At 68.6% G+C, this 53,930-nt stretch carries 67 protein-coding genes (2 of these 67 only partly in view); 20 read left to right on the forward strand and 47 right to left on the reverse strand.

Annotated features, from left to right (window positions below):
• Nucleotides 1-848, reverse strand: the start of a protein-coding gene (gene glmS, locus AB0I49_RS05760) for a glutamine--fructose-6-phosphate transaminase (isomerizing) (protein WP_363225574.1). 1,006 nt of this gene lie to the left of the window's left edge; only the first 848 of its 1,854 coding nucleotides appear in the window; its start codon is at nt 846-848; the stop codon falls past the left edge of the window.
• Between the two features lie 44 nt (nt 849-892).
• The gene (locus AB0I49_RS05765; protein ID WP_363225575.1) at nt 893-1,126 is read right to left on the reverse strand and encodes a hypothetical protein; all 234 of its coding nucleotides are present in this window, start codon (nt 1,124-1,126) and stop codon (nt 893-895) included.
• Nucleotides 1,127-1,412: 286 nt separating this feature from the next.
• Here AB0I49_RS05765 and coaA point away from each other — a divergent pair, with 286 nt between their 5' ends.
• A complete protein-coding gene (coaA, locus tag AB0I49_RS05770; protein WP_363225576.1) occupies nt 1,413-2,402 on the forward strand; it encodes a type I pantothenate kinase in 990 nt (329 codons plus the stop codon).
• A 79-nt stretch (nt 2,403-2,481) separates the two neighbouring features.
• A complete protein-coding gene (locus tag AB0I49_RS05775) occupies nt 2,482-3,423 on the forward strand; it encodes a DUF389 domain-containing protein (RefSeq protein WP_363225577.1) in 942 nt (313 codons plus the stop codon).
• Nucleotides 3,424-3,497: 74 nt separating this feature from the next.
• Here AB0I49_RS05775 and glmM read toward each other — a convergent pair whose 3' ends face one another.
• From glmM to AB0I49_RS05795, 4 genes are all read right to left on the reverse strand, one after another.
• On the reverse strand, nt 3,498-4,856 hold the full coding sequence (gene glmM, locus AB0I49_RS05780) for a phosphoglucosamine mutase (protein ID WP_363225578.1): 1,359 nt from the start codon (nt 4,854-4,856) through the stop codon (nt 3,498-3,500).
• Between the two features lie 199 nt (nt 4,857-5,055).
• Nucleotides 5,056-5,568 (reverse strand): 30S ribosomal protein S9, encoded by a 513-nt coding sequence (rpsI, locus tag AB0I49_RS05785; RefSeq protein WP_363225579.1) that lies wholly within the window; start codon nt 5,566-5,568, stop codon nt 5,056-5,058.
• Between the two features lie 42 nt (nt 5,569-5,610).
• The gene (gene rplM, locus AB0I49_RS05790) at nt 5,611-6,057 is read right to left on the reverse strand and encodes a 50S ribosomal protein L13 (RefSeq protein WP_363131890.1); all 447 of its coding nucleotides are present in this window, start codon (nt 6,055-6,057) and stop codon (nt 5,611-5,613) included.
• Between the two features lie 369 nt (nt 6,058-6,426).
• Complete coding sequence (locus tag AB0I49_RS05795) at nt 6,427-8,046, reverse strand: ATP-binding cassette domain-containing protein (protein ID WP_363225580.1); 1,620 nt, start codon at nt 8,044-8,046, stop codon at nt 6,427-6,429.
• Between the two features lie 148 nt (nt 8,047-8,194).
• Between AB0I49_RS05795 and AB0I49_RS05800 the strand changes: the two genes are divergently transcribed.
• Nucleotides 8,195-9,157: a hypothetical protein gene (locus AB0I49_RS05800; protein ID WP_363225581.1), complete on the forward strand. Its 963-nt coding sequence runs from the start codon at nt 8,195-8,197 to the stop codon at nt 9,155-9,157.
• An 82-nt stretch (nt 9,158-9,239) separates the two neighbouring features.
• On the opposite strand, the gene AB0I49_RS05805 is transcribed toward AB0I49_RS05800, so the two are convergent.
• Nucleotides 9,240-10,007 (reverse strand): hypothetical protein, encoded by a 768-nt coding sequence (locus AB0I49_RS05805; RefSeq protein ID WP_363225582.1) that lies wholly within the window; start codon nt 10,005-10,007, stop codon nt 9,240-9,242.
• 368 nt (nt 10,008-10,375) lie between these two features.
• On the opposite strand from AB0I49_RS05805, the gene AB0I49_RS05810 reads away from it, so the two are divergent.
• Together AB0I49_RS05810 and AB0I49_RS05815 are read left to right on the forward strand one after the other, a co-directional pair.
• Complete coding sequence (locus tag AB0I49_RS05810; protein WP_363225583.1) at nt 10,376-12,562, forward strand: glycosyltransferase family 4 protein; 2,187 nt, start codon at nt 10,376-10,378, stop codon at nt 12,560-12,562.
• 155 nt (nt 12,563-12,717) lie between these two features.
• Nucleotides 12,718-14,805 carry a glycosyltransferase family 4 protein gene (locus AB0I49_RS05815; protein ID WP_363225584.1) on the forward strand — a complete coding sequence of 696 codons (2,088 nt, stop codon included), beginning with the start codon at nt 12,718-12,720 and terminating at the stop codon, nt 14,803-14,805.
• A 285-nt stretch (nt 14,806-15,090) separates the two neighbouring features.
• Here the strand turns inward: AB0I49_RS05815 and truA are convergent, their stop codons facing one another.
• From truA to rpsJ, 32 genes are all read right to left on the reverse strand, one after another.
• The gene (gene truA / locus AB0I49_RS05820) at nt 15,091-15,942 is read right to left on the reverse strand and encodes a tRNA pseudouridine(38-40) synthase TruA (RefSeq protein ID WP_363225585.1); all 852 of its coding nucleotides are present in this window, start codon (nt 15,940-15,942) and stop codon (nt 15,091-15,093) included.
• Nucleotides 15,943-16,051: 109 nt separating this feature from the next.
• A complete protein-coding gene (gene rplQ, locus AB0I49_RS05825; RefSeq protein ID WP_363225586.1) occupies nt 16,052-16,555 on the reverse strand; it encodes a 50S ribosomal protein L17 in 504 nt (167 codons plus the stop codon).
• 110 nt (nt 16,556-16,665) lie between these two features.
• The gene (locus AB0I49_RS05830; RefSeq protein ID WP_003956430.1) at nt 16,666-17,688 is read right to left on the reverse strand and encodes a DNA-directed RNA polymerase subunit alpha; all 1,023 of its coding nucleotides are present in this window, start codon (nt 17,686-17,688) and stop codon (nt 16,666-16,668) included.
• A 121-nt stretch (nt 17,689-17,809) separates the two neighbouring features.
• Nucleotides 17,810-18,436, reverse strand: a complete 627-nt coding sequence (gene rpsD, locus AB0I49_RS05835; RefSeq protein ID WP_363225587.1) for a 30S ribosomal protein S4 — start codon at nt 18,434-18,436, stop codon at nt 17,810-17,812.
• A gap of 26 nt (nt 18,437-18,462) precedes the next feature.
• Complete coding sequence (rpsK, locus tag AB0I49_RS05840) at nt 18,463-18,867, reverse strand: 30S ribosomal protein S11 (RefSeq protein ID WP_003948617.1); 405 nt, start codon at nt 18,865-18,867, stop codon at nt 18,463-18,465.
• Nucleotides 18,868-18,930: 63 nt separating this feature from the next.
• On the reverse strand, nt 18,931-19,311 hold the full coding sequence (gene rpsM, locus AB0I49_RS05845; protein ID WP_363225588.1) for a 30S ribosomal protein S13: 381 nt from the start codon (nt 19,309-19,311) through the stop codon (nt 18,931-18,933).
• A 185-nt stretch (nt 19,312-19,496) separates the two neighbouring features.
• Complete coding sequence (rpmJ, locus tag AB0I49_RS05850) at nt 19,497-19,610, reverse strand: 50S ribosomal protein L36 (RefSeq protein WP_003956441.1); 114 nt, start codon at nt 19,608-19,610, stop codon at nt 19,497-19,499.
• Between the two features lie 62 nt (nt 19,611-19,672).
• Nucleotides 19,673-19,894 (reverse strand): translation initiation factor IF-1, encoded by a 222-nt coding sequence (infA, locus tag AB0I49_RS05855; protein WP_003956442.1) that lies wholly within the window; start codon nt 19,892-19,894, stop codon nt 19,673-19,675.
• 131 nt (nt 19,895-20,025) lie between these two features.
• Nucleotides 20,026-20,862, reverse strand: coding sequence for a type I methionyl aminopeptidase (gene map / locus AB0I49_RS05860; RefSeq protein ID WP_363225589.1), 837 nt, complete (start codon nt 20,860-20,862; stop codon nt 20,026-20,028).
• A 198-nt stretch (nt 20,863-21,060) separates the two neighbouring features.
• Entirely contained in the window at nt 21,061-21,717 is a 657-nt protein-coding gene (locus AB0I49_RS05865) for an adenylate kinase (RefSeq protein ID WP_363225590.1), read from the reverse strand.
• Entirely contained in the window at nt 21,717-23,030 is a 1,314-nt protein-coding gene (secY, locus tag AB0I49_RS05870; protein ID WP_363225591.1) for a preprotein translocase subunit SecY, read from the reverse strand. Before secY ends, AB0I49_RS05865 begins: the two co-directional genes overlap by 1 nt.
• A gap of 203 nt (nt 23,031-23,233) precedes the next feature.
• On the reverse strand, nt 23,234-23,689 hold the full coding sequence (rplO, locus tag AB0I49_RS05875) for a 50S ribosomal protein L15 (RefSeq protein ID WP_363134921.1): 456 nt from the start codon (nt 23,687-23,689) through the stop codon (nt 23,234-23,236).
• Between the two features lies 1 nt (nt 23,690).
• Nucleotides 23,691-23,873 (reverse strand): 50S ribosomal protein L30, encoded by a 183-nt coding sequence (rpmD, locus tag AB0I49_RS05880; RefSeq protein WP_030890715.1) that lies wholly within the window; start codon nt 23,871-23,873, stop codon nt 23,691-23,693.
• Nucleotides 23,873-24,475 (reverse strand): 30S ribosomal protein S5, encoded by a 603-nt coding sequence (gene rpsE / locus AB0I49_RS05885; RefSeq protein ID WP_363134920.1) that lies wholly within the window; start codon nt 24,473-24,475, stop codon nt 23,873-23,875. Before rpsE ends, rpmD begins: the two co-directional genes overlap by 1 nt.
• A 46-nt stretch (nt 24,476-24,521) precedes the next feature.
• On the reverse strand, nt 24,522-24,905 hold the full coding sequence (rplR, locus tag AB0I49_RS05890; RefSeq protein ID WP_030890718.1) for a 50S ribosomal protein L18: 384 nt from the start codon (nt 24,903-24,905) through the stop codon (nt 24,522-24,524).
• 3 nt (nt 24,906-24,908) lie between these two features.
• Nucleotides 24,909-25,448, reverse strand: coding sequence for a 50S ribosomal protein L6 (rplF, locus tag AB0I49_RS05895; RefSeq protein WP_363225592.1), 540 nt, complete (start codon nt 25,446-25,448; stop codon nt 24,909-24,911).
• Between the two features lie 21 nt (nt 25,449-25,469).
• Entirely contained in the window at nt 25,470-25,868 is a 399-nt protein-coding gene (gene rpsH / locus AB0I49_RS05900) for a 30S ribosomal protein S8 (RefSeq protein ID WP_363225593.1), read from the reverse strand.
• Between the two features lie 235 nt (nt 25,869-26,103).
• Nucleotides 26,104-26,289 (reverse strand): type Z 30S ribosomal protein S14, encoded by a 186-nt coding sequence (locus tag AB0I49_RS05905; RefSeq protein WP_030890724.1) that lies wholly within the window; start codon nt 26,287-26,289, stop codon nt 26,104-26,106.
• 2 nt (nt 26,290-26,291) lie between these two features.
• A complete protein-coding gene (gene rplE / locus AB0I49_RS05910) occupies nt 26,292-26,852 on the reverse strand; it encodes a 50S ribosomal protein L5 (protein ID WP_030890727.1) in 561 nt (186 codons plus the stop codon).
• Nucleotides 26,852-27,175 (reverse strand): 50S ribosomal protein L24, encoded by a 324-nt coding sequence (gene rplX / locus AB0I49_RS05915; RefSeq protein ID WP_030890730.1) that lies wholly within the window; start codon nt 27,173-27,175, stop codon nt 26,852-26,854. Before rplX ends, rplE begins: the two co-directional genes overlap by 1 nt.
• Nucleotides 27,176-27,177: 2 nt before the next feature.
• The gene (rplN, locus tag AB0I49_RS05920; protein ID WP_003992364.1) at nt 27,178-27,546 is read right to left on the reverse strand and encodes a 50S ribosomal protein L14; all 369 of its coding nucleotides are present in this window, start codon (nt 27,544-27,546) and stop codon (nt 27,178-27,180) included.
• A gap of 101 nt (nt 27,547-27,647) precedes the next feature.
• Nucleotides 27,648-27,929 (reverse strand): 30S ribosomal protein S17, encoded by a 282-nt coding sequence (gene rpsQ, locus AB0I49_RS05925; protein ID WP_363225594.1) that lies wholly within the window; start codon nt 27,927-27,929, stop codon nt 27,648-27,650.
• On the reverse strand, nt 27,929-28,153 hold the full coding sequence (gene rpmC / locus AB0I49_RS05930) for a 50S ribosomal protein L29 (RefSeq protein WP_030890741.1): 225 nt from the start codon (nt 28,151-28,153) through the stop codon (nt 27,929-27,931). The genes rpsQ and rpmC overlap by 1 nt, the downstream gene beginning before the upstream one ends.
• A complete protein-coding gene (gene rplP, locus AB0I49_RS05935) occupies nt 28,153-28,572 on the reverse strand; it encodes a 50S ribosomal protein L16 (RefSeq protein WP_030890744.1) in 420 nt (139 codons plus the stop codon). The genes rpmC and rplP overlap by 1 nt, the downstream gene beginning before the upstream one ends.
• A gap of 5 nt (nt 28,573-28,577) precedes the next feature.
• A complete protein-coding gene (gene rpsC / locus AB0I49_RS05940; protein WP_030890746.1) occupies nt 28,578-29,420 on the reverse strand; it encodes a 30S ribosomal protein S3 in 843 nt (280 codons plus the stop codon).
• Nucleotides 29,420-29,767, reverse strand: a complete 348-nt coding sequence (gene rplV / locus AB0I49_RS05945) for a 50S ribosomal protein L22 (RefSeq protein ID WP_030619142.1) — start codon at nt 29,765-29,767, stop codon at nt 29,420-29,422. The genes rpsC and rplV overlap by 1 nt, the downstream gene beginning before the upstream one ends.
• Nucleotides 29,768-29,808: 41 nt before the next feature.
• A complete protein-coding gene (rpsS, locus tag AB0I49_RS05950; RefSeq protein ID WP_363134915.1) occupies nt 29,809-30,090 on the reverse strand; it encodes a 30S ribosomal protein S19 in 282 nt (93 codons plus the stop codon).
• 12 nt (nt 30,091-30,102) lie between these two features.
• Entirely contained in the window at nt 30,103-30,939 is an 837-nt protein-coding gene (gene rplB, locus AB0I49_RS05955) for a 50S ribosomal protein L2 (RefSeq protein ID WP_363225595.1), read from the reverse strand.
• Nucleotides 30,940-30,978: 39 nt separating this feature from the next.
• A complete protein-coding gene (gene rplW, locus AB0I49_RS05960) occupies nt 30,979-31,308 on the reverse strand; it encodes a 50S ribosomal protein L23 (RefSeq protein WP_030890757.1) in 330 nt (109 codons plus the stop codon).
• Complete coding sequence (rplD, locus tag AB0I49_RS05965) at nt 31,308-31,982, reverse strand: 50S ribosomal protein L4 (RefSeq protein ID WP_362159568.1); 675 nt, start codon at nt 31,980-31,982, stop codon at nt 31,308-31,310. Before rplD ends, rplW begins: the two co-directional genes overlap by 1 nt.
• An 8-nt stretch (nt 31,983-31,990) precedes the next feature.
• On the reverse strand, nt 31,991-32,635 hold the full coding sequence (gene rplC / locus AB0I49_RS05970) for a 50S ribosomal protein L3 (RefSeq protein WP_363225596.1): 645 nt from the start codon (nt 32,633-32,635) through the stop codon (nt 31,991-31,993).
• Nucleotides 32,636-32,648: 13 nt separating this feature from the next.
• A complete protein-coding gene (gene rpsJ, locus AB0I49_RS05975; protein ID WP_014054162.1) occupies nt 32,649-32,957 on the reverse strand; it encodes a 30S ribosomal protein S10 in 309 nt (102 codons plus the stop codon).
• Nucleotides 32,958-33,474: 517 nt separating this feature from the next.
• On the opposite strand from rpsJ, the gene AB0I49_RS05980 reads away from it, so the two are divergent.
• The 3 genes from AB0I49_RS05980 (at nt 33,475) to AB0I49_RS05990 (ending at nt 37,501) form a co-directional block, all read left to right on the forward strand.
• A complete protein-coding gene (locus AB0I49_RS05980; protein ID WP_363225597.1) occupies nt 33,475-34,377 on the forward strand; it encodes a hypothetical protein in 903 nt (300 codons plus the stop codon).
• 253 nt (nt 34,378-34,630) lie between these two features.
• Complete coding sequence (locus tag AB0I49_RS05985) at nt 34,631-35,116, forward strand: ATP-binding protein (RefSeq protein WP_363225598.1); 486 nt, start codon at nt 34,631-34,633, stop codon at nt 35,114-35,116.
• 222 nt (nt 35,117-35,338) lie between these two features.
• Nucleotides 35,339-37,501 (forward strand): PIG-L family deacetylase, encoded by a 2,163-nt coding sequence (locus AB0I49_RS05990; RefSeq protein ID WP_363225599.1) that lies wholly within the window; start codon nt 35,339-35,341, stop codon nt 37,499-37,501.
• A 174-nt stretch (nt 37,502-37,675) separates the two neighbouring features.
• Here the strand turns inward: AB0I49_RS05990 and tuf are convergent, their stop codons facing one another.
• The 5 genes from tuf to AB0I49_RS06015 form a co-directional block, all read right to left on the reverse strand.
• Nucleotides 37,676-38,869 (reverse strand): elongation factor Tu, encoded by a 1,194-nt coding sequence (gene tuf, locus AB0I49_RS05995; protein WP_030890781.1) that lies wholly within the window; start codon nt 38,867-38,869, stop codon nt 37,676-37,678.
• A gap of 170 nt (nt 38,870-39,039) precedes the next feature.
• A complete protein-coding gene (fusA, locus tag AB0I49_RS06000) occupies nt 39,040-41,163 on the reverse strand; it encodes an elongation factor G (RefSeq protein WP_363225600.1) in 2,124 nt (707 codons plus the stop codon).
• A gap of 38 nt (nt 41,164-41,201) precedes the next feature.
• Nucleotides 41,202-41,672 (reverse strand): 30S ribosomal protein S7, encoded by a 471-nt coding sequence (gene rpsG / locus AB0I49_RS06005; protein ID WP_030890786.1) that lies wholly within the window; start codon nt 41,670-41,672, stop codon nt 41,202-41,204.
• A gap of 2 nt (nt 41,673-41,674) precedes the next feature.
• A complete protein-coding gene (gene rpsL, locus AB0I49_RS06010) occupies nt 41,675-42,046 on the reverse strand; it encodes a 30S ribosomal protein S12 (RefSeq protein WP_030890788.1) in 372 nt (123 codons plus the stop codon).
• 667 nt (nt 42,047-42,713) lie between these two features.
• A complete protein-coding gene (locus tag AB0I49_RS06015) occupies nt 42,714-43,190 on the reverse strand; it encodes a helix-turn-helix transcriptional regulator (protein ID WP_363225601.1) in 477 nt (158 codons plus the stop codon).
• A gap of 273 nt (nt 43,191-43,463) precedes the next feature.
• Here AB0I49_RS06015 and AB0I49_RS06020 point away from each other — a divergent pair, with 273 nt between their 5' ends.
• From AB0I49_RS06020 to AB0I49_RS06030, 3 genes are read left to right on the forward strand one after another with little or no spacing between them, the layout of a single operon-like run.
• On the forward strand, nt 43,464-43,793 hold the full coding sequence (locus AB0I49_RS06020; protein ID WP_363225602.1) for a WhiB family transcriptional regulator: 330 nt from the start codon (nt 43,464-43,466) through the stop codon (nt 43,791-43,793).
• A 10-nt stretch (nt 43,794-43,803) separates the two neighbouring features.
• Complete coding sequence (locus AB0I49_RS06025; protein WP_363225603.1) at nt 43,804-44,550, forward strand: hypothetical protein; 747 nt, start codon at nt 43,804-43,806, stop codon at nt 44,548-44,550.
• Nucleotides 44,547-44,768 (forward strand): hypothetical protein, encoded by a 222-nt coding sequence (locus tag AB0I49_RS06030; RefSeq protein WP_363225604.1) that lies wholly within the window; start codon nt 44,547-44,549, stop codon nt 44,766-44,768. The genes AB0I49_RS06025 and AB0I49_RS06030 overlap by 4 nt, the downstream gene beginning before the upstream one ends.
• A gap of 103 nt (nt 44,769-44,871) precedes the next feature.
• Here AB0I49_RS06030 and AB0I49_RS06035 read toward each other — a convergent pair whose 3' ends face one another.
• On the reverse strand, nt 44,872-45,189 hold the full coding sequence (locus AB0I49_RS06035) for a hypothetical protein (protein ID WP_363225605.1): 318 nt from the start codon (nt 45,187-45,189) through the stop codon (nt 44,872-44,874).
• A 424-nt stretch (nt 45,190-45,613) separates the two neighbouring features.
• Here AB0I49_RS06035 and AB0I49_RS06040 point away from each other — a divergent pair, with 424 nt between their 5' ends.
• Entirely contained in the window at nt 45,614-46,300 is a 687-nt protein-coding gene (locus tag AB0I49_RS06040; protein ID WP_363225606.1) for a hypothetical protein, read from the forward strand.
• A gap of 194 nt (nt 46,301-46,494) precedes the next feature.
• Complete coding sequence (locus tag AB0I49_RS06045) at nt 46,495-47,199, forward strand: hypothetical protein (protein ID WP_363225607.1); 705 nt, start codon at nt 46,495-46,497, stop codon at nt 47,197-47,199.
• Nucleotides 47,200-47,289: 90 nt separating this feature from the next.
• Here the strand turns inward: AB0I49_RS06045 and AB0I49_RS06050 are convergent, their stop codons facing one another.
• Nucleotides 47,290-48,285 (reverse strand): hypothetical protein, encoded by a 996-nt coding sequence (locus tag AB0I49_RS06050; RefSeq protein WP_363225608.1) that lies wholly within the window; start codon nt 48,283-48,285, stop codon nt 47,290-47,292.
• Between the two features lie 408 nt (nt 48,286-48,693).
• Between AB0I49_RS06050 and AB0I49_RS06055 the strand changes: the two genes are divergently transcribed.
• From AB0I49_RS06055 to AB0I49_RS06070, 4 genes are all read left to right on the forward strand, one after another.
• Nucleotides 48,694-49,101 carry a hypothetical protein gene (locus AB0I49_RS06055; RefSeq protein ID WP_363225609.1) on the forward strand — a complete coding sequence of 136 codons (408 nt, stop codon included), beginning with the start codon at nt 48,694-48,696 and terminating at the stop codon, nt 49,099-49,101.
• Between the two features lie 104 nt (nt 49,102-49,205).
• Nucleotides 49,206-49,781 carry a phage tail protein gene (locus AB0I49_RS06060; protein ID WP_363225610.1) on the forward strand — a complete coding sequence of 192 codons (576 nt, stop codon included), beginning with the start codon at nt 49,206-49,208 and terminating at the stop codon, nt 49,779-49,781.
• 115 nt (nt 49,782-49,896) lie between these two features.
• Complete coding sequence (locus AB0I49_RS06065; protein ID WP_363225611.1) at nt 49,897-50,187, forward strand: hypothetical protein; 291 nt, start codon at nt 49,897-49,899, stop codon at nt 50,185-50,187.
• A gap of 65 nt (nt 50,188-50,252) precedes the next feature.
• Nucleotides 50,253-50,603 (forward strand): hypothetical protein, encoded by a 351-nt coding sequence (locus AB0I49_RS06070; protein WP_363225612.1) that lies wholly within the window; start codon nt 50,253-50,255, stop codon nt 50,601-50,603.
• Nucleotides 50,604-50,607: 4 nt separating this feature from the next.
• Here the strand turns inward: AB0I49_RS06070 and AB0I49_RS06075 are convergent, their stop codons facing one another.
• The gene (locus AB0I49_RS06075; RefSeq protein ID WP_363225613.1) at nt 50,608-50,982 is read right to left on the reverse strand and encodes a DUF3592 domain-containing protein; all 375 of its coding nucleotides are present in this window, start codon (nt 50,980-50,982) and stop codon (nt 50,608-50,610) included.
• A 143-nt stretch (nt 50,983-51,125) separates the two neighbouring features.
• Here AB0I49_RS06075 and AB0I49_RS06080 point away from each other — a divergent pair, with 143 nt between their 5' ends.
• The 3 genes in view from AB0I49_RS06080 to AB0I49_RS06090 are tightly spaced (at most 42 nt apart) and all read left to right on the forward strand, a layout consistent with a single transcriptional unit that may run on beyond the window.
• Nucleotides 51,126-51,848, forward strand: coding sequence for a hypothetical protein (locus AB0I49_RS06080; protein WP_363225614.1), 723 nt, complete (start codon nt 51,126-51,128; stop codon nt 51,846-51,848).
• A 16-nt stretch (nt 51,849-51,864) separates the two neighbouring features.
• Nucleotides 51,865-52,938 (forward strand): phage tail protein, encoded by a 1,074-nt coding sequence (locus tag AB0I49_RS06085; protein ID WP_363225615.1) that lies wholly within the window; start codon nt 51,865-51,867, stop codon nt 52,936-52,938.
• Nucleotides 52,939-52,980: 42 nt separating this feature from the next.
• Nucleotides 52,981-53,930: the 5' portion of a hypothetical protein gene (locus AB0I49_RS06090; protein ID WP_363225616.1), read on the forward strand. 229 nt of this gene lie beyond the right edge of the window; the window shows 950 of its 1,179 coding nt (coding positions 1-950); it begins with the start codon at nt 52,981-52,983; the stop codon falls past the right edge of the window.

Genomic DNA, 53,930 nt, shown 5'->3' on the forward strand with positions numbered 1-53,930 from the left:
TCCAGGGTGAGCGAGCCGTTGGCGTCGATCCGCCCCAGCAGGGTGTCGGCGACCGCCTTCGGCTGCTCGGCGATCTCCTTGAGCATGAAGTAGTCGTAGCCGCCCTTCTCGGCGGCCGACGCGTCCCAGTCCACGTGGTACGCCCGTACGTCCGCGGGCACGCCGTCGAAGTCGGTGACCGTGACCTGCTCGCGGCGCAGCTCGACCACCTGGTCCTGGCCCAGTTCGACGGCCTCGCGGGTGTGCGCGATGAAGGCGGCGACGTCGGAGGCGAGGAAGGACTCGCCGGCCCCGATCCCCACCACCAGAGGCGAGTTGCGGCGCGCGCCGACCACCACGTCCGGCTCGTCGGCGTGCACCGCGACCAGCGTGAACGCGCCCTCCAGCCGCCGGCACACGCACCGCATGGCGTCGGCGAGGTCGCCGCCGGCGGAGAACTCCTCGGCCAGCAGATAGGCCACCACCTCGGTGTCCGTGTCCGAGGCGAGCGCGTGGCCGCGCCCGGCCAATTCCTCGCGCAGGGCGGCGAAGTTCTCGATGATGCCGTTGTGGACGACGGCGACGCGCCCCGAATTGTCGAGGTGCGGATGGGCGTTGGCGTCCGTCGGCGCGCCGTGCGTGGCCCAGCGGGTGTGCCCGATGGCGGTGGAGCCGGACGGCAGCGGCCGGGCCGCCAGCTCCTTCTCCAGGTTGGCGAGCTTGCCGGACTTCTTCGCCGCCGCGAGCTGGCCGTCCGCGAGGACGGTGACCCCGGCGGAGTCGTAGCCCCGGTATTCGAGCCTCTTCAGCCCGGAGATGACGACGTCGAGGGCGGGCTGCCCTCCCACATATCCCACGATTCCGCACATGCAGGCAGCGTACGGCCAGCCCGCCCCCGTGCGGCTCCGCCGGTTCAGTGACCGCGCGCCACCCGGTCTATCGCGTCCTGCACGAGGTCGAGGTATTCGACTTCTTCGCAGCGCGGCTTGGAGCCCAGTTCGTAGCGTTCGAGCGCGTCGGAGAGGTCCTCGCCGAGGTCCTCGTCCGGCAGCTCCGCGCTCAGCTCGCCGCAGACGCGGTGCGCGAAGTCGTCACGCCCTGCCGACGACCGGGCCCCGCGACGTAGAACAAGATCCAGAACAGACACGCAATCCCCAGGTCGTACGGGTCGGGAGACTGGAACGTAACGGTGACCCAGCGGTACGTACAGAGCACGTACACGACATGTACACAAGCGGACCGAATGTCTGCCGAATCATTTTCGGCGACGCCCGAAAAGGCACCCGCCCGAAGCCAGCACGCGCCCACCCGAAGGCGAAAGCAGCCCCCACCCCCAGCCAGCCCGCACCCACCCGAAGGCAAAGGCAGCCCCCACCCCCAGCCGGCCCGCACCCACCCGAAAGCCGCCCGCGCCCCCCGCGCACAATGGGCCCGTGCCGCCCTCTCAGAGTCACTCGCACCTCCGCGCCCACCACGCCACCCCGTACGTGGACCTCACCCGCGCCCAGTGGAGCGCCCTGCGCGAGAACACCCCGCTGCCGCTCACGGCCGAAGAGGTCGAGCGGCTGCGCGGGCTCGGCGACGTCATCGACCTCGACGACGTACGGGACGTCTACCTGCCGCTCTCCCGGCTCCTCAACCTCTACGTCGGGGCGACCAGCCAGCTGCGCGGCACGCTGAACACCTTCCTCGGCGAGGCCGGGAACGGCCACGGCGCGCAGTCCGGCACCCCCTTCGTCATAGGGGTGGCGGGCAGCGTCGCGGTCGGCAAGTCCACCACCGCCCGCCTGCTGCGGGAGCTGCTGGCGCGCTGGCCCGAGCACCCTCGCGTGGAGCTGGTCACCACCGACGGCTTCCTGCTGCCCAACGCCGAACTGCACCGGCGGGGCCTGATGTCGCGGAAGGGGTTCCCGGAGTCGTACGACCGGCGCGCCCTGACCCGCTTCGTGGCGGATGTGAAGGCGGGAATGGACGAGGTGACCGCGCCGGTCTACTCCCACCTCATCTACGACATCGTGCCGGGCGAGCGGCTGACCGTGCGCCGCCCGGACATCCTCATCATCGAGGGCCTCAACGTGCTGCAGCCGGCGCTGCCCGGCAAGGACGGCCGCACCCGCGTCGGCCTCGCCGACTTCTTCGACTTCAGCGTGTACGTGGACGCGCGGCCCGAGGACATCGAGGAGTGGTACTACGCCCGCTTCCGCAAGCTGCGGGCCACCGCCTTCCAGGACCCCTCCTCGTACTTCCGCAAGTACACGCAGGTCGGCGAGGAGGAGGCGCTGGACTACGCGCGCCGGAACTGGCGGACCATCAACAAGCCCAATCTGCTGGAGAATGTGGCCCCCACCCGCGGCCGGGCCAGCCTGATCCTGCGCAAGGGCCCCGACCACAAGGTGCGGCGGCTGTCCCTGCGCAAGCTCTGACCCCGCCTCTCACCCCCGACACACCCCCGACACCCCATTCGTCGACCCCCGCCTTCTCGACCCGTCCGGGAGCCCGGCAGTGCTGCACTTGAGGATGATGATTCCGGCCCACCGCACCGCGGAGGTGGTGCGGATCGTCGAGCGTACGGTCGGCACCGCGCACCTGGCCGTGCTGGCCGGCGCGGCCCGCAGCCCCGAGGGCGACGTCGTGCTGTGCGACATCGCGCGGGAGGCGGCGGACGGGCTGCTCCAGGAGCTGCGCTCCATCGGCATCCCGGAGTGCGGCTCGATCGCGGTCGAGGAGATCGAGCTGACGCTCTCGCGGCGGGCGGACCGCGCCGAGCGGGAGGCGCCGGGCGAGGGCGCGGACGCCGTGGTGTGGGAGCACCTGGAGGAGGCCACGCACGAGGAGTCCACCCTGTCGGTCACCTATCTGGTGTTCCTGACGGTGGCGACGATGATCGCGGCCTGCGGTGTGGTCCTCGACAACGCGATCCTGATCGTCGGGGCGATGGCGGTCGGCCCGGAGTTCGGGCCGCTGGCCGGGGTCTGCACGGCGCTGGTGCAGCGGGCCCCGCGCCTGGCGTGGCGCTCGCTGATCGCGCTGGTCGCGGGGTTCGCGGCGGCGCTGGTGCTGACGACCGGGTTCAGCCTCTTCATGGACGCGGCGGGGCTGTTCCACCAGAGCCAGGTCGAGGGGGCGCGCCCGAACACGGCCTTCATCTGGCAGCCGGACCTGTTCTCGTTCGTCGTCGCGTTCCTGGCCGGGGTCGCCGGGGTGCTCTCGCTGACGTCCGCGAAGTCCGGGGCGCTGGTGGGCGTCGCGATCTCGGTGACAACCGTGCCGGCCGCCGCCAATGCCGCTGTCGCGCTCGGCTACGGCGACTTCTCGCAGATGCGCGGCTCGGTCCAGCAGCTGCTGCTGAACCTCGCGGGCATCGTCCTCGCCGGCACGCTCACGCTCCTCGCCCAGAAGTTCTTCTGGGCGAAAGAGCGCGAGCGCCGCGCCGCCCGAGGCTGAGCCCGACCGCGACCGCGGCACCGCTCGCGGCCCCCGAGCCTGAGCCCGACCGACCGCGACCCCGACCGCCGCGCCTAGCCCAGCGCCGACTTCACCACGTCCGCGAGCCGGCTCGCGACGGTCCGCGCCTGCTCGATGTCCGCGGCCTCCACCATCACCCGCACCAGCGGCTCCGTGCCGGAGGGGCGCAGCAGCACCCGGCCCGTGGCGCCGAGTTCGCGCTCCGCGTCGCCGACCGCGGTGGCCAGCTCGGGCGAGGTCGTCACCCGCGTCTTGTCGACGTCGCGCACGTTGACGAGGACCTGCGGCAGCCGCTCCATGACGCCAGCGAGGTCGGCGAGCGTACGGCCGGTGGCGGACACCCGCGCGGCCAGCATCAGCCCGGTCAGCGTGCCGTCGCCCGTCGTGGCGTGGTCGAGGACGATGACGTGCCCGGACTGCTCGCCGCCCAGCGCGTAGCCGTGCCGCTTCATCTCCTCCAGCACGTACCGGTCGCCGACCGCCGTCTCGACGAGCTGGACGCCCTCGCGCTCCATGGCCAGCTTGAAGCCGAGGTTGGACATCACGGTGCCGACCACGGTGTTCTCGCGCAGCGTGCCCGCCTCGCGCATGGCGAGGGCGAGGACGGCGAGGATCTGGTCGCCGTCCACCTCCTCGCCCGCGCCGTCCACGGCCAGGCAGCGGTCCGCGTCGCCGTCGTGCGCCACGCCGAGGTCCGCGCCGTGCTCGACGACGGCCTCGCGCAGCTTGGCGAGGTGCGTGGAGCCGCACTCGTGGTTGATGTTGAGGCCGTCGGGGTCGGTGCCGATGGTGACGACCTCGGCGCCCGCCCGCGCGAACGCCTCCGGGGAGACCCGCGCGGCCGCGCCGTGCGCGCCGTCGATGACGACCTTGAGGCCGTCGAGGCGGTTGGGGAGCACGCCGATGAGGTGGGCGACGTAGTTGTCGAAGCCCTCGTCGTACACGCGCACCCGGCCGACGCCCGCGCCGGTGGGCCGCTGCCAGGGCTCGCCGGAGGCGTGCGAGTGGTACGTGTTCTCGATGCGGTCCTCCAGCTCGTCGGCGAGCTTGTGGCCGCCGCGGGCGAAGAACTTGATGCCGTTGTCGGGCATCGCGTTGTGGCTGGCGGAGAGCATCACGCCGAGGTCCGCGCCGAGCGAGCCGGTCAGATAGGCGACGGCGGGCGTCGGCAGCACGCCGACCCGCAGCACGTCCACGCCCGCGCTGGCCAGACCCGCCACCACGGCGGCCTCCAGGAACTCCCCGGACGCTCGCGGATCGCGCCCGACCACCGCCACCGGGCGGTGTCCCTCGAACGTGCCCGCTTCGGCGAGTACGTGCGCCGCGGCGACCGACAGGCCGAGCGCCAGCTCCGCCGTCAGGTCGGCGTTGGCGACACCGCGCACACCGTCCGTACCGAAGAGTCGTCCCACTGGTGTCCTCCGAGATTGCGTGGGGGCGCCGGGGCCGGCCCCCTGGGAAAAAGGCGTGCTGCGCATGGCGCGCGAAAGTGTCGGGCCCATGACCGGGGCCCGAAGACCAGGTATACGCCGCCGGCCGCCGATAGCCGAACGCCCCGGCGGCACGGAAAGTGCCGCCGGGGCGCAGGCGGGAGCAGCGTGAGCCGCGTGATTAGCGCTTGCTGTACTGCGGGGCCTTACGGGCCTTCTTCAGACCGGCCTTCTTGCGCTCGACCGCGCGGTCGTCGCGGCTCAGGAAGCCGGCCTTCTTCAGCGTGGCGCGGTTGTTGTCCACGTCCGCCTCGTTCAGCGCGCGGGCCACGCCCAGGCGCAGGGCGCCGGCCTGGCCGGACACGCCGCCGCCGGAGATGCGGGCGACGACGTCGTAGCGGTCGTCGAGCTCAAGCACCTTGAAGGGCTCGTTGACTTCCTGCTGGTGCACCTTGTTGGGGAAGTAGCCCTCAAGGGTGCGGCCGTTGATCTTCCACTGGCCGGTGCCCGGCACGATGCGGACGCGGGCGATGGCGTTCTTGCGACGGCCCAGGCCGGCGGCCGGCTGCGGGTCGCCGAAGCGGGACGCGAGAGACTCGCTCGTGTACTCGGTCTCCTCGGACTCGAAGGTCGCGTTGCCCTCGAAGTCCTCGGTGATCTCCTCGACGGGCGTCTCGGCGGTGGTCTCAGCCACGATTCTCCTCAGATACTTTCTGCTGGTCGGCGGTGGCCGGGACTAGCCCTGCTGAACCTGGGTGATCTCGAACGGAACCGGCTGCTGGGCCGCGTGCGGGTGCTCGGCGCCCGCGTAGACCTTCAGCTTCGACAGCATCTGACGGCCGAGGGTGTTCTTGGGGATCATGCCCTTGATGGCCTTCTCGACGGCCTTCTCGGGGTTCTTCTCCAGCAGCTCGTCGTAGCGGACGGACCGCAGACCACCCGGGAAACCGGAGTGGCGGTAGGCCATCTTCTGGGTCCGCTTGTTGCCGGACAGGTGCACCTTGTCGGCGTTGATGATGATGACGAAGTCACCAGTGTCAACGTGCGGCGCGTACACCGGCTTGTGCTTGCCCCTGAGGAGGGACGCGGCCTGGGTGGCCAGACGGCCCAGGACAACGTCCTGCGCGTCAATGATGTGCCACTGGCGCTGGACATCGCCGGGCTTGGGGCTGAACGTACGCACGGTCGTAGCCTTCGCTTCTTCAGTGATGGGATCTCCCCGAGTCCGCGAGGACCGAGGAGACGGGTCCTGTACTGGACCACCCGGACGATCACGACAGCCTATGCGGCGCTGCGGGGACGCAACCCGAGAGCCGGCCGCTGGTCATCGGCCCGGTGGACCGGCGTAAGGGCCCCTCGCGTGAGAACGACCAAGCCAATACGCATAACGAAATAGCAGAATACCGGGCCGCCCCCGCACGGGTCAAAACCGCACCGGTGAGCGCCCAGCACCCCACCGTACGACCCGGGCGCCGCCGAGGGCCAGCCTCCGCCGCCGCCCGGGGCCGGAGCGGCGAGGGACCTGACGCCGGCCGGGCCCCCGCCGGAGCGTTCAGCGCTTGCGCGCGACCCTGCTCTCGTCCCAGACCGGCTCCGGCGCCTCCCGCACCAGCCCGTCCGACCCGAAGACCAGATAGCGGTCGAAGGAGCGGGCGAACCAGCGGTCGTGGGTGACCGCCAGCACCGTGCCGTCGTACGCCTCCAGCCCCTCCTGCAACGCCTCCGCGCTCTCCAGGTCCAGGTTGTCCGTGGGCTCGTCCAGCAGCAGGGCGGTCGTGCCGGACAGCTCCAGGAGCAGGATCTGGAAGCGGGCCTGCTGCCCGCCGGAGAGCCGCTCGAACCGCTGCTCGCCCTGTTTCTCCAGCTCGTAGCGGCGCAGCGCGGACATCGCCTGGCCCCTGTCCCTGGCGTGCTCGGTCCACAGGATGTCCAGCAGCGTGCGCCCCTCCAGCTCGGGGTGGGCGTGCGTCTGCGCGAAGTGCCCGGCGACGACGCGCGCGCCGAGCTTCCACTCCCCGGTGTGGGCGACGTCGTCGCCGGCGAGCAGCCGCAGGAAGTGCGACTTCCCGGAGCCGTTCGACCCCAGCACCGCGACCCGCTCCCCGTAGAAGACCTCCAGGTCGAACGGTTTCATCAGGCCGGTCAGCTCAAGGTTCTTGCAGGTCACGGCGCGTACGCCGGTACGCCCGCCCTTGAGGCGCATCGTGATGTCCTGCTCGCGCGGCGGCTCCGGCGGCGGGCCGGCCTCCTCGAACTTCCGCAGCCGGGTCTGCGCGGCGGCGTAGCGGGAGGCCAGCTCATGGCTGATCGAGGCCGCCTGCCGCAGGCTGAGCACCAGCTTCTTGAGCTGGGCGTGCTTCTCGTCCCAGCGCCGGCGCAGCTCCTCGAAGCGCGCGAACCGCTCCTTGCGGGCCTCGTGGTACGAGCCGAAGCCGCCGCCGTGCACCCATACGTCGCTGCCCGCCGGGCCCGGCTCGACGCTGATGATCTTCTCGGCGGAGCGGGCGAGCAGCTCGCGGTCGTGGGAGACGAAGAGCACGGTCTTCTTCGTCTCGCGCAGCCGCTCCTCCAGCCACCGCTTGCCGGGCACGTCGAGGTAGTTGTCGGGCTCGTCGAGCAGCAGCACCTCGTCCGTGCCGCGCAGCAGCGACTCCAGGACGAGCCGCTTCTGCTCGCCGCCGGAGAGGGTGCGCACCTCGCGCCACTGGGCCCGCTCGTAGGGGACGCCGAGGGCGGCCATGGTGCACATGTCCCAGACGGTCTCGGCCTCGTACCCGCGCGCCTCGGCCCAGTCGGAGAGCGCCTGCGCGTACGCCATCTGGGCGGCTTCGTCGTCGCTGGTCATGATCGCGTGCTCGGCGCGGTCGACGGCCTCCGCGGCCTCGCGGATGCGCGGCTGGGCGACGGAGACCAGCAGGTCGCGCACGGTCCGCTCGTCCCGTACGGCGCCGACGAACTGGGGCATCACGCCGAGCCCGCCGCTGACGGTGACGGTGCCGCCGTGCGGCTGGAGCTCCCCGGCGATCAGCCGCAGCAGCGTCGTCTTGCCCGCGCCGTTGGCCCCGACCAGCGCGACCGCGGCGCCTTCGCCGACCCGGAACGAGACATCGCCGAGCAACACCCGCCCGTCCGGAAGGTAGTACTCCAGATGTCCCGCTTCCACGTGTCCCATGGTCCCGAATTCTCTCTGCTGACCGGGGCCGCGACCAACCGCTTTTCCGTGCCGGGGGCGCGGCCGGCGCGGTGCGCGCCGGGCCCGTCCGCGCGGGGTCCGCTCCGGCGACGCCCCATAGGAGCGGCCCTCCCATAAGATGCGCGCCATGAGCTTTGGGCAGGGAGGGCCGTACGAGGCCCCGGGGGGATCTCAGCCACCGCGGCAGCAGGGCGGGCCGCCCGGTCAGCCGCACCACCAGGGGCAGCCGCCCTACCAGGGGCAGTACCAGGGGCAGCCCCCGTATCCGGGGCAGCCGAACCAGCCCGCGGACCTGCCGGGGCAGGGGCCGACGCCGGACTGGGCGGCGCTCGCCGACGACACCGCGGCGCGCGGCCGCCGCCGCAAGTGGTTCCTCCTCGGCGGCGGCGCGCTCGCGACGGCCGCCATCGCGGCGATCGTGGCGACCGCGGTCGCCAGCTCGCACCACGGCACGTCCGCGAACGGCCTGCCCTCGCCGCAGGACCTGCCGAGCACGTCCGGCTCGCCCGAGCCGACCTTCTCCGACGTCGCGCCGCCGCCCCCGCCGGACCCGCGCGACTTCATCGCCAGCGCCAAGAAGGACACCGCGCCGCTCTCCGCGGACACCCTCTTCCCCGGCAAGAAGATCGCCAAGGGCAGCAGCACGTACGCCAAGGCCGCCACCGACTCCACCGCGAACTGCGCCGCGGCCACCCAGGGCGCGCTCGGGTCCGTACTCACCGGCAACGGCTGCCGCGAGGTCATCCGCGTCACCTACGTCAAGGGCGGCGTCGCGGTCACCGCGGGCGTCGCGGTCTTCGACACGAAGGCCGCGGCGGACAAGGCCAAGGAGCAGGCCAAGGGCAACATCGCCTCGCTCGCGGGCGGCGAGGCGCCGAAGTTCTGCCGGGGCAAGGCGTGTCGGCTGACCACCAACTCCGAGGGCCGCTACGCATACTTCACGGTCTCCGGCTATACGAACGGGACGTCCGTGCCGTCCTCGGACACCGAGGCGCTGAACGCGGGGCGCGATGTGGCGACGTACGTCTTCCAGCGCATCCTCGCCCGCGGGGCCGCCCAGGCGTCGGCCGCGGCGGCCGCCGGCCGCTGACCCCGGCCGGGGGCGCGCCGGGAAAACCCCGCGCCCCCGCCGAGCGGTTCCCACCGAGCAGCCCCCGCCGACGGGCCCCGGCTCAGCTGTCCTGCGAGTCCCCGGCCTCTCCCGCGTCGCCGTGCTCGACGTCACTGCTGCTGGGGGCCGTGGCGTGCCCCTTCTCCGCCTTCCGCACCTTCTCGACCTGCGCCTTCAGCAGGTCCTGCGGCATTTCGACGCGCTGCGGTTCGGTCAGGCTCGTGACGAAGAACATCGACAGGGTGGAGCCCGTGCGCACCACGGCGACCAGGCTCGGCGCCTTCTCGGAGGTGTTCACCAGCCGGTACGCGGCGGACTCGTCGCCCAGCTTCGGCGACGCGAGCTGCTGCACGGCGCTGAACTTCTGCTCCTCGCCCTCACCCGTCTTCATCCCGAAGCCGCTCGCGCAGCTCTCCGCGGCCTTGCGCAGATCGGCCAGCGTGCCCTTCGCGCCGCCGCCCTTGTACGCGGCCACCCGGACCATGCCCTGCAAGCCCTCGTAGTCCTTGCCGTCGCCGGTGCGGGCGAAGGTGTTGACCACCGACCGGACCGGCTTGGGGTCCGGGGAGGAGCCGAGCAGCGCCGCGAGCGGCTGGCACTCGGACCGGTCCGCCTCGGCGCCGCCCGCGCCCGCGGCGCTCTTCGCCGAGGCCCGCTCGATCTGGTAGCCGCTGACCTCTTTCGCCCCGAGGGACGCCTGGTCCAGGCGCTTCGCGCTCATCGGCTTGGGTTCGTCCCCGCCGGAGCTCCCGCTGCATCCGGCCGCCATCAGGGCGGCCGCGGCGGAAGCCGCCACGGCGGCCATCGGCCTGTATGCCTTCAACGCCATTGCCCCCTCGTCATCCGGTACGCGGACATCCTGTCGCGAACCCCCTGGGAAAGGGAACGGTAAATGGGAACGAACCTTCGGTTTTTCCCCTCTACCTTCTAATGGTCGCGCTCCCCCCACCCTCCCGCCGCCGCCACGGGCGCGTCAAAGACCCGCCCCGACGGGTTGCGATACCCCATGACTTTCGATACAAGGGCAATTCGCACCACGTCCTACTACTCCACTTGACAAGTCCTTTACTCATACATCTAGAGTTTGCTCACTCGAAGGAGCGAGCGCCCCACCGCACGCCGCCACGAGCGGTAGTTCCGTTTCCGGTCAGGGAGGGGCCCGCGCGTTGCCCATCGGGCGACCCGCGTCCGTACGCCATGAAGATCGCTTTCCTCATCCACAACGCCTACGGCATCGGCGGCACCATCCGCGCCACCTTCAACCTGGCCGGCGCCCTCGTGGCCCGCCACGAGGTCGAGGTCGTCTCGGTCTACCGCAGCGTGGACACCCCCCACCTGCCCGTCAGCCCCAAGGTCCGCATCACCCCGCTGATCGACCTCCGCAAGGACGCGCCGGGCTGCGACGCGGACGACGAACTCCAGCACCAGCCCAGCTCCCGGCTGCCCGACCCCGAGGGGTCGCTGCGCGTCTTCACCCGCCTCGCCGACCTGCGCGTCGCCCAGTACCTCGCGGCCACCGACGCCGACGTCGTGATCGCCACCCGCCCCGGCCTGCTCGTCTACCTCGCCGAGGCCGACGCCGACCGCCCCTTCCTGCGGATCGGCCAGGAGCACATGACGTACTCCTCGCACGTCCCGGCCGTCCGCGCCGCCCACGACGCGGTCATCCCCAAGATGCACGCCTTCCTGACCGTCACCGAGCAGGACGCGGCGACCCACCGCGAGCACCTGCCGGAGTCGAAGCTCGGCGCCACCGTCCTGCGCTGCCTGCCGAACGTCGTGCCCACCCCGAAGACCGAACCCTCCGACGGCGCGTCCAAGGTGATCGTCGCGGCCGGCCGGCTCGACGAGGCGAAGCGCTTCGACCTGCTCGTACGGGCCTTCTCCCAGCTGGCCGACGAGTACCCGGACTGGTCCCTGCGGATCTACGGCCGGGGCCCCGACCGGGCCCGGCTGCGCGCCCTCATCGACGAGCTCGGCCTGAGCGACCGGGCGTATCTGATGGGCCCCCGCTCCCCCATCGAGACGGAGTGGGCGAAGGCCGCCGTGGCCGTCTCGGCCTCCGACGCCGAGTCGTTCGGCCTGACCATCGTCGAGGCCATGCACTGCGGCGTCCCGGTCATCTCCACGGACTGCCCGATCGGCCCCCGCGAGATCATCGAGGACGGGGCCGACGGCATCCTCATCCCGGTCGGCGACGAGGCCGCCCTCGTCGCCTCGATCCGCAAGCTCATCGACTCCCCGGAGCTGCGCCGCACGCTGGGCGCCGCGGCCCGCGCCTCCGCCCAGCGGTACGCGCCCCAGCACATCGCCGTACGGTTCGAGGAGCTCGTACGGGAACTGCGCCCCGCGCTGGTCCCGGAGCCGCCCGCGCCGCCCGCGCCGGCCTCCCCCCTCCCGAACCTGGGCCTGCGCCGCGCCGCGGCCCGGCTCGTACGGCCGCTGCGCCGCAAGAGCGAACCGGCCGCCAAGGCCGCCCCGCCCGCGAGCGCCGCGCCCAAGGCCCCGCTCAAGCCGCTGCGCCCCAAGGCGTCCGCCCGCGTGACCCCCGACGGCGGGCTGAGCGTACGCATCCCGCGCGGCGGCGCGACCGGCGAGCGCCTCGCCCTCGTCGGACGGCTGCGCGGCACCGACGGCAAGGCCGCCGGGGAGCGGGTGAGCGTCCCGCTGGAGGCCCCCGCGTCCGGCAAGGGCCCGCTGACCGCCACCCTCGACCGGACGTCCACCCGGCTGGCCGAAGGGCGCTGGGACTTCCGCGTGGAGCGCGCCGACGACGGGAAGCGCGCGCGGGTCGCCGCGGCCCTCGTCGAGCAGGCGCGCCTGCTCACCCTGCCCCTCGTCACCGACGCGGACGGCGACGTCACCGCCTGGGTCCCGTACACGACCGCGGCCGGCTCGCTGACCCTGCGCACCTGGCGCCGCCCGTACCACGCCGAGCTGGACCGCATCGTCACCGGCCCGGACTCCGTCACCCTCACCGCCACCGTGCACGGCCGCACCGGGCCGCTGCCCACCGACGGCACGGCGGCGGTCTTCGCCCTCTCACCGGAGGACGACATGTACGACGTCGCCGTGGCCGTCACCGTTCTGGATGAACGGCGCTTCGAGTGCACGCTCCCCTACGAGCGGCTCCTCACCCGGCGCGGCACCTCGCACGACACCTGGGAGCTGCGGCTGCGGCTGCCCGGCGACGGACCGGCCACCGCCGTGCGGCTCGCGCTCGGCCGCCTCGCGGGCGACAACGTGGACCGCAAGCGCACCGACGTCGGCCCCGCCCGCGAACTGAGCCACCCGCTGCGCGGCACGGTCGCCGTGAAGCCCGTCTTCGACCCCGCGAACGATCTCACCATCGACGTCAAAGACGTGACCCTCGCCACATATTGAGCCGTACATGCAACCGAATTCCCCATGAACAGTCTTTTACCCTGGGATCGGAATGCGCGGAACCACATCGCTCCGGTCATGATGGGACGATACGGATATCCAGCCCAGGGGGAGGGAAAGCGCTCGCGAAGACCACGCGCCGCGCATCCACCGCTATGAAGATCTCTTTCCTCATCCAGAACGCCTACGGCATCGGCGGCACCATCCGCTCGACGTTCAACGTCGCCGCGGCCCTGGCCGCCCGCCATGACGTGGAGATCGTCTCCGTCTACCGCACCCAGGCCGCGCCCCGGCTGACCCTGCACCCCAAGGTCCGCCTGGTCTCCCTGCTGGACAAGCGCCCCGACGTGAGCGGCAACATCGCCGAGGACCCGCTGCTGGAGCAGCCCACCGCGCTGATCCCGCCGATCGAGGCGAAGGGCGCCCAGTTCAACGCGCTCACCGACCGGACCCTCGCCGACCACCTGGCCCGCACCGACGCCGACGTCGTCGTCGCCACCCGCCCCGGCCTGGTCATCTACCTCGCCGAGTACGGCCAGAGCCGCTATCTGCGGATCGGCCAGGAACACCGGATCTACGGCACCCACGAGGCCAACATCCGCGCCGCCCAGGACGCCGCCATCCCGCACCTGGACGCGCACACCACCGTCTCCGAGGCGGACGCCGCCACCCACCGCGCGCAGTTCCCCGGCGTGAAGACCAAGCTCATCGCGCTCCCCAACGGCGTGCCCGCCTCCGACATCGAGCCCTCCGACGGCAGCGCCAAGCTCGTCGTCGCCGCGGGCCGGCTGATCCCGGTGAAGCAGTACCACGTCCTGGTCGACGCCTGGGCCAAGGTCGCCGCCCAACGCCCCGACTGGAAGCTGCGCATCTACGGCCGCGGCCCCGAGCACGCCGCCCTGCGCACCCGCATCGACGGACTCGGCCTCAACGAGCACATCACCCTCATGGGCGCCCAGTCCCCCATCGAAACCGAATGGGCCAAGGGCTCCATCGCCGCCGTCACCTCGCGCGAAGAGTCCTTCGGCATGACCATCGTCGAGGCCATGCACTGCGCCGTCCCGGTCGTCGCCACCGACTGCCCGCACGGCCCCGGCGAGATCATCGACGACGGCAAGGACGGCCTGCTCGTCCCCGTCGGCGACCCCGAGGGCATCGCCAAGGGCCTCCTCAAGCTGATCGAGGACGACGACCTGCGACAGTCCATGGGCCGCGCCGCGGCCCTCTCCGCCCAGCGGTACGCGCCGGAGCACATCGCCGCCCGCTACGAGCGGCTCATAGAAGAACTGCGCGGCGGAAACGAGGAGCAGAAGCCCGCCACGGTCCCGCTCTCCCTGATGCTGCGTCGCACCGCCGGCAAGCTCGTACGGCCCTTCCGCCGCAGCGCCACGAGCAACGCCGTGCCCGTGAAGAGCGCGATCAAGGACATAGTCCGCAAGCCGCTCCGGCCCACCGCCTCCACCCGCATCGACGCCGACGGCAACATCGTCGTCCTCGTCGCCCGCCAGGGCCTCACCGGCGAGGACCTCACGCTGACGCTCACCCGCCGCGGCGAGGACGACACCGTCTCGATCCCCCTGGCCACCACGGCCGACGCCACCGCCCCGTACACCGCCGTCCTCACCCCCCACGAGCTGTCCCTGGCCGAGGGCCGCTGGGACCTGCACGTCGTACGGGCCGACGACGGCGCCCGCCGCCGCGTAGCCTCCACGTTCGCCGAGGGCCGCGGCCTCCTCGGCAAGGAGCCCCACCCCGGTACCCCCTTCACCTGGGCCATCCCCTACCCCACGGTCGACGGCAACCTCTCCCTGCGCGCCTGGCGCCGCACCGCCCACGCGGAGGCCCGCACCCTGCGCACCGAACCCGCCGCCTTCACCGTCGAGGGCACCCTGCACGGCGCCGCCTTCGCCCCGGACAGCAAGCCGCACGTGACCGCCGCCCCCCGCGGCGAGAGCGCGGCCCAGCCCTTCACCGCCGAGGTCACGGTCGCCGACGAGACCCGCTTCTCCTTCACCGTCCCGTACGAACAGGTCCACAAGGCCCGCGCCGGCGCCACGGACGAAAGCCCCGTCTGGGACCTGTCCCTGCGCCTCGCCCCGGGCGCCCCGTTGATCCGCATCGGCCGCATCATCGGCGACATCGTCGACCGCAACAAGACCGACATCTACCCCACGACGGCAGGCGTGCGCCCGTACATCACGATGGCGAGCAACTTGGCGGTCAACGCCCCCAACAAGAAGTGACGATCCGCCAACCGGATTAAGCGACCCCCAGGCGCAGACTCCATCGGCCACGGCCAAGAGATGACGAGCCGGGGCGGCCGCTCACGCACGGGAGGGGCCGGGTTCGCAGGGGTGGGGGTCCGGGACGCTGACGTGTATTTGCGGGCCGAAGTGCCGGGTCCCGTAAAAATGCCGGGTGAGCGGCCCGTAAATATACGGTCCCGGACCCCCGCCCCGGAGAGCCCGGCCCCGCACCCCGACGCACCGCGCCCCGCCCCCCGGAGAGCCCGGCCCCGCACCACCCACTCAGCAGCAGCCAACCCCCGGCAGAGTCCGCTTGTTACGAGCGGCGAGATTACGAGCGGCAAGCTCCCCGTCCGCCGGATATCCGACCTCTTCCAGCGTCAGCCCATGCGGCCGCACCACATGCACCGCGGAATCCCGCACCCCCGCCGCCAGCACCTTCCCCGGCCACTCGACCCCCCGGTGCCCGTCCCCCACGAACAGCAGGGCCCCCACCAGCGACCGCACCATGTTGTGACAAAAGGCATCAGCCTGCACACTGGCGGTAACAACACCATCATTCCCCCGCTCCCAGCGAAACCGCTGAAGCGTACGAATAGTGGTGGCGCCCTCCCGCCGCTTGCAGTAAGCCGCGAAGTCGTGCTCGCCGAGCAACACAGCAGACGCCTCGTTCATGGCCTCGACGTCGAGCGGCCAGTCATGCCACAGCACATGGCCGCGCAGCAGCGGATCGACGCCGCCCACACGGTCGGTGACCCGGTACGCGTACCGCCGCCAAATGGCGGAGAACCGAGCGTTGAAGGCGGCAGGCGCCTCACTCACCCGCCACACCCGCACATCATGCGGCAGCCGCCCCGCAAGCCGCCGCAGCAGCTTCTCCGAGTGCTCGGCCCAGACACCGGCCGGCAGATCCACGTGCGCGACCTGCCCCCGCGCGTGCACCCCGGAGTCCGTACGCCCCGCGACCGTCAGGTCCACAGGCTCGGGGAGCCGCAGCACGGTCCGCAGCGCGGCCTCCAACTCGCCCTGGACCGTGCGCTGTTCACGCTGCCGGGCCCATCCGGAGAAGTCCTTCCCGTCATAGGAAAGATCCAGCCGAACCCGTACGAAGCCGGGAGCCACCTCGTCACTCACCACAAGCCCCTCTCCACCGATCAACCGAGCCGCCACAAAAGCGGACGGGCCCGCACCCCCTCTCACAAGGGAATACGGACCCGTCCGTACCACGCAAAACGAGCGAGCGTCAGGCGTCCTTGGACTCCTCGGCCGGAGCCGCGTCCTCGACAGCCTTCTCGCCCTCGGCGCCCTTGGCGGCCTCGGCGCCTTCGGCGTCCTTGGCGGAACGCTTCGTGGCGGCCTCGGCCTCACCGACAGCGGTCTGCTGCACGGTCAGGGCCTCGACGAGCTCGATGACGGCCATCGGGGCGTTGTCGCCACGACGGTTGCCGATCTTGGTGATGCGCGTGTAACCGCCGGGGCGGTTCTCGTAGCGCGGCGCGATCTCCGTGAAGAGCGTGTGCACGACGCTCTTGTCGGTGATCGTCTGAAGAACCTGGCGACGGTTGTGGATGTCGCCCTTCTTCGCCTTGGTCACCAGACGCTCGGCGACCGGACGGAGCCGGCGCGCCTTGGCCTCGGTGGTGGTGATGCGGCCGTGCTCGAACAGCGACTTCGCGAGGTTCGCGAGCAGGTGACGCTCGTGCGCGGCGCTGCCGCCCAGACGGGCGCCCTTGGCGGGCTTCGGCATGGTCTTTCTCCTTCATTTCTGCACCGGCCGTATCAGGTACCGATGTCAGTTCCCGACGAGCGGTCGCCCGCCGGAAGCATTCAGTGGTGCGCGAACGAGCCGCCCGCGGCTCAGTACTGCTCGGTCTCCACGAACCCGGCGTCCGCGTCGTCGTCGGCGCCGAAGGCGTCGGCGGCGGCGGTCGGGTCGAACCCGGGAGGCGAGTCCTTGAGCGCCAGGCCCATGCCGGCCAGCTTCGCCTTGACCTCGTCGATCGACTTGGCGCCGAAGTTGCGGATGTCGAGCAGGTCCGCCTCGGAGCGGGCCACGAGCTCGCCCACCGAGTGGATGCCCTCACGCTTGAGGCAGTTGTACGAGCGGACCGTGAGCTCCAGCTCCTCGATCGGCAGCGCCAGATCGGCGGCGAGGGCGGCGTCCGTCGGGGACGGGCCCATGTCGATGCCCTCGGCGTCGATGTTGAGCTCGCGCGCCAGACCGAACAGCTCGACCAGCGTCTTACCGGCGGACGCCATGGCGTCGCGCGGCCGCATGGCCTGCTTGGTCTCGACGTCGACGATCAGCTTGTCGAAGTCGGTGCGCTGCTCGACACGGGTCGCCTCGACCTTGTACGTGACCTTGAGCACCGGCGAGTAGATGGAGTCGACCGGAATCCGGCCGATCTCCTGGCCCACCTGCTTGTTCTGCACGGCGGAGACGTAGCCGCGACCGCGCTCGACGGTGAGCTCCATCTCCAGCTTGCCCTTGCCGTTGAGCGTGGCGAGGACGAGGTCGGGGTTGTGCACCTCGACGCCGGCCGGCGGGGCGATGTCGGCGGCGGTGACGAGGCCGGGGCCCTGCTTGCGCAGGTACATGACGACGGGCTCGTCGTGCTCGCTGCTGACGACGAGCTGCTTGATGTTGAGGATGAGGTCGGTGACGTCTTCCTTGACGCCCGGCACGGTGGTGAACTCGTGCAGAACGCCGTCGATCCGGATGGACGTGACCGCCGCACCGGGGATCGAGGACAGAAGAGTCCGGCGAAGGGAGTTGCCGAGGGTGTAACCGAAGCCCGGCTCCAGCGGCTCGATCACGAACCGCGAGCGGTATTCGTCGACGACCTCTTCGGTCAGCGACGGACGCTGAGCGATAAGCATGTGTGTGTTCCTTCATTCGTGGACGCCCGCTATTTGACGCCCGCTGCAATACAAGGGTACGGGCGGTACGGCCCCGATGACCAGAAATCGGGTCCGCACCGCCCGCGACCGCGAGCTGTGCCTACTTGGAGTAGAGCTCGACGATCAGCTGCTCCTGCACCTGGGTGTCGATGACCGGGCGCTCGGGCAGGGAGTGCACCAGGATCCGCAGGTTCGACGCGTTCGACTCGAGCCACGCGGGCACGGTCTTCTCGCCGGCCTCGGCGCGGGCGACCACGAAGGGGGTCATCTCGCGCGAGGCTTCGCGGACCTCGATGATGTCGTTCACGGCGACGCGGGCCGACGGGATGTCGGTCTTGCGGCCGTTGACGACGATGTGTCCGTGACGCACCAGCTGACGGGCGTGGTCGCGGGACTTGGCGAAGCCGGCCCGGTAGACCACGTTGTCGAGGCGGGTCTCAAGGATGCGCAGAAGGTTCTCACCGGTCTTGCCGGTCTTCTGGTTCGCTTCCTTGTAGTAGTTCACGAACTGCTTCTCAAGGACACCGTAGATACGGCTGCACTTCTGCTTCTCACGAAGCTGGAGCAGGTACTCGCTGTCCTTGGTGCGCCCGCGACCGTGCTCACCCGGGGGGTAAGGACGGATCTCGATCGGGCACTTCGCGCTCTCGCACTTGCTCCCCTTGAGGAAGAGCTTCTGCTTCTCCCGACGGCAACGCTTGCAGTCGGCCCCGGTATAACGCGCCATATTATATTTTCTCCTACTTCAGCTGGTCAGACGCGGCGGCGCTTCGGCGGGCGGCATCCGTTGTGCGGAGTCGGGGTGACGTCCTGGATCGAACCCACCTCAAGGCCGGTGGCCTGGAGCGAGCGGATCGCGGTCTCACGGCCGGAGCCCGGACCCTTGACGAACACGTCGACCTTGCGCATGCCGTGCTCCTGCGCGCGACGGGCGGCCGACTCGGCGGCCATCTGCGCGGCGAACGGAGTCGACTTGCGCGAGCCCTTGAAGCCGACGTGGCCGGCGGAGGCCCAGGAGATCACGTTGCCCGTGGGGTCGGTGATCGAGACGATCGTGTTGTTGAACGTGCTCTTGATGTGGGCGTGCCCGTGAGCGACGTTCTTCTTTTCCTTGCGGCGCACCTTCTTGGCTGCGCCCTGTCGGCCCTTCGGAGGCATGTATTACTCCCGTGGAGGTGGTCGGTCCTACAGCGAAGACCGCTGGTGGGCGTCCGCTGAGGACTACTTCTTGCCCGGCTTCTTCTTGCCGGCGATCGCGCGACGCGGGCCCTTGCGGGTGCGGGCGTTGGTGCTGGTGCGCTGACCGTGGACGGGCAGGCCACGGCGGTGACGCAGACCCTGGTAGCAGCCGATCTCGACCTTGCGGCGGATGTCGGCCTGGATCTCGCGACGGAGGTCACCCTCGGTCTTGAGGTTGGCGTCCACGTACTCGCGGATCTTGACCAGGTCCTCTTCGGCCAGGTCGCGAACGCGGGTGTCGGGGTTCACACCGGTGCTTTCCAGGGTCTCCTTGGCACGGGTGCGACCAATGCCGAAGACGTAGGTGAGGGCGACCTCCACGCGCTTGTCGCGCGGGAGGTCAACGCCTGCGAGGCGTGCCATTGATGTGGCTCCTGTGAGGTTCGGAGGTCTTCCGCAGCACCGTTCCCGTAAGAGTTACGAGCCGGGTCCCCGGCCTCCGCCGGGGGTGTCGTCCCCTCGCGGACGTGCGGCGAGGGGTCGGGTGTCTGCGTATGTACGTTTCGCTGTGCGTCGCGCGAAGTAACTGCGAAGTGCGTGGTCGTGCGTCAGCCCTGGCGCTGCTTGTGGCGCAGGTTGTCGCAGATGACCATGACCCGGCCGTGGCGGCGGATCACCTTGCACTTGTCGCAGATCTTCTTGACGCTCGGCTTGACCTTCATGGGATGTGAGGTTCTCCGGGTCAGTGCCGGCGCCCCGCCGTGAAGCGGGGCACTAGCAAGATCTACTTGTATCGGTAGACGATCCGGCCACGCGTCAGGTCGTACGGAGAGAGCTCCACCACGACCCGGTCATCCGGGAGGATGCGGATGTAGTGCATCCGCATCTTGCCGCTGATGTGCGCGAGGACCTTGTGACCGTTCTGGAGCTCCACCTTGAACATCGCGTTCGGCAGAGACTCGATCACGGTGCCCTCGATCTCGATGGCACCTTGCTTCTTGGCCACGCTTCGCCTTTCGAATCGGCTACCTTGATCGGCTCGCGGCGTGCCAGAAGGCAGGCGAGAGCCGACGTGTCAGTCTACGTCAGGGCACCCGGAAAGACGAATCCGGGATTATTGCCCAGCCGCGAAGATCCTTAAGCCAGGGGGTCCGGGGCCGTCTCGACGCCGTACTCGGCCAGCTTGGCCTTGCCGCCGTCGACCGCGGTGAGGACCAGCGGGCCCTCCTCGGTCAGCGCCACCGAGTGCTCCCAGTGCGAGGACCAGGTGCCGTCGTCCGTCTTGACCGTCCAGTCGTCGGCCAGCACGTGCGTACGGGCCGTCCCCAGGCTGACCATCGGCTCGATCGCCAGGCAGAACCCCGGCACGAGCTTCGGGCCCTTGCCCCGCTTGCGCGAGACGTAGTTCAGCAGATGCGGGTCCATGTGCATCTCGGAGCCGATGCCGTGCCCGCCGTAGTCCTCGATGATCCCGTACTTGCCGGAGGCCGGCCGCGGCTGGCGGCGGATGTAGCCCTCGATGGCCCGCGAGACGTCGACGAGCCGGTTGCCCTTGCGGACGGCCGCGATCCCCGCCCACATCGACTCCTCCGTGACCCGGCTCAGCTCGCGCAGCTCCGGCGCGTGGCCCTCGCCGACGAACGCCGTGAAGGCGGCGTCACCGTGCCAGCCGTCCACGATCGCGCCCGCGTCGATGGAGATGATGTCCCCGTCCTTGAGCACCGTGTCGGTGTCCGGGATGCCATGCACCACGACATCATTGACGGACGTGCAAATGGTCGCCGGGAAACCGCCGTACCCCAGAAAATTCGACTTCGCGCCGTGCTCGGCGAGCACCTTGCGGGAAGCGTCGTCCAGGTCCTTGGTGGTGGCCCCCGGCACGGCCGCCGCCCGCGTGGCCGCGTGCACCGCGGCGACGACCAGCCCCGCCTCGCGCATCTTCGCGATCTGCTCCGGGGTCTTGATCTCCACCATCCCGGCCAACGCCTTCCTGTCGTTCCTACGTCCAACACAACACTACGGCCGCGACACCCCAAGGGGCACCGCGGCCGTAACCAACCCAGCCCGTCCAACACGCGAGGACAACCCCAGCCGAGCCGAAACCCAGCCCGTCCGGCGTTTGAGGACCGGGGCCCGGGGCGGAGCCCCGAAAGCCCAAACCCAGGGCGTCAGCTAAGCGGCCTGCGCCGCAATGGCCTCCATGGCCCGCCCAGTGACCTCCGCCACCTTCCCCAGCGCGGAAATCGTCACTACAAGCCCCTGCGCCTTGTAGTGATCGATGATCGGCTCGGTCTCGCTGTGGTAGACCTCAAGGCGCTTGCGGACCGTGTCCTCACTGTCGTCCTCGCGCTGGTACAGCTCGCCCCCGCACTTGTCGCACACGCCCTCCTGCTTCGGCGGGCTGTAGATCACGTGGAAGGTGTGGCTGCTGTCCGTACGGCAGGTGCGCCGTCCGGCGATCCGCTTGACGACCTCGTCCTCGGGGACCTCCAGGTCCAGGACCGCGTCCAGCCCCAGCCCGTCGGCCTTGAGGAACGCGTCGAGCGCCTCGGCCTGCGCCAGGTTGCGCGGGAACCCGTCCAGCAGGAAGCCGCCCGCGGCGTCCTCCTGCCGCATCCGGTCCTCGGCCATCCCGATGGTGACCGAGTCCGGCACCAGACGCCCGGCGTTCATGTACTCCTTGGCCTGTTGGCCCAGCGGAGTGCCCTGGCTCATGTTGGCGCGGAAGAGGTCGCCCGTGGAGATGTGCGGGATCGCGAGGTTCTTGGCCAGGTACGCGGCCTGCGTACCCTTTCCGGCTCCAGGAGGCCCGACGAGGACGATTCGCATCAGCGGAGGAACCCTTCGTAGTTGCGCTGCTGAAGCTGGCTCTCAATCTGCTTCACGGTCTCCAGGCCGACACCCACGATGATCAGGATGCTCGTCCCGCCGAACGGGAAGTTCTGGTTCGCGTTGAGCGTCACCAGAGCGACGGTGGGCACCAGAGCGATCAGACCGAGGTAGAGAGAGCCGGGCCACGTGATGCGGTTCAGCACGTAGCTCAGGTACTCCGCAGTGGGACGACCAGCCCGGATGCCCGGGATGAAGCCACCATACTTCTTCATGTTGTCGGCGACTTCTTCGGGGTTGAAGGAGATTGCGACGTAGAAGAAGGCGAAGAAAACGATCAGCAGGAAGTACGTGACGATGTAGACGGGGTGGTCGCCCTTGACCAGGTTCTGCTGGATCCACACGGCCCAGCCGGCCTTCGAGCCGGTGAACTGGACGATCAGTGCGGGGATGTAGAGCAGCGACGAGGCGAAGATGACCGGGATGACACCGGCCTGGTTCACCTTGAGCGGGATGTACGTCGAGGTGCCGCCGTACGAGCGGCGGCCGATCATGCGCTTCGCGTACTGAACAGGGATGCGACGCTGCGCCTGTTCCACGAAGACCACCAGCGCGACCATCGCCAGCCCGCAGAGGATCACGAGGCCGAACTCCAGCCAGCCGCCGAGCAGCTTGCCCTGCATCTTGATGCCCCACAGACCGCTCGGGAAACCGGCGGCGATGGAGGTGAACATCAGGATGGACATGCCGTTGCCGATGCCGCGGTCGGTGATGAGCTCACCGAGCCACATGACGCAGGCGGTGCCCGCGGTCATGGTGACGACCATCGTGATCGTGGTGAAGATCGAGTGGTTCGGGACGATCTGGTTGCCGACGGTGCAGTTGCCGAAGAGCGCGCCCGTACGGGCGGTGGTGACCAGGCCGGCGCCCTGGAGCACCGCGAGGGCCACGGTCAGATAGCGGGTGTACTGGGTGATCTTGCCCTGCCCCGACTGTCCCTCCTTCTTGAGGGCTTCGAGGCGCGGAATCACTACGGTCAGCAGTTGGAGGATGATGCTCGCCGTGATGTACGGCATGATCCCGAGCGCGAAGATGGTGATCTGCAGCAGCGCGCCACCGCTGAACATGTTCACGAGGCCGAACAGGCCCTGCGCATTCTTGGACTGGTCCATGCACAGCTGGACGTTCTGGTAATTGATACCGGGAATCGGGACGTGCGCCCCGAGCCGGAAGATCACCATGATGCCCAGCGTGAACAGCAGCTTCTTGCGCAGGTCGGGCGTCTTGAACGCCCGGGCGAACGCGGTGAGCACGGTGCCTCCTGCGCCCCTCACGCAACTGCGCGAGAGGTGACGGTCTTGAGGATCGACGGGGATACGTATCAGTCAAAATCCGTGCGAACAGGCCGCACGGAAGCCAACAGTGCACGCCACCTTACCGGCGACCATGCCCCCCTTGGAACGACCAACCGGGGATGCCCCTTTTGGGACATCCCCGGTTGATGGGATCAACGAGCTCAGATGAGCTCGGTGACGGTGCCGCCGGCAGCGGCGATCTTCTCCTTGGCGGAGCCGGAGACGGCGTCGACCGTCACCTGCAGCGCCACGGAGAGCTCACCGGCGCCCAGCACCTTGACGAGCTCGTTCTTGCGCACCGCGCCCTTGGCGACCAGGTCGGCCACCGTGACCTCGCCACCCTGCGGGTAGAGCGCGGCCAGCTTCTCCAGGTTCACGACCTGGAACTGCTTGTGGGCGGGGTTCTTGAAGCCCTTCAGCTTCGGGAGACGCATGTGGAGGGGCATCTGCCCGCCCTCGAAGCGCTCCGGAACCTGGTAACGGGCCTTCGTGCCCTTGGTACCACGACCCGCGGTCTTACCCTTGGACGCCTCACCACGACCCACACGGGTCTTGGCGGTCTTGGCGCCCGGGGCAGGACGGAGGTTGTGGACCTTCAGCGGGTTCTGCTCACCCATGTCAGTCGACCTCCTCGACCGTCACGAGGTGCCGCACGGTCTGCACCATGCCGCGGATCTCGGGGCGGTCCTCCTTGACAACCACGTCGTTCAGGCGCTTGAGCCCGAGCGAGCGCAGGGTGTCGCGGTGGTTCTGCTTGCTGCCGATGTAGGACTTGGTCTGCGTGACCTTGAGGCGAGCCATTACGCACCCACCCCAGCACGCGCCCGCAGCAGAGCGGCGGGAGCGACGTCCTCCAGCGGCAGGCCACGACGGGCGGCGATCTCCTCGGGACGCTGAAGTCCCCGGAGCGCCGTCACCGTGGCGTGCACGATGTTGATCGGGTTCGACGAACCGAGCGACTTGCTCAGCACGTCGTGGATGCCCGCGCACTCCAGCACGGCGCGCACCGGGCCACCGGCGATCACACCGGTACCGGGGGAAGCAGGCTTGAGCAGGACGACGCCCGCGGCCTTCTCGCCCTGGATGGGGTGCGGAATGGTGCCCTGGATACGCGGGACCTTGAAGAAGTTCTTCTTGGCCTCTTCCACGCCCTTGGCGATGGCCGCGGGAACTTCCTTGGCCTTGCCGTATCCGACACCTACGGTGCCGTCACCGTCGCCCACCACGACCAGCGCGGTGAAGCTGAAGCGGCGACCACCCTTGACAACCTTGGCGACACGGTTGATCGCGACAACGCGCTCAACGTATGCGGTCTTCTCGGCGGCAGCGCCACCGTCGCGACCCTTCCGGTCCCGCCGCTCGCCGCCACCGGCACCGCTCCCGCGGCGCTGGGGTCCAGCCATTGGAATTACCTCTCTCTGTTACGTCCGCTAGCTCCGGAACCGGGGCTTAGAACTTCAGCCCGGCTTCGCGGGCGGCGTCCGCCAGAGCGGCAATGCGCCCGGCGTACTGGTTGCCACCGCGGTCGAACACGACGGCCTCGACGCCGGCGGCCTTGGCACGCTCGGCGACCAGGGCGCCGACCTGCTGGGCCTGGGCGCTCTTGTCGGCCTCGCCGCCACGGATGGAGGCGTCCAGGGTCGACGCCGACGCGAGTGTGTGGCCCGCGATGTCGTCGATGACCTGCGCCACCATGTGACGGTTGGAACGCGTCACGACGAGGCGCGGGCGCTCCGGCGTGCCGGAAATCCGCTTGCGTACGCGGATGTGGCGCCGCTTGAGGGCGGCACCCTTGCGGGCGTTACCCTTCGCGATCTTCACACCGTATGCCATGGCTTACTTACCAGCCTTTCCGACCTTGCGGCGGATGACCTCACCCGCGTACTTCACGCCCTTGGCCTTGTAGGGGTCGGGCTTGCGAAGCTTGCGGATGTTGGCGGCGACCTCGCCGACCTTCTGCTTGTCGATGCCCTCGACGCTGAGCTTGGTCGGGGACTCGACCTTGAAGGAGATGCCCTCGGGCGCCTCGACGAGGATGGGGTGGCTGTAGCCCAGCGAGAACTCCAGGTTGGAGCCCTTCGCCTGGACGCGGTAGCCGACACCGCTGATCTCAAGAGCCTTGCTGTAGCCCGTGGTCACGCCGGTGATCATGTTCGCCACCAGCGTGCGGGACAGGCCGTGCAGGGCCTTGTTCTGACGCTCGTCGTTCGGGCGGGTGACGGTCAGTACGCCGTCCTCACCCTTGGCGACCTCGATGGGCGCGGCGACGGTGTGGGAGAGAGCGCCCTTGGGGCCCTTCACCTGAACCGTGCGGCCATCGATGGTGACGTCCACACCAGCGGGAACCTGGATGGGCAGCCGTCCAATTCGCGACATTGGCTATTCCTCCGTTCCCGATTACCAGACGTAGGCGAGGACTTCCCCACCCACGCCCTTCTTGCTGGCCTGCTGACCGGTGAGGAGACCGTGGGACGTGGAGATGATCGCCACGCCCAGGCCGCCGAGCACCTTCGGCAGGTTGGTGGACTTTGCGTAGACCCGCAGGCCCGGCTTGGAGATGCGCTTGATGCCGGCGATCGAGCGCTCGCGGTTCGGGCCGAACTTCAGCTCGAGGACGAGGCTCTTGCCGACCTCGGCGTCCTCGACCTTCCAGCCGGTGATGTAGCCCTCCTGCTGGAGGATCTCCGCGATGTGCGACTTGATCTTGCTGTGCGGCATGGCGACCTCGTCGTGGTACGCCGAGTTCGCGTTACGCAGACGGGTCAGCATGTCTGCGATCGGATCAGTCATGGTCATGAATTGGCCTTCGGCCTCTCTCGCCGCGGTTTCCTGTCTGCGCCATCCCTCTCCCCGGTCAAGGCCGGGACGGGTGCGGTGCGGGGACCTACGGCGTAGTAAGCGACTTTAAGCGGGCAGAGCCCGCGTGCGGTCATGGGCGGCGGGCGCCCAACCCTTCAACTCTACGCGAGTATCCGGGTGGGGCCCGCCGTCCAGGATGCTTACCGAGAGCCCTGGTTTCCCAAGTCGGGAATTACCAGGAGCTCTTGGTCACGCCCGGCAGCTCGCCGCGGTGAGCCATCTCACGGAGGCACACACGGCAGAGGCCGAACTTGCGGTAGACGGAGTGCGGCCGGCCGCAGCGCTGGCAGCGGTTGTACGCGCGCACAGCGAACTTCGGCTTGCGGGCGGCCTTAGCGATCAGTGCCTTCTTCGCCACGGTCAGTTCTCCTTGAACGGGAAGCCGAGGTGACGAAGCAGGGCCCGGCCCTCGTCGTCGTTGGTCGCCGTGGTGACCACGGTGATGTCCATGCCCCGGACCCGGTCGATCTTGTCCTGGTCGATCTCGTGGAACATGACCTGCTCCGTGAGACCGAAGGTGTAGTTGCCCCGGCCGTCGAACTGCTTCGGGGACAGACCACGGAAGTCGCGGATGCGCGGCAGCGCGAGCGACAGCGTACGGTCCAGGAACTCCCACATGCGGTCACCGCGGAGGGTGACGTGGCAGCCGATGGGCTGCCCCTCGCGCAGCTTGAACTGCGCGATCGACTTGCGGGCCTTGGTCACGGCCGGCTTCTGGCCGGTGATCGTGGTGAGGTCGCGAATCGCGCCGTCGATCAGCTTGGAGTCGCGGGCGGCGTCGCCCACACCCATGTTGACCACGATCTTGGTCAGACCGGGGACCTGCATGACGTTCTCGTACGAGAACTGCTCACGCAGCTTGCCCACGATCTCTTCGCGGTAGCGCGTCTTGAGACGCGGCGCGTTGGTGGTGGCAGTCATCAGATGTCCTCACCCGTCCGCTTGGCAACGCGGATCTTGTTGCCCTCGTCGTCGAAGCGGTATCCGACGCGGGTGACGACCTTCTTGCCGTCCTTCTCCACGACGAGCTGAACATTGCTCACGTGGATGGGGGCCTCGGTCGTGACAATGCCGCCGGTCTTCGAACCACGAGCCGTCTGGCCGGCCTTGGTGTGCTTCTTGACCCGGTTGACACCCTCGACGAGGACGCGGTCGTCGGCGGGGTAGGCCACGATGACCTTGCCCTGCTTGCCCTTGTCCTTACCGGTGATGACCTGAACCAGGTCGCCCTTCTTGACCTTCATGGTTACAGCACCTCCGGCGCGAGCGAGATGATCTTCATGAACTTCTTCTCGCGCAGCTCACGGCCGACCGGGCCGAAGATGCGGGTGCCGCGAGGGTCACCGTCGTTCTTCAGAATGACGGCGGCGTTCTCGTCGAAGCGGATGTACGAGCCATCGGGACGGCGGCGCTCCTTGACGGTGCGCACGATGACCGCCTTGATGACGTCACCCTTCTTCACGTTGCCACCGGGGATCGCATCCTTGACGGTGGCGACGATGACGTCACCGATGCCCGCGTAGCGGCGACCCGAGCCGCCGAGAACACGGATGCAAAGGATTTCCTTGGCACCAGTGTTGTCGGCGACCCGAAGTCGCGACTCCTGCTGGATCACGTCTATCTCCTGATCGTCTGCCGGTTCCCGGCGAGGTCCGTGAACGCGTCACGGACCTCACCGAGCCTGGCGGAACTCTCCTGAGGGAAACCCCTCGGGAATTACTTGGCCTTTTCGAGGATCTCGACGATCCGCCAGCGCTTCGTGGCGGACAGCGGCCGGGTCTCCATGAGGAGGACGCGGTCGCCGACACCGGCGGCGTTCTGCTCGTCGTGCGCCTTGAGCTTGTTCGTACGGCGCATGACCTTGCCGTACAGCGCGTGCTTGACGCGGTCCTCGACGGCGACGACGACGGTCTTGTCCATCTTGTCGCTCACCACGAGGCCCTCACGGGTCTTGCGGAAGCCGCGCTCGTTCGTCTCAGTCACATTCATCTCGCTCATCAGGCGCTCTCCACCGTCTCGATGCCGAGCTCGCGCTCACGCATCAGGGTGTAGATCCGGGCGATGTCCTTGCGGACGGCCTTCAGCCGGCCGTGGTTTTCGAGCTGTCCGGTCGCCGCCTGGAAGCGGAGGTTGAACAGCTCCTCCTTGGCCTCACGGAGCTTCGCGACGAGATCCTCGTCGTTCAGCTCACGCAGCTCGGTCGCCTTGGTACCGGCCGCCATCACGACTCACCTGCCTCGCGCCGCACGATGCGGCACTTCATCGGAAGCTTGTGGGCGGCGCGGGTCAGCGCCTCCTTAGCGACCTTCTCGTTCGGGTAGGACAGCTCGAACATCACCCGACCGGGCTTGACGTTCGCGATCCACCACTCCGGCGAACCCTTACCGGAACCCATGCGGGTCTCGGCGGGCTTCTTCGTGAGCGGCCGGTCCGGGTAGATGTTGATCCAGACCTTGCCGCCACGCTTGATGTGGCGGGTCATGGCGATACGGGCGGCCTCGATCTGACGGTTCGTCACGTAGGCCGGGGTCACCGCCTGGATGCCGTACTCACCGAACGCGATCTCGGTGCCGCCCTTGGCCATGCCCGAACGCTTCGGGTGGTGCTGCTTGCGGTGCTTGACCCTGCGAGGGATCAGCATGTCGGTCAGGCCTCCGTTCCGGTGCTCTCAGCGGCCGGAGCGGCAGCGGCCTCGGCCTTGGGGGCCTCGGCAGCCGGCGCCGACTGCTGCTGGGGCTTGCGCCCACGGCCGCCGCGCTCGCCGCCACGGCCGCCACGGGCCGGACGGTCGCTGCCGCCCGCGCCACCGCGGGACGGGCGGTTGCCCGCACGCGCGGCCGCGTTCTCGGCGCGGACCTCGGCGATGTTCTTGACGTCGCCCTTGTAGATCCAGACCTTCACGCCGATGCGGCCGAAGGTCGTCTTGGCCTCGAAGAAGCCGTAGTCCACGTTGGCGCGGAGCGTGTGCAGGGGCACACGGCCCTCGCGGTAGAACTCCGAACGGGACATCTCGGCGCCGCCGAGACGGCCGCCGCACTGGATCTTGATGCCCTTGGCACCGGCCTTCATCGTGGACTGCATGCTCTTGCGCATGGCACGACGGAAGGAAACGCGCGAGGAGAGCTGCTCGGCGACGGCCTGGGCCACCAGCTGAGCGTCCACCTCGGGGTTCTTGACCTCGAGGATGTTCAGCTGAACCTGCTTGCCGGTCAGCTTCTCCAGCTCGCCGCGGATGCGGTCGGCCTCCGCGCCGCGACGGCCGATGACGATGCCCGGCCGGGCGGTGTGGATGTCGACGCGGACGCGGTCACGGGTGCGCTCGATCTCGACCTTGGAGATGCCGGCGCGCTCCATGCCCTTCGTCATCATGCGACGAATGGCGACGTCTTCCTTGACGTAGTCCTTGTACAGCTTGTCGGCGTACCAACGCGACTTGAAGTCGGTGGTAATGCCGAGTCGGAACCCGTGCGGGTTAACCTTCTGGCCCATTACCGGGTTCCTTCCTTGCTGCTGACGACCACGGTGATGTGGCTGGTCCGCTTGCGGATCCGGTAGGCGCGGCCCTGGGCGCGCGGACGGAACCGCTTCAGGGTCGGGCCCTCGTCGACGTACGCCTCGGAGATGACGAGGCTGTCGGCGTCGGTGTGGTCGTAGTTGTGCGCGGCGTTGGCAATGGCGCTGTCCAGCACCTTGCCCACCGGCACGCTCGCGGCCTGCGGGGCGAAACGCAGGACCGCCTGAGCCTCCGTGGCGTCCATGCCACGGATAAGGTCCACCACGCGGCGGGCCTTCATGGGCGTGACGCGGATGTACCGCGCCTGGGCCCTGGCTTCCATGGTTGTCCCTTCGGTGTCAGTCATAGTCTTCGCACCCCGCCTTAGCGGCGCTTCGACTTGCGGTCGTCCTTGACGTGGCCGCGGAAGGTGCGGGTCGGCGCAAACTCGCCGAGCTTGTGGCCGACCATGGACTCGGTGACGAACACCGGAACATGGGTCTTGCCGTTGTGCACCGCGAGCGTGTGGCCGAGCATGGCCGGCACGATCATGGAGCGACGGGACCAGGTCTTGATGACGTTGTGGGTACCGGCCTCGTTCTGAACGTCCACCTTCTTGATCAGGTGGTCGTCGACGAAGGGCCCCTTCTTGAGACTACGCGGCATCTAAACCCGCTCCTAGCGCTTCTTGTTCGTCTTGCGGCGGCGGACGATGTACTTGTTGCTGGCCTTCTTCGGCGAGCGAGTACGACCCTCCTTCTGACCCCACGGCGAGACCGGGTGGCGACCACCGGAGGTCTTGCCCTCACCACCACCGTGCGGGTGGTCAACGGGGTTCATGGCGACACCGCGGACGGTCGGGCGAACGCCCTTCCAGCGCATACGGCCGGCCTTGCCCCAGTTGATGTTCGACTGCTCGGCGTTGCCGACCTCGCCCACAGTGGCGCGGCAGCGGATGTCGACCAGCCGGACCTCGCCGGAGGGCATGCGCAGGTGGGCGTACGTGCCCTCCTTCGCCAGCAGCTGGACCGAAGAACCCGCGGAGCGAGCGATCTTCGCGCCGCCGCCGGGGCGCATCTCGATGGCATGGATGACCGTACCCACCGGGATGTTGCGCAGCGGGAGGTTGTTGCCCGGCTTGATGTCGGCGCCGGGGCCGTTCTCGACCCGGTCGCCCTGCGAGAGCTTGGCCGGGGCGAGGATGTAGCGCTTCTCGCCGTCCATGTAGTGGAGCAGCGCGATGCGCGCGGTGCGGTTCGGGTCGTACTCGATGTGCGCGACCTTGGCCGGCACGCCGTCCTTGTCGTGACGACGGAAGTCGATCACTCGGTAGGCGCGCTTGTGGCCACCGCCCTGGTGGCGAACGGTCACACGACCGGCGTTGTTACGGCCGCCCTTGCTGTGCAGGGGGCGGACCAGCGACTTCTCCGGCGTGGACCGCGTGATCTCGACAAAGTCGGCGACGCTGGAGCCACGACGGCCCGGGGTCGTCGGCTTGTACTTGCGGATACCCATTTCTCAGTCCTCGTCCGATATCGGACGACACGGACTCCGTTAGGAGACCGGGCCGCCGAAGATGTCGATTCGGTCGCCCTCAACGAGGGTCACGATGGCGCGCTTGGTGTCCTTGCGCTTGCCGAAACCGGTGCGGGTGCGCTTGCGCTTGCCCGGCCGGTTGATCGTGTTGACCCCGGAGACCTTGACCGAGAAGACCGCCTCGACGGCCTGCTTGATCTGGGTCTTGTTGGCACGCGGGTCGACGATGAACGTGTACTTGTTCTCGTCCAGCAACGCGTAGCTCTTCTCGGAGACCACCGGCTTGACCAGGATGTCACGGGGGTCCGTGAAGGTCTTGCTGGTGATGACCGCTGCGGTCTCACTCATCAGGCTTCGCTCCCTTCGAGCTCGGCCTCGGAGGCGACAGCCTTGGCAGACGCGGCCGGACCGGCCACGAAGGACTCGAAGGCAGCCTGCGTGAAGACCACGTCGTCGGAGACGAGCACGTCGTACGTGTTCAGCTGGCCCGGCTCCAGGATGTGCACCTGGGGCAGGTTGCGGGCGGAGAGCCACGCGGCCTCGTCGGACCGGTCGGCGACCAGGAGCAGGTTCTTGCGCTCGCTGATCTTGCCGAACAGGGTCTTCGCGGCCTTCGTGGAGACCTCGCCCTCGACCACGCCGGTGACGACGTGGACACGGGAGTGGCGCGCCCGGTCGGAGAGGGCGCCGCGGAGGGCGGCGGCCTTCATCTTCTTGGGGGTCCGCTGCGAGTAGTCGCGCGGCACGGGGCCGTGCACGACGCCGCCGCCGGCGAACTGCGGGGCGCGGGTCGAGCCCTGACGGGCGCGGCCGGTGCCCTTCTGGCGGTACGGCTTCTTGCCGCCGCCGCGGACCTCGCCACGGGTCTTGGTCTTGTGCGTGCCCTGGCGGGCAGCGGCCAGCTGGGCGACGACGACCTGGTGGATCAGCGGAATGCTGACCTGCGCGCCGAAGATCCCCTCGGGGAGTTCGACGGTCCCGGCCTTGTCGCCTGCCGGCGAAAGGATGTCAATGGTGCTCATCGGTTACCTCAGGCCCCCTTGGCCGCGGTACGGACCAGGACGAGGCCGCCATTCGGACCAGGAACCGCTCCCTTGATCAGGAGCAGGCCCTTCTCCGCGTCAACGGCGTGAACGGTCAGGTTCTGGGTGGTGACCCGCTCGTTGCCCATGCGGCCCGCCATGCGCAGGCCCTTGAACACGCGGCCCGGGGTGGCGCAGCCACCGATGGAGCCGGGCGAGCGGTGCTTGCGCTGGGTACCGTGACCGGCGCCCAGGCCCTTGAAGTTGTGACGCTTCATGACACCGGCGAAGCCCTTGCCCTTGCTCTTGCCGGTGACGTCGACCTTGACGCCCGACTCGAACACGGCGGCGGTGACTTCCTGGCCGAGCGTGTACTCGGCGGCGTCGGAGGTCCGCAGCTCCACCAGGTGGCGGCGCGGGGTCACGTCGGCCTTGGCGAAGTGGCCCTTGAGAGGCTTGTTCACCTTGCGCGGGTCGATCTCGCCGAAGGCGATCTGGACCGACTCGTAGCCATCGACATCGTTCTTGCGGACCTGGGTCACGACGCAGGGCCCGGCCTTGACGACGGTCACCGGGACGACCCGGTTGTTCTCGTCCCAGACCTGGGTCATGCCGAGCTTCTCGCCCAGGACGCCCTTAATCTGCTTAGCCATCTCGCGCGTCACCTCAGAGCTTGATCTCGATGTCGACGCCCGCCGGCAGGTCGAGGCGCATGAGCGAGTCAACCGTCTTCGGCGTGGGGTCGAGGATGTCGATGAGGCGCTTGTGCGTACGCATCTCGAAGTGCTCGCGCGCGTCCTTGTACTTGTGCGGCGACTTGATGACGCAGTACACGTTCTTCTCTGTGGGCAGCGGCACCGGGCCCGCGACCGACGCACCAGTGCGAGTCACCGTCTCGACGATCTTCTTCGCCGAGGAGTCGATGACCTCGTGGTCGTAGGCCTTGAGCCGGATGCGGATCTTCTGTCCCGCCATGGCTACTTCGTAGTCCTGTCTCTCGTAACGCTCTGGGACTCGGTTTGTACGCGCCTTCCCTCCGACCCACGCGGTCGGGCGTGTCGCACCCCTTCCGGTGAAATCCCTCAAGAAGAGGAATTCCCTGCGAAGGGGTTCGTGGGGGAAAGCACCCACCGAGTGCCTGGCCGGGACCGCGCTGACGCTTCCCGGAAGATTCCCGTACTTCCACCCTGATCCTCCGGATACGGAGCAGCGGGGTGACGAGTACTGCGGGACTCGCTTCCAGTCCTCCCGGCGGGAGGCGCGCAGCATCGGCACTCAACCGAGCAACCCCGACAGTCTGCCATACGGGGCACAAGGCTGGCCAATCGAAGCGGGGCAGCGTACCCCACTCCACCGACCCACAAGCGCGCACCACCCCGGCGCGCCACTTCGACGCGTCACCCGTCACCCAATGCGCGACTCCCTCATCACTAAGAGTGAAAACCGGATGGGTTACGCATAACTCACCCGGACAGCCCATAGCGTCCGCCTCATGGTCAGCTCATCCCATGAGGCGATGCACCGGATCTTCCAGGAGGATCCGGGGATCTTCGCCCGTACCTTCCGGGCGCTCGGCATCCCTTTCGGCGACCCCGTAGCGGTGTCGCTCCTGCCCACGGATCTCACGGAGACCAAGCCGCTGGAACGCCGGGTGGACACCCTGCTGCGATTCGACACGGCGGAGGACGACGGCTTCCTCCTCGCCGTGGAGGCTCAGGGGAAGAAGGACTCCGCCAAGCCGGCGAGCTGGGCGTACTACGTGGCGCACCTGTGGGCGAAGTACGGCACGCCGCCCGTACTCCTGGTGGTGTGCCAGGACAAGACCACCGCCGCCTGGGCCTCCGGCCCCTTCGCCATCGGCCCCGCCCAGTGGCCCGCGCTCACGCTCCGGCCGCTCGTCCTGGGCCCGCACAACGTCCCCGTCATCACCGACGTCTCCGTCGCCGCCCGCGACATCCCGCTGGCGACGCTCTCGGCCATCACTCACGGTCGCGAGCCGAACGCCGATGCCATACTCAAAGCCCTCGCTTCGGCCCTGAAGACAGTCGACCAGGACACCGCCCGCATCTTCATCGAACTCACCGAACTCGGCCTGGGCAAAGCCCCGGCAGCTCAGATCTGGAGGGACCTCATGGCAGCCGACCTCTCTTTCTTCCGCTCGGAAACCTCCCAGCGGCTACGGGCCGAGGGCGAAGCCGTGGGAGTCGCCAAGGGCGAGGCCGTGGGAGTGGCCAAGTCGATCCTGACCCTTCTCGACCAGCGCGGAATCGAAGTCTCCGACGAAGCACGGGAACGCATCACCGCCTGCCAGGACATCGAAACGCTCTTCACCTGGCTGGCTCGCGTCAATACCGCCGACTCGACTGCGGACCTCTTCGAAGACGCCGAGGCCTGATACCGGCCCCCTCTGCCCTTCTTCCGCTCGGAGACCTCCGAGCAGCTGCGGTCCGAAGGCAGAGCCGCCCGCGCCGTCCACGCCGGCTCGCTGGCGGACGTCCTCGTAGAGGACTGAGCCCGGTCCGCAAGGGCGGTCGGGACCACCCATCCGGCGCGGAACCCGCAGGTTTCGCGCCGGAGCTGTACCCGGTGCCGGTACGTACCGGTGTCATCACTTTTCAGCGTGCGCATCTGCGGACACGCTAAGTGATGTGAATCACGAATCTGTCGCTCAGCGCAGCGCCCCCCACCCGGTCTCCCCCACCCGTCGATTCCGCGTCCAGCTGTCCCCCACCCGCCGCGGCGCCCGGCTGGCCCGATTGCTCGCGACGGAGCAGCTCCGCTCATGGGGGCTGCCGTTCGAGGCGGGGGAGCAGGTCGTCGCGGAGCTGGCCGCGAACGCCGTGTCGCACGGTCGCGTGCCGGGCCGCGATTTCCGCCTCGGCATGACGGTGACGGCGAGCACTCTCCGTATCGAGGTCACCGACGCCCGCGGCGACCGCTCTCCGTCCGCCGCCGCCCCCGCGGCGGCCGCGGAGGCCGAGGAGACGGGCCGCGGCCTCCTCCTGGTCGAGGCGTACGCCGATCGCTGGGGTACGGAGCCGGGCCCGGCCCCCTGCAAGAGGGTCTGGGCGGAACTGGACCTTCCGGCGCCGTACCGGGTGCGGGAGCAGCCGCCCACCGGACGGCGGGGCTAGCGGTGCGGTCCGGTACCCCGGACGCCCGGATTCACCCTGGCCAGTACTCCGACCGGCGGCTATGTCAATCCACCCCGCCGGGATACGAGAGAATATGTGCTTGTCCATTTCGTAACCGGCTTTGTCCCGGTCTTGGGCAACCTACGCGAATCTCTCACCGTCCCTTATCACGCACGGGGCAGCCGGGGCTTGCGTGCTGCACAAAGGGACGGAGTCACGGAGTTGAACATCTCAGAGCGCTCGGGCATATCGCGTCGGTCCGCGCTGGCCGGGCTCGCCGCGGCCACAGCGGTGGCGGCGGCGGGATGCAGCGGCGGCGGTAGCGGGAAGTCGTCGGCCTCCGCCTCGCCCGTGCGCGCCGTCAACCCGAACGCCACCGAGTCTTTCACGGGCGACAAGAAGTCGCTGCTGCTGCAGGTCATGGCCCACCCGGACGACGACCTGTACTTCATGAACCCGGACGCCGAGCACATCGTGCGCTCCGGCGTCCCGGTCGTCTCCGTGTACGTGACGGCCGGCGAGGCGATCGGCAAGAACTGGATCAAGGGCATGCCGAAGTCCAAGCCGGACAAGGCCGCCTACTCCTCCTCCCGCCACCAGGGCCTGCGCCAGGCGTACGCGACCATGCTCGGCGTGGACAAGTTCACGCCCTGGCAGAAGTCGGTCATCGACCTGCCGGGCGGCGTCAAGGCCGAGGCCAACGTGTTGTCGCACGGCAACCTCCACGCCCAGTTGATCTTCCTCAACATCGCGATGCTCTCCCCCGGCGAGGTGCGAATACCGGCCCTGTGGGACAAGCCGGGCGCCGTGATGCGCTCGATGGCGGCCGCCGACTCGCCGTGCCAGACGGTCAGCAAGTACACCCACGACACCCTCGTCGACGTGCTGGCCGGCATCATGGACCGCTTCAAGCCCACCGTGATCCACACGATGGACCCGGACCCCGAGTTCCAGGTGCACGACGCCACGCACCCCAAGGACAACGACTACGGGTCGTGCTCCGACCACCGGGACCACACCCCGACGGCGCTCTTCACCTGGAAGGCGATGTCGCAGTGGGTGGCCGACGCCACCAAGCGCGACCGCAAGGCCCCGCCGTTCACCACGACGTCCTTCCGCGGCTACTACAACCAGCGCTGGCCGCACAATCTCCCGCTGGACGTCGTCGACCAGAAGCGCAAGCTCGTCAACGCCTACGGCGGCGACCCGCACTGGGACTGCGGCAACCCCGGCGGCTGCGGCGACTACGGCCAGGGCGGCGACCGCTCGATGCGCAACCGCAAGGCGTGGATCCGCTCCACCCACTACCGCTACCCCGGCGCCCTGCCCGCCACGTCCACCGACAAGGCGGGCCGCCTGGAGGCGTACGGCGTGCTGGGCACCCAGGCCGTCCGCTGGCGCGAGACCAGCCCCGGCAGCGGCCGCTGGGCCACCCCGCAGAACCTCGGCGGCGGCCCGCTCGCCCCCACGCTGTCCTCCGTCAAGGACTCCAAGGGCCGCCGGCTCATCTTCGCGCTGCGCTTCTCCGCCCTCGAAGGCCAGGGCCGCGCGAACACCCGCGAGATCGTCATGCTGGAGCAGCGCTCCCCCGACGGCCCGTTCAAGGCGTGGACCGGACTCGGCAACCCCGAGCGCAAGGCATGGCGCGGCAGACGCGTCGGCTGCCCCACCGCGATCGCCACCCCCGACGGCCGGGTGCACCTGTTCGCCCGTACGGCCGACAAGGGCCTCGCCACCCGCGTCCGCGAGCCGAACGGCCACTGGAGCGGCTGGAAGGACATCGGCGGCGCCGAGATCCAGGAAGGCGTGACCGTGATGCTGGACAAGCAGAAGCGCGTCCACGTCTTCGGCCCCGGCCGCGACGCCGTCCACCACTGGACCCAGGACGCCCCCGGCCAGGCCGTCTACTTCCAGCCGCTGGACGGCCTGCCGCAGCCCGGCGGCCAGCCGGGCGCCACCCTCGCCCCGGACGGGTCGATCACCGTCGTCTACCGCACCCCCGCCGCCGCGCAGCCCGTCGTGCACACCTTCACCCCGCCGGACCTGGGCGGCGACGCCCAGCAGACGGCCGCCGACATCGACGCGAAGTCGATGACGAGCAGCACGCTCAAGCATTTCGACGGCTACGGGCCGATCGGCGCCCACACGCTGGCCGTGCGCGGCAGCAAGGACTCCGTCATGATGCTGGGCCGCGCCACCAACGGCGGCGTGCAGCTCCAGGACAGCGTCTCCCCCGGCGCCACGCCGCTGCGTTCCCCCGCCCAGTTCGTACCGGTGGGCACCGTGTCGCTGCTCGCGGACGCCGACCACAAGCTGTGCGTCGTGGGCATGGGCCCGGAGGCCGTGCCGTGGATCTGGCGCCCGAAGCCCGGCGAGCACACGTAACCCGCAGCCTTTAAGGCCGCCCCAGGCCCGTACGCCCTCCCCGGCGCGTACGGGCCTTCGCCTTGCCCGCCGTACGTACGCCCCGAGATACGCGAAAAGCCAGAGGCCCTGCCCACCGAAGTGGACAGGGCCTCTGGCGTACAGCTCCGAAGAGCGGTCAGATCAGCCGGATCGTCACTTGACGATCTTGGTGACCTGGCCGGCGCCCACGGTCCGGCCACCCTCACGGATGGCGAACTTCAGGCCCTCCTCCATGGCGACCGGCTGGATCAGCTGGACGGACATGGCGGTGTTGTCGCCCGGCATGACCATCTCGGTGCCCTCGGGGAGGGTCACGACGCCGGTCACGTCCGTGGTACGGAAGTAGAACTGCGGGCGGTAGTTGTTGAAGAACGGGGTGTGGCGGCCACCCTCGTCCTTCGACAGGATGTACGCCTGCGCCTCGAACTCCGTGTGCGGGGTGACCGAGCCGGGCTTGATGATGACCTGGCCGCGCTCGACGTCCTCGCGCTTGATGCCGCGGAGCAGCAGACCGACGTTCTCACCGGCCTGACCCTCGTCCAGCAGCTTCCGGAACATCTCGATGCCCGTGACCGTGGTCGTGGTCTTGTCCTGCTTGATGCCGATGATGTCGACGGTCTCGTTGACCTTGAGGACACCACGCTCGATGCGGCCGGTGACGACCGTACCGCGACCGGTGATCGTGAAGACGTCCTCGATCGGCATCAGGAACGGCTTGTCGGTGTCGCGCTCCGGGGACGGGATGGAGTCGTCGACGGCCTGCATCAGGTTCAGGACCGACTGGCCCCACTCCTTGTCGCCCTCCAGCGCCTTCAGCGCGGAGACCTTGACGACCGGGAGCTCGTCGCCCGGGAACTCGTACTCGGAGAGGAGCTCACGGACCTCGAGCTCGACGAGCTCCAGGATCTCCTCGTCGTCCACCATGTCGGCCTTGTTCAGGGCGACGACGATGTACGGAACGCCGACCTGGCGGGCCAGGAGCACGTGCTCCTTGGTCTGCGGCATCGGGCCGTCGGTGGCGGCGACCACGAGGATGGCGCCGTCCATCTGCGCGGCACCCGTGATCATGTTCTTGATGTAGTCCGCGTGACCGGGGCAGTCGACGTGCGCGTAGTGACGGTTCTCCGTCTGGTACTCGACGTGCGCGATGGAGATCGTGATACCGCGCTGGCGCTCCTCAGGAGCCTTGTCGATCTGGTCGAAGGCCGAGGCCTCGTTCAGGTCCGGGTACGCGTCGTGCAGCACCTTGGTAATCGCCGCGGTCAGCGTCGTCTTACCGTGGTCGATGTGACCGATGGTGCCGATGTTGACGTGCGGCTTAGTCCGCTCGAACTTCGCCTTCGCCACTGGGGTCCTCCTGTGGAGTGGTTCTGGTACGCCTTACTTCATCGGCGCCAGGTGATCTTTGCTGGGGTGCCGTCCGCCGGGGCTTCCACCGCATTCCATACGGCCTGCTGAGGAATGCCCCGGCTTTCGGTTTCTAGCCTAAGGTGTGCGACTCGTCCGTGCGGACGGAGTCACTCGCCCTTGGCCTTGGCGATGATCTCCTCGGCGACGTTCCGCGGAACCTCGGCGTAGGAGTCGAACTGCATCGAGTAGCTTGCGCGACCCGAGGTCTTGCTGCGGAGGTCTCCGACGTAGCCGAACATCTCCGACAGCGGAACCAGACCCTTGACGAGCTTGGCGCCGCTGCGGTCCTCCATGGACTGGATCTGCCCACGGCGGGAGTTGATGTCACCGATGACATCGCCCATGTAGTCCTCGGGGGTGGTGACCTCGACGGCCATCATCGGCTCGAGCAGAGCCGGCGACGCCTTGCGGGCACCTTCCTTGAACGCCATGGAACCGGCGATCTTGAACGCCATCTCCGAGGAGTCGACGTCGTGGTAGCCACCGTCGAGCAGTGTCACCTTGACGCCGGTCAGCGGGTAGCCGGCGAGAACACCGAACTGCATGGCCTCCTGGCAGCCCTGGTCCACGGACGGGATGTACTCCCGCGGGATGCGGCCGCCGGTGACCTTGTTCTCGAACTCGTACCCGTCACCCTCAAGGGGCTCGATCGCCATCTGCACCTTGGCGAACTGGCCGGAACCACCAGTCTGCTTCTTGTGCGTGTAGTCGATGCGCTCGACGGCCTTGCGCAGCGTCTCGCGGTACGCGACCTGCGGCTTGCCGACGTTCGCCTCGACCCGGAACTCACGGCGCATCCGGTCGACCAGCACGTCGAGGTGGAGCTCGCCCATCCCCTTGATGATGGTCTGGCCGGTCTCCTCGTCGGTGACGACCTGGAAGGACGGGTCCTCCTCGGCGAGGCGCTGGATGGCGACACCCAGCTTCTCCTGGTCGCCCTTGGACTTCGGCTCGATGGCGACCTCGATCACCGGAGCGGGGAAGTTCATGGACTCCAGGATCACCGGCTGGCCCGCGTCGCAGAGGGTCTCGCCCGTGGTGGTCTGCTTGAGACCCATGACGGCGACGATGTCGCCGGCGCCCACGCCCTCGATCTCCTCACGCTTGTTCGCGTGCATCCGGTAGATCTTGCCGATGCGCTCCTTCTTGCCCTTAACGGAGTTCAGCACCTGGGAGCCGGTCTCCATGCGGCCCGAGTACACCCGGACGAAGGTGAGCTTGCCGAGGTGCGGGTCGCTCGCGATCTTGAACGCCAGGCCGGCGAAGGGCTCGTCCTCGGACGGACGGCGCTTGATGACCTCGTCCTCGTCCTTGACGGAGTGGCCCTCGACGGCGTCGACGTCCAGCGGCGACGGCAGGTAGCGCACGACGGCGTCGAGCAGCGGCTGCACGCCCTTGTTCTTGAACGCGGTACCGCAGAACACGGGGGTGACCGTGACGGTGCCCTCGGCGCCGGTCGAGGCGATGGTGATGCGGCGGATGGCCTCCATCAGCTGGTCCTGGGTGGGCTCCTCGCCCTCCAGGTACAGCTCCATCATGGCCTCGTCGTTCTCGGCGACGGCCTCGAGCAGCTTGCCGCGCCACTCCTCGGCGGCCTCGGTGTGGGTCTCCGGGATGTCGACGGTGTCGTACATCTCGCCCTTGGCGGCCTCGGCGTTCCAGACCAGCGCCTTCATGGCGACGAGGTCGACGACGCCCTTGAAGTCGGCCTCGGTGCCGATCGGGAGCTGCATGACCAGCGGCACCGCACCGAGGCGGTCGACGATCATGTCGACGCAGCGGTGGAACTCGGCGCCGGTGCGGTCGAGCTTGTTGACGAAGCAGATGCGCGGCACGCCGTAGCGGTCGGCCTGCCGCCACACCGTCTCGGACTGCGGCTCAACACCGGCGACGCCGTCGAACACCGTCACGGCACCGTCGAGCACGCGCAGCGAACGCTCCACCTCGACGGTGAAGTCGACGTGGCCCGGCGTGTCGATGATGTTGATGGTGTGGTCGACGTCGTTCAGCGGCCAGTGGCAGGTCGTCGCGGCAGACGTGATCGTGATGCCGCGCTCCTGCTCCTGCTCCATCCAGTCCATCGTGGCAGCGCCGTCGTGGACTTCACCGATCTTGTAGGAGACACCGGTGTAGAACAGAATCCGCTCGGTGGTGGTCGTCTTGCCCGCGTCGATGTGGGCCATGATCCCGATATTGCGGACCTTGGCCAGGTCAAGCGAAGTGGTGGCCATATGGCTCAGTCTTCTCTCGGTCTCGATGTGGGTAGCGACTACCAGCGGTAGTGCGCGAAGGCCTTGTTGGACTCGGCCATCTTGTGGGTGTCCTCACGCTTCTTCACAGAGGCGCCGAGACCGTTGGAGGCGTCCAGCAGCTCGTTCATGAGGCGCTCGGTCATGGTCTTCTCGCGGCGGGCGCGGGAGTACCCGACGAGCCAGCGCAGCGCGAGGGTGGAGGCGCGGCCCGGACGGACCTCGACCGGCACCTGGTAGGTCGCGCCACCGACACGGCGGGACTTGACCTCGAGGGCGGGCTTGATGTTCTCGAGCGCGCGCTTGAGCGTGATGACCGGGTCGTTGCCGGTCTTCTCGCGCAGTCCCTCCATGGCGCCGTAGACAATGCGCTCGGCGGTGGAGCGCTTGCCGTTCAGCAGGACCTTGTTGATGAGGGAGGTCACCAGAGGAGAGCTGTAGACCGGGTCAATGATGACCGGGCGCTTCGGGGCGGGGCCCTTACGAGGCATTCTTACTTCTCCTTCTTGGCGCCGTACTTGCTGCGAGCCTGCTTGCGGTTCTTGACACCCTGGGTGTCAAGCGAACCGCGGATGATCTTGTAACGAACACCCGGCAGGTCCTTCACACGGCCACCACGCACGAGCACGATGGAGTGCTCCTGCAGGTTGTGTCCCTCACCCGGAATGTAGGCCGTAACCTCGATACCGCTGGTCAGGCGCACACGGGCAACCTTGCGCAGGGCCGAGTTCGGCTTCTTCGGGGTGGTCGTGAAGACACGCGTGCAGACGCCGCGGCGCTGGGACGAGCCCTCGAGCGCGGGCGTCTTGTTCTTCTCGACCTTGTCCTGCCGGCCCTTCCGGACCAGCTGCTGGATCGTAGGCACCGTTTCTCCGGTTTCTGTGTGCCGATCTCGATAAAACTAACCTGAGGCGCTTCTCCGACCCACGCGGTCGGGTGTGTCGCACACTCCATGCCGCGCCTCACGCCGCGAGAACGGCGGAAAGTGCTTAGTGGATCGGCGGCTTGTCCTCGGTATCCCGTACGGACGAGTGCACGCACAAGGACCCGGGCACACCCCAGGCACAAGGTCTGAGCGTACCTACCGCATGGGCTGCGGTCAAAACAAATGCACACGCGGAGGACACACCTGACGTGCGGCGCATGTCGCCGGCCAGGGAGCCCGCGCGGCTCGGGTCCGCCGAACCCCACCGTACCGCCGCAGCCCAAGCGCCCCAAGGGGCCCGGACGATCGGGACCAGACGCTCCGGGGCCGCGCGGCACCCGGGCGGGCGGCATCGGCACCCGCGGGAGGCGCTGCCGGTGACGCCACGGGCGACACACGGGGACGGTCACGCGAGGCGGCGCCACGCGGCGGAGCGCATCACGCCGACTCGGCCGATCGTGGCGAACGACCGCGCCCGACGGCTGACGCGGCGTACGCGGCCCATCGGGGTCGCCCCGTCGACAGGACCGACGCGGCCGACCCGGACGACCCGACCGGTCTGGCCCGAGCGGCCGACCCGGCTCATCCGTTTGACCAGGGCCCAGGCTCAGCGGCTGGCCGAGATGCCCCGTCGAACGCCGCTGGGCGCGTCGACCGGGCGCACCCCGGCCACCGCGATGATCATTTCGGCCATCTCGACGAACTGCCGCCGGTGACTGTCGGGGATGCCGAGCAGGCCGGCCGCCTCGGCGGGCGTCACCCGTCCGGCACCGGGGCCGGAGGCCGCCGTGCCGATCCGTCCGACGCCGGGCAGCGGCAGGTCGTCCGCCGTCACCCTGCCGGACTCGATCAGCATGTCGCGCAGCCCCACGCCGAGCACGCGCGCCAGCGCGCGCATCGTCTCCAGGTCCGGCAGGCTCTGCCGCTGCAGAAGTCGCGTCACCGCGGCCCGATGCACGCCGGCGTCCTCCGCCAGCCGGGACCTGCCGCCGCCCCGCGGGCTGTCGATGTCGTATCCGCGCTCGCGCATCAGACCCTCGACCCAGCTCGCGAAACGCTCCATATCCGAGCCTTTTTCGCTCATAGCACGCTCTCCCTCCGCACCAACAGACCCTACCGTCCGATCGCGCGCGCAATGACCAGCATGCGGTGCGAGCGCGCAACCCGCTACCCCGCAACGGATGATTCGCGCCACTTGACCGAGAAACACCCCCTCATCCGGGGCTACGGCATGCGCCCCACCCTGATCGTTTGTTGCGCTTCCGCGCGCAAGGTCGGTAACGTTGATTGCGCATTCGCAACAAGCGTCACAGGGGCCTCCGCATCTCCTCCCGCGCCCTGAGAGGGACCACCTGCCATGCCCGCACCCGCGTACGTCCGCACCACCTTTCAAAGGGGCGCCTACCCCGCCCCCGCCCGCCCGACCGACTGGCGCACCCACGCCGCCTGCGCCGGCCTCCCGGACGAGGCTGTCTTCGCCCGTCGCCCCGAGCCCGCCCTTCCCGCCCTGCGCGCCTGCGCCGTCTGCTCCGTACGCCGCCGCTGCCTGGAGACCGTCGCCCCGGCGGAGAGCCTGTTCGACGGGGTGAGCGGCGGGCGCCTGTGGCGCAACGGCAGGGAGGTGAGGATCCCGGCGGACCTGGCCCCGGAGCGGGGCCTCGCAGTCGACTACCCGGACCAACCGTAGGAGCAGAGCCATGACCCACAGCCCAGACCGCTCCGACCGCGCGGCCCTGCCCGGTCACGCCGCCTCGCCCGATCAGCCGGCCCGTCCCGACCGCCCCGGCCGTCCCGATGCGGCGGGGGTATGGCTGGGCATCCTGCTCCGCCAGTTCCCCGAGCTGAGCCGGGAACTCGCCCCCAGCCGCACCGCTCGCCCCTCCCTCACCGGCGGCGGCGCCCGGAGCGGAAGGCCGGCAGCCCCCGGCGCCCCCATCCGCCTGTTCATCTCGGACACCATCCGTGACATCACCGACGGGGTGGTGGAACTGGAGGAGGCGGTCTGCGAGAAGCTGCGCGTCCCGCGCCCGAAGCGCGGCACCGTGGAGCAGCGGCTGACCCGGCTGCTGAGCCTGCTGGACCGCGTCTCGGCGCAGCCCGTGCTCGCCGAACACGTGCGGGGCGAGGCCCGCCGCATGGCCCGCCGCTGCTCCCTGGCGCTGGGCGACGCCGAGACCCCGGTCCGCGTCAGCGGTCGCTGCCTGCACTGCGACTCCGTATCCCTGCGTGTCTTCCCCCACCGCGAGACGGTCCTGTGCGTCAATCCGGGCTGCCGCTGCGCCGACCCGGCCTGCACCTGCCACACGGACGCCCGCCATCGCCACTCCTGGGTCCGCGCGGAATGGCGGCAGCTCGCGGAGGCGACGGACGGCGACCTGGCGGAGCTGACGGCGGCGCAGGACGAGACGCCGGACGAGGACGCGGGCACGGAGGGGCCCCGATGACGACGACACCTGCGTACGTACCGGCATCCGCACTGGTGACGACGGCGATGGCGGCAGAAGAGGCTGCGGTGGTCCCGGACACCATCCGCAAGTGGGTCCAGCTCAAGCACTTGGCGCCGGCGGGCCGCCGGGGCCGGTCGCACCTGTTCCGCCTGGAGGACGTCTTCGCGGCGGAGCGCGCCACGCGCAGGGCGCACGAGCGCCGCGCGCTGGCATGAGCCCTGTCCCCTGTATACGCAGAGCGTCTATATAGCAGAGCGTCTGTATAAAGGAGCGCCCCGTGGCCGAGAAGGCCGCGGGGCGCTCGTGTGATGTGCCGGCCTACCGGACCCGAGGCGAAAAATCGTTCCCGCTGGTGTTCCCACCGGAGGAACCGCCGCTCATGCCGCCCCGTGACGCCATCCGCACCACCTGCGCAAGCGCCGAGGCGTCGTCCCCCACTGCCCCGAGGGCCTCCTGCCACCCACTGACAAACCCGCTGAGCTCGGCAGCGTCGACGGCCCTGTCCGCCACCTTGCCGACGACGGCGGCCAGCGCCTGCGCGACGTCGTCGGTGAAGACTCCCGCGGACCCGGATTCGGCGGCCACCTCCACGGTGGCGGCCACGACCTCCGCGAGCCGCTCGCTGTGGACACTCACCGTGTGACTCCTCCGCACCCCACGACTGACTCGCTCATGCCACCCCCAGGTGCTACTGGCCGACTCATATGCCCCTCCGTGACGCCTCCAGTGCATCTGTCGTGAGATACCCAGGAGTGTGCGCGATCGCCCATTAATCTAACCCGCCGGTCTGACACTCCGTCTCATCAGGGGGACAGCCCGCGACTTCCCCCCTCACCCCCTCTCAAACGGGCGATTGTTTCATTACGTGCAGGGGGCATGCGGAGGGGCGGGCGGATGAGGTGACTCGCTGGTCGGGCGGCCACGCGGGTGCCGCCGCCCCGACTGCCCCGGCCCTCCGTAACCGCCGGGACGGCAGCCGCCTCCGGCACCTACGCCCGAGCCCTCTCGAACGTAAGATCCCTTCATGCGCGCAGGGCGCACGCAAAGGGGTGGGGACGGTATGTGGGGACGACGAGGCAACGCGGAGGCCCGGCTGCTGATGGAAGCCTGGGACACGCTGGCCTACGTGATGAAAGCGGCGGAAGAGGCCCACGGAGCACTACAGGACGCGCGCGCCCGGTTCGAAGAGGCCCTCGACCAGATCTCGGCGACGTTCGGCTTCGGCGACGGGGTGCCGGTGGATTCGATCCGCGGCCAGTTGGCGCAGAGCCAGGACACGTTGGAGAGCGTGAGCTCGATGATGTCCACGTTCGAGGAAATGCACGCCACGTGGGACGACTCCGACATGCTGGTGGACTCCGAATTCGAGGAGATCAAGTCCGCCGCCGAGTTCTTCACGGAGTACGGCCAGTACTGCGCCTCCATGCTCCCCACCTTGGAGGGCGTCACCGAATCCCTCGCCCGCCTGCGGGACAAGCTTCTGGGACTGCCCGCGAAAATAGCCCCGGTCAGGGAACGCGCCTACGCGGCGATGGCGGCGGCCACCGGCGAACTCACCTCGGCCGGCCCGTCCGTCCCGGGCCGCTTCGCACTGGAGGCGAGGCTCAACGCGGCCGGCGACCGCCTGCGCGCCCTGGACGCAGGCCACGTGGAAATCGATCCCGACCGCAAGATCAGCGACTTGTACCGCGACGTGGAGACCGAGATCGCGGAGATCCGGGACGCCGTGCCGCGGCCGGCCTACTGAGCGCGTGTCGGCGAGGATGATCCGCTGACACCGGGCGCCGGAACCCCGCCGCCCCTGTGAAAAGTACGGGAGCGGGCGGTGCCGATAGCGCGGGTGGGACCGGCTTCGAGCCGGGCCGAGGGCGGCTCGCGCTCGTTTCGGGGCTCATTTCAGGGCTCATGACGGGGGTCGGGAAGCGTGGTGGGGAGAAGAGTATGTGGGGACGGAAGCGCCCGGAGCAGCGCCCGGAAGAGACGTACGACGAGATGCTCGCCGAGGGCCGGGCCGCCTTTGCCGACCTGATGCACATGGCGGACGAGACGCACGAGTTGGCGGGGCGGACCTTCGGCATGCTCGACGAGATGCGGCGCGAGACCGAAGAGCTGCTGAGCGGGGACCGCGCACTGCCGACGGCGGCGGCGCGGGCCCAGTTCGCCGAGCACGAGCGACTGTGGGAAAGCCTGCTCGCCGACATGTCCGCGTACGAGGAGCGGCGCCGGCGCTGGGCCGACGAAGAAGACATCGAAAGCGCGGACTTCGACGAGTTGTCCCCGGACCATGAGTACTTCGCGGATTACATCCATTCCCGAGTGCCCATTATGGAGCGGCTGAACAAGCTGATCGGCGAGCTCGGCGAACTCCAGGCCTCCCTGGCAGTCCTACGGGAGCAGGTCGCGCCGATCCGCGAGCGCTCCCACGCGGCCATGGAGGCGGCCACCACGGAGATCGCTTGGGCCGGCCTGACCGGACAGAGCTCTTACGCGCTGCAGGCGAGGCTCAACGCGGTCGGCGACCGTCTGCGCGAACTCGACGCCGGAGTCGGGGAAACCGGCCTCCCCCGCTCGATACCGGACCAGTATCGCGACGCGGAAAGGGAGATCGCGGAAATCCGCGACTCGATCCCGCGGCCGCCCTTCTGACCATGCGACGACCCCAATGGCATTGTCGCCGGCTCTACCGCTGTTTTTGGTGCTGAATCCTCTCCTGCCGGGGTGAACTACGAGGCCGGCTCAGTCCCGCGGACGGCGTCGCAGGACCAGAGCGGCCGCGCCCCAGGCAAGAGGAAGCAGCCAACCCCAGAACGCCAGGCCCTGCTGTGCGTCGGACGGGTACGCGCCGTCCAGCAGGCGGGTCGTTCCGATGGCCCAGGCCGCCCCGATGACGGCGAAGACCGTCTGGTCCACGGGTGACCACGCCTGCCGTTGAAGCTTGTCCTCATCGGCGAGCACGATGCTGAGCAATCCGAAGAAGCACGAGAGAGCGACGACGAGGATGAGCGCCACCACCCAGTCCCTGCTCGGCGTGAGGTCCCACTCGCCACCATGCTCGTAGAGGCGCAGGTCCGTGTCCTTGTCGATATAGCCGTGCAACTCCGGGCGGTCCGGTGACCACAGCACCTGCATACGGTCCCCCCGCCGGGGCTCCCCGCTGGTGAGCGCGGCGTCGAAGGACATACGGCCGCCGTTCGGCGCACCGGGGACGGACAGCATCAGGTCCGAGGACCAATGCGAGGTGCGGGTCTCGCCGTCGGAGACATAGGTGTGCTCCTTGACATGGCGCGGCGCCTCCACGACGACGGCCTCGGTCACCTTCCCGCCCGCGGCCCGCAGCAAGTCGAGCTTCGAACCGGGCTCCACCCAGTTGCCGATCGACATGATCGTCAGGCCCGCGGAGAACGTCAGCACAATCCGGGCAGCCAGCCGCCAGCGGATCCGGGCCTCGGAATCCACGGGCTGCGGTGCTCCGTTGGCCGGCCTGCGGGGACTCGGAACTCCGCTCTTGCTCAGGCTCAGCGCGACCGGCGCCCGCCTCATGAGCCGATGCCGCGCCCACAGCAGCCCGGCGCGTACGAACAGCAGCCCGGCCACCGTCCACGCGCCCACCCGCACACCGGTGTGCGGCGGCGGCTTGGCCCAGTCCCCCAGCGCCCAGAAGCAGGTGATGAGGGTGACTATGCAGACGAGAACCGCGCACAACCGCACGGTCCACGTCAGTTTCGCTTCCATGCGCCGAGCTGATCACGCCTTACGGACCCACAGCAATGGGCATTCGACTCGCCTCCCCCCTCCTCAAGACCGGGGCCACGACCGCCCCTTGGGGAGGTGGATGAACGCGACGTCATGCCACCACCGCGGGGTCAGCACCTCATGGCGTCGTGATTGCGGGCGAGAACCTTCTAGTTGCGCGCCCGCACGATCTCGTTCACAATAAGTGCAGCGGCGGAGCTGCGCCCACAACAGGGCGGCGGCACCGCCGCTTCGCGTTGGGCGGCCGGTACGTACGGGCCGCATACGGCAAGCCCGCTCTCCCTACCGCACCGCTCGCCGCCACGCCGCACACGCCGGCCGCCCCTCGCACCAGCCGCCCGTCATCCGCGGGCGGCATCGGGAATGCCTCTCGAAAGGAGACCGCATGTGAATGAGGCCCTGCTCTCGTTCCCCGATGTGGAACGCCTCATCGTCGAGAACCTGAAGTACCGGCCGGAGATGGCCGGAGTGGTTGTCGACAACCGTCCGCCCAGCGGCTTCGACGGTACGCAGAAGGTGGTGCTGGTCTCCCGGACCGGCGGCGCCTGGGTCGACGACCTCCATCTCGACCAGCCCCTCGTCGAGTTGGAGGTCTACGGACCGGACAAGACGACGGCACACACCGTGTCGCTGTCCGTCCGCGCCGCGCTCCTCCAGCTCCGCGGCACCGTCTACGGGACCGCGGTCGTCACCGACGTCGTCGAGACCGAGGCCGTGCGCTGGCTGCCGGACTACAACCGGCCCGCCGGCAACCGTTACCTCACCACGGTGCGCTTCTCACTCCGCCCGGCGTAATTCCGGACGGATCCCGCACGCTCTTCCCCGGCCTCGCCCCTACCGGCGGGGCCTTTGTCGTACCCCGCACCACCTCACACACCACTCTCATCAAGGAGAACCCCATGCCCGGTATGAACCCGAGCGAGATCCGCGTTGCCGGCACCGGCCGCGTCCTTGTCGCCAAGATCGGCACGTCCGCTCCGGCCGACACCGACACCGCGTGGAGCGACGCCTGGCACGACCTCGGCTACACCAGCACCGACGGTGTGAAGTTCGGCCGCAAGGGCAAGACCGCCAACGTCGACACCTGGCAGTCGCTGACCCCGGCCCGGACGATCTACACCGAGCGCGAGCTGACCCTGAAGTTCGGCATGCTCCAGCTCAACGAGGACACGCTGCCGTTCTTCTTCGGTGGTGGCAAGGTCGCCGAGACCGCCCCGAACTCGAAGGTCTACAAGTACGAGATCCACAGCGACCAGGGCGAGGACGAGCGCGCGCTCGGCCTTGAGTTCACCGACGGCACCGACGTCCGCTACCGCTTCGTCGTCCCGCGCGGCCTGGTCACCGTCAGCGATGACATGGACCTCAACCGCAAGGGCGCGGTGAAGCTGGGTGTCACCTTCACCGCGCTGGCCAGCAGCTACGACGCGCCGCTGGCGACTTGGCTGATGAAGGACTCGGCGTACTCGGCGCTGTAAGCACCTCCGCAGACCCGATCCACGGGCCATCTGAATGAAGGCCGCCCCCACCTGCCACCTGGCACGGGGGCGGCCTCCGCCTTCCATTTCCCTTCCTCTCCCAAGGAGCAGCACCATGTCCGGATTCGACGTCAACGCGGCCCGCGCCCAGCGCCTGGAGGCTCACGGCAAGTCGTGGTCCTTCCAGCTCGACGGCGACACCTTCGAACTCCCCACCGAGATCGGCCACCGCACGGCCCGTGCCCTGCGCGACCTCGACGACAACGACGTCGACGGGCTGCTGGGGCTGCTGCTGGGCGAGAAGCAGTTCAAGGTCTTCCTGGAGCACGACATCACGATGCAGGACATCGCCGCGATCCTTGAGGCGTACGGCAAGGAGACCGGGCTCGGCCTGGGGGAAGACTGAGCCTCGACGCGTTCGTAGAAGAACACGCCGAGGCTCTCGAAGCCGATCTGCTACGGCATTACGGCGTGGACTTGCTGGACTGGCACCGGGGGGCGCTCACTTCGAGGCGACTCTCGGTGCTGGTCAAGCACATGCCACGCGACAGCGCCGTTAATCGTGAACTGTATGGCGAAGCCATGGAGTGGGACTCGTCTACGCACTTGCTGGCGGCGGCGGTGGACCACCTTGCAGTGGCCAACTGGATGACAACCACACTGAACAGCGGCGAAGAATCCGAACCACTGGAATACCCGGAGCAAGTTCCAAGGCCAGGATTTATTACGGATTCCAAAAAAGAACCTGCGTCGACAGGGGATTTCTCAAGCTCACCGGAGGCAACGCCGACACCCGATCAACTCCGACACTTTTTCAGCTGATCGATCACTCGGACGCCGCCGCGATTGCAAACACCAAGGTCATGGCGCCAAAACTGAGGGCGCAAAGCAGAATCAAAACCGCCTGGCGGCCCTCGTCACCCACCAACGCCGCTTTTTTCGGGTTTCCGGGATCGTACCGCGCCCTGACCGACTCTCCAGGTTCGTGAAGAGGGCTTGGACGATAAGAACTTTGCACCTCTATCCGCTTTCCGTCTTCCAAAGCGAAACTGCACACACTGGCGACGGTCCCGTCCCGCCATTTATTATATTCGCACACCGCATCGACCTCTACTCCGTTTCGGAGAGTAAATCTCTCTCTCACGAATGACCTCACGAACAGAGCAGTGAAGATAGCGAATATGGCGGTAATCCCTTTCAAAATCCACCAAGCCTCTCATTACACGCTACACCCCAGCCAGATGACCAATCTGATTCTACCAAGAGACTCTCGAATCCCCAGCCACGTCGCAAAACGGACCAGGAAGGGCGTACTGAACGATGACCTCGCCAACTCCCCCTGATGTGACCCTCCCGACCGAGGGGCAATACTTCCCTCCCCCTCAAGCCTTCTTCGACTGGGGGAGGCTGACAGAAAGCACGAAGAGGATAGCGGAAGAAACCTTCGACGCCTCCTTCGCGAAATACCAATGGGTAAAGCCCGGCGGCGCCCAAGCCGCAACTGTAGGCACCCAGTTCTTTAAGTTCGACCCCTCGTTTATCAAATATGACGAAAAGGGTCTGACCATAGCCGGCGTTTCAATGTTCGAGAAATACTCCATCACCGGAGTCCTCGGTGGCCCCATCAAAAAACTTAAAGAAAAGATTGACCCTCCTGAGCCGAAAAAACCAAGTGTCTCCGATGGTGAAATCACCACAATCAAAGAGAAGCTAACCACGCACGGCAATGCCATCGGGAAGCTCCAGCAGGACCGTACAGTCAAAAAGAAGCTGGCCGTACACGGCAGGGCCATCCAGAAGCTCCAGCAGGACCGTACAGTCAAAAAGAAGCTGGCCGTACACGGCAGGGCCATCGAGAAGCTCCTGCAGGACCGTGCACACAACGCATCGACGAAGCGGACATCGCTTGAAAATCGAGCAAACCGCGCGGATAGCCGCCGACTGGGGGGCTCTATCCCGGCGAGCAAAGCAAACACTGCACGCGCAGCCGCGCTCAGGCGAGAAGCGGCAGAAGTGCGCAAGGTTGAGGAAGAGTCAAAGCGCCTCATCACAACCATCGGCCACTAGCCCCTAGAGGATTTTCATGTCCCTAGTGCAATCCCTCGGCAGAGCCAGCGGCTCGCTCCGAGGCTTCAAAACCGGCCTGGACGGCGCAGCCAAAGCCTCCGGCACCCTAGGAAAGCAAGCCGGCACCGCCAACACCAACGTCGGCAAGATCAAGAACTCCGCCAAGCAGTCCACCCGCGAGCTCAAGGGTATGAAGACCGCCGCCGACCAGGTGACCAAGTCGGTCGCCAAGGTCGGCAAGGAGGCCGGCAAGGGCGGCCAGTCCATGGGCAAGTTCCAGGGCGGGCTCAAGAAGGCCGACGGTGGGTTCAAGGGGCTCAACAAGTCCATGAAGGGCAACGTCATCGGGATGTTGCTCGAACTCTTCGCACCGCTCATCGAGAAGGTCGTCGCCATGGCGTCCAAGTCGAAGGCGATGCAGAAGATCATGAAGGTGGCGTTCGACGTCATCGGCAAGGTCGTCTCGACCGTCATGAAGGCCATCGGGCCCATCATGAAGGCCACCGGCAAGGTCATCTCCACCGTCTGGAACGGCATCAAGAAGGCGATCCTGCCCATCGCCGTGTGGATCGGCACCGCCATCCCCGGCGCGTTCAACACCGTCAAAAACGCGCTCTCCAGCGCCTGGGGCGGACTGTCCCACTTCGCGGGCAGCGTCTTCAACGGGATCAAGTCGGCAGTCAAGGCCCCGCTCAACGGCGTGATCAGCCTGATCAACCTCGCCATCGGCGCGCTGAACGGCATCAAGGTCTCCATCCCCGGCTGGGTCCCCCTCGTCGGCGGCAAGACCTTCGGGGTCAACATTCCCCGCATCCCGATGCTCGCCGAGGGCGGCATCGTCGCGCCGCGCAGCGGCGGCGTGCCCGCGATCGTCGCCGAGGCCGGCGAGTCCGAGGCCGTCATGCCGCTGTCGAAGCTCGACCGGCTGCTGACCCGTACGGCCGTACAGGCCCGTCTCGCCTCCGCCGGAGCGCTCGGAAGCCGCGGCGGCGGCGACGGCTTCCACATCGAGAACTACTACGCCACGTCGTCCAGCGATCCCAAGGACACCGCCCTGGCGCTGATGTTCCTCGCCAAGGCCCGCGGATGAGACACCTGATGTCCCCCATGCCAGAGGGGAGGGAAAACCACCATGGCGGCAGCAGTGGTCATCGGCCGCGTCCCGCGCGACCCGCTCGCCAACTCCGCCGGAGCCTTCCGTAACTTCGGCACCGCGCTCGGCCAGGCCGCCCGCGCGATCCGTACCACCCAGACCGGCATCACCAAGGCATCCCGCACCGTCGACCGCGTCAAGTCGGCCACCGGTCAGACCGGCAAGGGCCTCAAGCAGTTCGGCACCGGGGCCACCGCGGCCGGACGCGCCGCCACCGCGCTCGGCAAGCAGGCCGGCACCGCCAACACCGGCTTCCTCAAGTCGAAGGCCGGCGCCCAGCAGTCCACCCGCCTCCTGAAGAACATCAAGCGGCAGTCCGACGGGGCCACCAAGTCCATCGCCCTTCAGAGCAAGGGCGCCGGCGTCATCGGGCGCATCACGGGCGTCCTCGGCAGCAACCTCAACATCGCCTCCAAAATCATGACAGCGGTCAATCTCGTCATGAAGACCAACCCGTTCGTCCTCGTCGCCACGCTCCTCGCCCCGTTCGCCACCCAGCTCATCGAGCTCGCGACGGACTCGAAGGTGGGGCAGCAGCTCATGGAGACGGTCTTCACCACCGTCGGCGAACTGATCAACGCGGCACTGACCGTGATCGTCCCGGTCGTCACCGCCTACCTCACGGTGATCAAGGCCGAATGGAACGCCGTCAGCAGCGTCATCAAGCCCGTCGTCAAGTGGGTCACCAAGTCCCTCCCCGGCGGGTTCCGCAAGGTCAGCTCCGCGATGGAGAAGGCCCTGCACGGCATGGGCGACTTCCTCCAGAGCGGGTTCCAGATGGTCGTCGGCGTCGTCAAGGGGCCGCTCAACGGGATCATCTCCTTCGCCAACTGGGTGATCGACGGCCTCAACAGCCTCAGCTTCAGCATCCTCGGCAAGAAGTTCGGGGTGCACCTGTCGAAGATCCCGATGCTCGCCCAGGGCGGTGT

The organism is Streptomyces sp. NPDC050617 (genome assembly GCF_040654795.1).
GTDB lineage: Bacteria > Actinomycetota > Actinomycetes > Streptomycetales > Streptomycetaceae > Streptomyces.

What these genes read in the sequence shown, in the direction of transcription:
- rplP (WP_030890744.1), bottom strand. Translation starts at nt 28,572, where the DNA reads ATGCTGATCCCTCGCAGGGTCAAGCACCGCAAGCAGCACCACCCGAAG.
- rplB (WP_363225595.1), bottom strand. Translation starts at nt 30,939, where the DNA reads ATGGGTATCCGCAAGTACAAGCCGACGACCCCGGGCCGTCGTGGCTCC.
- AB0I49_RS05865 (WP_363225590.1), bottom strand. Translation starts at nt 21,717, where the DNA reads ATGCGAATCGTCCTCGTCGGGCCTCCTGGAGCCGGAAAGGGTACGCAG.
- AB0I49_RS05795 (WP_363225580.1), bottom strand. Translation starts at nt 8,046, where the DNA reads ATGGGACACGTGGAAGCGGGACATCTGGAGTACTACCTTCCGGACGGG.
- rplQ (WP_363225586.1), bottom strand. Translation starts at nt 16,555, where the DNA reads ATGCCGAAGCCCGCCAAGGGCGCCCGTCTGGGCGGCAGCGCCGCGCAC.
- rpsD (WP_363225587.1), bottom strand. Translation starts at nt 18,436, where the DNA reads ATGGCGCGTTATACCGGGGCCGACTGCAAGCGTTGCCGTCGGGAGAAG.
- AB0I49_RS05805 (WP_363225582.1), bottom strand. Translation starts at nt 10,007, where the DNA reads ATGGCGTTGAAGGCATACAGGCCGATGGCCGCCGTGGCGGCTTCCGCC.
- rpsS (WP_363134915.1), bottom strand. Translation starts at nt 30,090, where the DNA reads ATGCCGCGTAGTCTCAAGAAGGGGCCCTTCGTCGACGACCACCTGATC.
- AB0I49_RS06060 (WP_363225610.1), top strand. Translation starts at nt 49,206, where the DNA reads ATGCCCGGTATGAACCCGAGCGAGATCCGCGTTGCCGGCACCGGCCGC.
- AB0I49_RS05810 (WP_363225583.1), top strand. Translation starts at nt 10,376, where the DNA reads ATGAAGATCGCTTTCCTCATCCACAACGCCTACGGCATCGGCGGCACC.
- rpsJ (WP_014054162.1), bottom strand. Translation starts at nt 32,957, where the DNA reads ATGGCGGGACAGAAGATCCGCATCCGGCTCAAGGCCTACGACCACGAG.
- AB0I49_RS06025 (WP_363225603.1), top strand. Translation starts at nt 43,804, where the DNA reads ATGACCCACAGCCCAGACCGCTCCGACCGCGCGGCCCTGCCCGGTCAC.
- rpsH (WP_363225593.1), bottom strand. Translation starts at nt 25,868, where the DNA reads ATGACCATGACTGATCCGATCGCAGACATGCTGACCCGTCTGCGTAAC.
- rpsM (WP_363225588.1), bottom strand. Translation starts at nt 19,311, where the DNA reads ATGGCACGCCTCGCAGGCGTTGACCTCCCGCGCGACAAGCGCGTGGAG.
- rplF (WP_363225592.1), bottom strand. Translation starts at nt 25,448, where the DNA reads ATGTCGCGAATTGGACGGCTGCCCATCCAGGTTCCCGCTGGTGTGGAC.
- AB0I49_RS06020 (WP_363225602.1), top strand. Translation starts at nt 43,464, where the DNA reads ATGCCCGCACCCGCGTACGTCCGCACCACCTTTCAAAGGGGCGCCTAC.
- rpsG (WP_030890786.1), bottom strand. Translation starts at nt 41,672, where the DNA reads ATGCCTCGTAAGGGCCCCGCCCCGAAGCGCCCGGTCATCATTGACCCG.
- rplR (WP_030890718.1), bottom strand. Translation starts at nt 24,905, where the DNA reads ATGGCATACGGTGTGAAGATCGCGAAGGGTAACGCCCGCAAGGGTGCC.
- rplD (WP_362159568.1), bottom strand. Translation starts at nt 31,982, where the DNA reads ATGAGCACCATTGACATCCTTTCGCCGGCAGGCGACAAGGCCGGGACC.
- AB0I49_RS06065 (WP_363225611.1), top strand. Translation starts at nt 49,897, where the DNA reads ATGTCCGGATTCGACGTCAACGCGGCCCGCGCCCAGCGCCTGGAGGCT.
- rpsK (WP_003948617.1), bottom strand. Translation starts at nt 18,867, where the DNA reads ATGCCTCCGAAGGGCCGACAGGGCGCAGCCAAGAAGGTGCGCCGCAAG.
- AB0I49_RS06015 (WP_363225601.1), bottom strand. Translation starts at nt 43,190, where the DNA reads ATGAGCGAAAAAGGCTCGGATATGGAGCGTTTCGCGAGCTGGGTCGAG.
- AB0I49_RS06050 (WP_363225608.1), bottom strand. Translation starts at nt 48,285, where the DNA reads ATGGAAGCGAAACTGACGTGGACCGTGCGGTTGTGCGCGGTTCTCGTC.
- AB0I49_RS05800 (WP_363225581.1), top strand. Translation starts at nt 8,195, where the DNA reads ATGAGCTTTGGGCAGGGAGGGCCGTACGAGGCCCCGGGGGGATCTCAG.
- AB0I49_RS06085 (WP_363225615.1), top strand. Translation starts at nt 51,865, where the DNA reads ATGTCCCTAGTGCAATCCCTCGGCAGAGCCAGCGGCTCGCTCCGAGGC.
- rpmD (WP_030890715.1), bottom strand. Translation starts at nt 23,873, where the DNA reads ATGGCTCGCCTCAAGGTCACGCAGACCAAGTCCTACATCGGCAGCAAG.
- rpmJ (WP_003956441.1), bottom strand. Translation starts at nt 19,610, where the DNA reads ATGAAGGTCAAGCCGAGCGTCAAGAAGATCTGCGACAAGTGCAAGGTG.
- rplV (WP_030619142.1), bottom strand. Translation starts at nt 29,767, where the DNA reads ATGGAAGCCAGGGCCCAGGCGCGGTACATCCGCGTCACGCCCATGAAG.
- rpmC (WP_030890741.1), bottom strand. Translation starts at nt 28,153, where the DNA reads ATGGCGGCCGGTACCAAGGCGACCGAGCTGCGTGAGCTGAACGACGAG.
- rplC (WP_363225596.1), bottom strand. Translation starts at nt 32,635, where the DNA reads ATGGCTAAGCAGATTAAGGGCGTCCTGGGCGAGAAGCTCGGCATGACC.
- rpsC (WP_030890746.1), bottom strand. Translation starts at nt 29,420, where the DNA reads ATGGGCCAGAAGGTTAACCCGCACGGGTTCCGACTCGGCATTACCACC.
- fusA (WP_363225600.1), bottom strand. Translation starts at nt 41,163, where the DNA reads ATGGCCACCACTTCGCTTGACCTGGCCAAGGTCCGCAATATCGGGATC.
- AB0I49_RS05980 (WP_363225597.1), top strand. Translation starts at nt 33,475, where the DNA reads ATGGTCAGCTCATCCCATGAGGCGATGCACCGGATCTTCCAGGAGGAT.
- AB0I49_RS06040 (WP_363225606.1), top strand. Translation starts at nt 45,614, where the DNA reads ATGTGGGGACGACGAGGCAACGCGGAGGCCCGGCTGCTGATGGAAGCC.
- rpsQ (WP_363225594.1), bottom strand. Translation starts at nt 27,929, where the DNA reads ATGAGCGAGATGAATGTGACTGAGACGAACGAGCGCGGCTTCCGCAAG.
- rplX (WP_030890730.1), bottom strand. Translation starts at nt 27,175, where the DNA reads ATGAAGGTCAAGAAGGGCGACCTGGTTCAGGTCATCACCGGTAAGGAC.
- AB0I49_RS06030 (WP_363225604.1), top strand. Translation starts at nt 44,547, where the DNA reads ATGACGACGACACCTGCGTACGTACCGGCATCCGCACTGGTGACGACG.
- rplW (WP_030890757.1), bottom strand. Translation starts at nt 31,308, where the DNA reads ATGAGTGAGACCGCAGCGGTCATCACCAGCAAGACCTTCACGGACCCC.
- map (WP_363225589.1), bottom strand. Translation starts at nt 20,862, where the DNA reads ATGGTGGAGATCAAGACCCCGGAGCAGATCGCGAAGATGCGCGAGGCG.
- rplE (WP_030890727.1), bottom strand. Translation starts at nt 26,852, where the DNA reads ATGACTGCCACCACCAACGCGCCGCGTCTCAAGACGCGCTACCGCGAA.
- rpsE (WP_363134920.1), bottom strand. Translation starts at nt 24,475, where the DNA reads ATGGCTGGACCCCAGCGCCGCGGGAGCGGTGCCGGTGGCGGCGAGCGG.
- AB0I49_RS06045 (WP_363225607.1), top strand. Translation starts at nt 46,495, where the DNA reads ATGTGGGGACGGAAGCGCCCGGAGCAGCGCCCGGAAGAGACGTACGAC.
- rplO (WP_363134921.1), bottom strand. Translation starts at nt 23,689, where the DNA reads ATGGGTGAGCAGAACCCGCTGAAGGTCCACAACCTCCGTCCTGCCCCG.
- AB0I49_RS05815 (WP_363225584.1), top strand. Translation starts at nt 12,718, where the DNA reads ATGAAGATCTCTTTCCTCATCCAGAACGCCTACGGCATCGGCGGCACC.
- AB0I49_RS05830 (WP_003956430.1), bottom strand. Translation starts at nt 17,688, where the DNA reads ATGCTTATCGCTCAGCGTCCGTCGCTGACCGAAGAGGTCGTCGACGAA.